Annotated in this window: 50 protein-coding genes, 5 tRNA genes and 1 other RNA gene (1 of these 56 only partly in view); 26 read left to right on the forward strand and 30 right to left on the reverse strand. The window is 73.7% G+C overall.

The features are described from left to right. Positions 1-123 precede the first annotated feature (123 nt). Positions 124-606: a PPOX class F420-dependent oxidoreductase gene (locus J5Y05_RS15260; RefSeq protein WP_210872576.1), complete on the reverse strand. Its 483-nt coding sequence runs from the start codon at positions 604-606 to the stop codon at positions 124-126. Positions 607-615: 9 nt separating this feature from the next. Next, positions 616-1,026: an STAS domain-containing protein gene (locus J5Y05_RS15265; RefSeq protein ID WP_210872578.1), complete on the reverse strand. Its 411-nt coding sequence runs from the start codon at positions 1,024-1,026 to the stop codon at positions 616-618. A 219-nt stretch (positions 1,027-1,245) separates the two neighbouring features. Between J5Y05_RS15265 and J5Y05_RS15270 the strand changes: the two genes are divergently transcribed. Together J5Y05_RS15270 and J5Y05_RS15275 are read left to right on the forward strand one after the other, a co-directional pair. After that, positions 1,246-2,016, forward strand: coding sequence for an ANTAR domain-containing protein (locus J5Y05_RS15270; RefSeq protein ID WP_210872580.1), 771 nt, complete (start codon positions 1,246-1,248; stop codon positions 2,014-2,016). Between the two features lie 53 nt (positions 2,017-2,069). Then, positions 2,070-2,276 carry a hypothetical protein gene (locus J5Y05_RS15275; RefSeq protein ID WP_247614643.1) on the forward strand — a complete coding sequence of 69 codons (207 nt, stop codon included), beginning with the start codon at positions 2,070-2,072 and terminating at the stop codon, positions 2,274-2,276. A 159-nt stretch (positions 2,277-2,435) separates the two neighbouring features. Here J5Y05_RS15275 and J5Y05_RS15280 read toward each other — a convergent pair whose 3' ends face one another. The 3 genes from J5Y05_RS15280 to J5Y05_RS15290 form a co-directional block, all read right to left on the reverse strand. After that, positions 2,436-3,275 carry a YceI family protein gene (locus J5Y05_RS15280; RefSeq protein ID WP_210872582.1) on the reverse strand — a complete coding sequence of 280 codons (840 nt, stop codon included), beginning with the start codon at positions 3,273-3,275 and terminating at the stop codon, positions 2,436-2,438. Between the two features lie 172 nt (positions 3,276-3,447). After that, positions 3,448-5,916: an MFS transporter gene (locus tag J5Y05_RS15285; protein WP_504740150.1), complete on the reverse strand. Its 2,469-nt coding sequence runs from the start codon at positions 5,914-5,916 to the stop codon at positions 3,448-3,450. Positions 5,917-6,001: 85 nt separating this feature from the next. Then, complete coding sequence (locus J5Y05_RS15290) at positions 6,002-6,502, reverse strand: MarR family winged helix-turn-helix transcriptional regulator (RefSeq protein WP_210872586.1); 501 nt, start codon at positions 6,500-6,502, stop codon at positions 6,002-6,004. Positions 6,503-6,705: 203 nt separating this feature from the next. On the opposite strand from J5Y05_RS15290, the gene J5Y05_RS15295 reads away from it, so the two are divergent. After that, on the forward strand, positions 6,706-6,909 hold the full coding sequence (locus tag J5Y05_RS15295; protein WP_210872588.1) for a hypothetical protein: 204 nt from the start codon (positions 6,706-6,708) through the stop codon (positions 6,907-6,909). A 113-nt stretch (positions 6,910-7,022) separates the two neighbouring features. Here J5Y05_RS15295 and J5Y05_RS15300 read toward each other — a convergent pair whose 3' ends face one another. The 8 genes from J5Y05_RS15300 to J5Y05_RS15335 form a co-directional block, all read right to left on the reverse strand. Beyond that, positions 7,023-7,925 carry an RNA polymerase sigma factor SigF gene (locus J5Y05_RS15300; RefSeq protein WP_210872590.1) on the reverse strand — a complete coding sequence of 301 codons (903 nt, stop codon included), beginning with the start codon at positions 7,923-7,925 and terminating at the stop codon, positions 7,023-7,025. Between the two features lie 283 nt (positions 7,926-8,208). Beyond that, the gene (locus J5Y05_RS15305; RefSeq protein WP_210872801.1) at positions 8,209-9,045 is read right to left on the reverse strand and encodes an RNA polymerase sigma factor SigF; all 837 of its coding nucleotides are present in this window, start codon (positions 9,043-9,045) and stop codon (positions 8,209-8,211) included. A gap of 189 nt (positions 9,046-9,234) precedes the next feature. Beyond that, positions 9,235-9,528 carry a Dabb family protein gene (locus tag J5Y05_RS15310; protein WP_210872592.1) on the reverse strand — a complete coding sequence of 98 codons (294 nt, stop codon included), beginning with the start codon at positions 9,526-9,528 and terminating at the stop codon, positions 9,235-9,237. Continuing rightward, complete coding sequence (locus J5Y05_RS15315) at positions 9,528-9,704, reverse strand: hypothetical protein (protein WP_030979209.1); 177 nt, start codon at positions 9,702-9,704, stop codon at positions 9,528-9,530. The genes J5Y05_RS15310 and J5Y05_RS15315 overlap by 1 nt, the downstream gene beginning before the upstream one ends. Before the next feature lie 165 nt (positions 9,705-9,869). Then, positions 9,870-9,954: transfer RNA gene (locus J5Y05_RS15320), tRNA-Ser, on the reverse strand. 68 nt (positions 9,955-10,022) lie between these two features. Next, on the reverse strand, positions 10,023-10,454 hold the full coding sequence (gene tadA, locus J5Y05_RS15325) for a tRNA adenosine(34) deaminase TadA (protein ID WP_210872803.1): 432 nt from the start codon (positions 10,452-10,454) through the stop codon (positions 10,023-10,025). A gap of 134 nt (positions 10,455-10,588) precedes the next feature. Then, positions 10,589-11,125, reverse strand: coding sequence for a tRNA adenosine deaminase-associated protein (locus J5Y05_RS15330; RefSeq protein WP_210872805.1), 537 nt, complete (start codon positions 11,123-11,125; stop codon positions 10,589-10,591). Positions 11,126-11,443: 318 nt separating this feature from the next. Next, complete coding sequence (locus tag J5Y05_RS15335; protein WP_210872821.1) at positions 11,444-11,956, reverse strand: response regulator; 513 nt, start codon at positions 11,954-11,956, stop codon at positions 11,444-11,446. 141 nt (positions 11,957-12,097) lie between these two features. On the opposite strand from J5Y05_RS15335, the gene upp reads away from it, so the two are divergent. Beyond that, positions 12,098-12,733: a uracil phosphoribosyltransferase gene (upp, locus tag J5Y05_RS15340; protein ID WP_210872594.1), complete on the forward strand. Its 636-nt coding sequence runs from the start codon at positions 12,098-12,100 to the stop codon at positions 12,731-12,733. Between the two features lie 7 nt (positions 12,734-12,740). On the opposite strand, the gene J5Y05_RS15345 is transcribed toward upp, so the two are convergent. The 5 genes from J5Y05_RS15345 to J5Y05_RS15365 all read right to left on the reverse strand — a co-directional run bounded on the left by J5Y05_RS15345 (position 12,741) and on the right by J5Y05_RS15365 (position 16,347). Next, positions 12,741-13,370 carry a LytR C-terminal domain-containing protein gene (locus J5Y05_RS15345; protein WP_210872807.1) on the reverse strand — a complete coding sequence of 210 codons (630 nt, stop codon included), beginning with the start codon at positions 13,368-13,370 and terminating at the stop codon, positions 12,741-12,743. Positions 13,371-13,498: 128 nt separating this feature from the next. Further along, positions 13,499-13,795: a type II toxin-antitoxin system VapB family antitoxin gene (locus tag J5Y05_RS15350; RefSeq protein WP_030420160.1), complete on the reverse strand. Its 297-nt coding sequence runs from the start codon at positions 13,793-13,795 to the stop codon at positions 13,499-13,501. Positions 13,796-14,049: 254 nt separating this feature from the next. Continuing rightward, positions 14,050-14,742, reverse strand: coding sequence for an HdeD family acid-resistance protein (locus tag J5Y05_RS15355; RefSeq protein ID WP_210872596.1), 693 nt, complete (start codon positions 14,740-14,742; stop codon positions 14,050-14,052). A gap of 234 nt (positions 14,743-14,976) precedes the next feature. After that, positions 14,977-15,597 carry an HhH-GPD-type base excision DNA repair protein gene (locus tag J5Y05_RS15360; protein WP_210872599.1) on the reverse strand — a complete coding sequence of 207 codons (621 nt, stop codon included), beginning with the start codon at positions 15,595-15,597 and terminating at the stop codon, positions 14,977-14,979. 24 nt (positions 15,598-15,621) lie between these two features. Beyond that, positions 15,622-16,347 carry a siderophore-interacting protein gene (locus J5Y05_RS15365; RefSeq protein WP_210872601.1) on the reverse strand — a complete coding sequence of 242 codons (726 nt, stop codon included), beginning with the start codon at positions 16,345-16,347 and terminating at the stop codon, positions 15,622-15,624. A gap of 74 nt (positions 16,348-16,421) precedes the next feature. On the opposite strand from J5Y05_RS15365, the gene J5Y05_RS15370 reads away from it, so the two are divergent. From J5Y05_RS15370 to J5Y05_RS15380, 3 genes are all read left to right on the forward strand, one after another. Further along, complete coding sequence (locus tag J5Y05_RS15370) at positions 16,422-18,311, forward strand: penicillin acylase family protein (protein WP_210872603.1); 1,890 nt, start codon at positions 16,422-16,424, stop codon at positions 18,309-18,311. Positions 18,312-18,646: 335 nt separating this feature from the next. Beyond that, positions 18,647-20,704 carry a copper resistance CopC/CopD family protein gene (locus tag J5Y05_RS15375; protein ID WP_210872605.1) on the forward strand — a complete coding sequence of 686 codons (2,058 nt, stop codon included), beginning with the start codon at positions 18,647-18,649 and terminating at the stop codon, positions 20,702-20,704. A gap of 125 nt (positions 20,705-20,829) precedes the next feature. Next, complete coding sequence (locus J5Y05_RS15380) at positions 20,830-23,223, forward strand: ATP-binding cassette domain-containing protein (RefSeq protein ID WP_210872607.1); 2,394 nt, start codon at positions 20,830-20,832, stop codon at positions 23,221-23,223. Positions 23,224-23,331: 108 nt separating this feature from the next. On the opposite strand, the gene J5Y05_RS15385 is transcribed toward J5Y05_RS15380, so the two are convergent. After that, on the reverse strand, positions 23,332-27,285 hold the full coding sequence (locus tag J5Y05_RS15385) for a hypothetical protein (RefSeq protein WP_210872609.1): 3,954 nt from the start codon (positions 27,283-27,285) through the stop codon (positions 23,332-23,334). Between the two features lie 183 nt (positions 27,286-27,468). On the opposite strand from J5Y05_RS15385, the gene J5Y05_RS15390 reads away from it, so the two are divergent. From J5Y05_RS15390 to J5Y05_RS15415, 6 genes are all read left to right on the forward strand, one after another. Further along, the gene (locus J5Y05_RS15390) at positions 27,469-27,645 is read left to right on the forward strand and encodes a hypothetical protein (protein ID WP_210872611.1); all 177 of its coding nucleotides are present in this window, start codon (positions 27,469-27,471) and stop codon (positions 27,643-27,645) included. Positions 27,646-28,066: 421 nt separating this feature from the next. Further along, complete coding sequence (locus J5Y05_RS15395; RefSeq protein WP_210872613.1) at positions 28,067-29,686, forward strand: type I-E CRISPR-associated protein Cse1/CasA; 1,620 nt, start codon at positions 28,067-28,069, stop codon at positions 29,684-29,686. Continuing rightward, positions 29,679-30,263: a type I-E CRISPR-associated protein Cse2/CasB gene (casB, locus tag J5Y05_RS15400; RefSeq protein ID WP_210872615.1), complete on the forward strand. Its 585-nt coding sequence runs from the start codon at positions 29,679-29,681 to the stop codon at positions 30,261-30,263. Before J5Y05_RS15395 ends, casB begins: the two co-directional genes overlap by 8 nt. Then, positions 30,260-31,639 carry a type I-E CRISPR-associated protein Cas7/Cse4/CasC gene (locus tag J5Y05_RS15405; RefSeq protein WP_210872617.1) on the forward strand — a complete coding sequence of 460 codons (1,380 nt, stop codon included), beginning with the start codon at positions 30,260-30,262 and terminating at the stop codon, positions 31,637-31,639. The genes casB and J5Y05_RS15405 overlap by 4 nt, the downstream gene beginning before the upstream one ends. Continuing rightward, complete coding sequence (gene cas5e / locus J5Y05_RS15410; protein WP_210872619.1) at positions 31,636-32,520, forward strand: type I-E CRISPR-associated protein Cas5/CasD; 885 nt, start codon at positions 31,636-31,638, stop codon at positions 32,518-32,520. The genes J5Y05_RS15405 and cas5e overlap by 4 nt, the downstream gene beginning before the upstream one ends. Continuing rightward, a complete protein-coding gene (locus tag J5Y05_RS15415; RefSeq protein WP_307853923.1) occupies positions 32,517-33,266 on the forward strand; it encodes a type I-E CRISPR-associated protein Cas6/Cse3/CasE in 750 nt (249 codons plus the stop codon). Before cas5e ends, J5Y05_RS15415 begins: the two co-directional genes overlap by 4 nt. Positions 33,267-33,823: 557 nt before the next feature. Here the strand turns inward: J5Y05_RS15415 and J5Y05_RS15420 are convergent. The 3 genes from J5Y05_RS15420 to J5Y05_RS15430 form a co-directional block, all read right to left on the reverse strand. Beyond that, positions 33,824-34,045: a hypothetical protein gene (locus tag J5Y05_RS15420; RefSeq protein WP_210872623.1), complete on the reverse strand. Its 222-nt coding sequence runs from the start codon at positions 34,043-34,045 to the stop codon at positions 33,824-33,826. A gap of 439 nt (positions 34,046-34,484) precedes the next feature. Beyond that, positions 34,485-35,081, reverse strand: a complete 597-nt coding sequence (locus J5Y05_RS15425) for a hypothetical protein (protein ID WP_210872625.1) — start codon at positions 35,079-35,081, stop codon at positions 34,485-34,487. 213 nt (positions 35,082-35,294) lie between these two features. Then, positions 35,295-35,382: transfer RNA gene (locus J5Y05_RS15430), tRNA-Ser, on the reverse strand. A gap of 72 nt (positions 35,383-35,454) precedes the next feature. Between J5Y05_RS15430 and ffs the strand changes: the two genes are divergently transcribed. The 6 genes from ffs (at position 35,455) to J5Y05_RS15460 (ending at position 44,713) form a co-directional block, all read left to right on the forward strand. Next, an RNA gene (ffs, locus tag J5Y05_RS15435) (signal recognition particle sRNA small type) lies at positions 35,455-35,549 on the forward strand. A gap of 64 nt (positions 35,550-35,613) precedes the next feature. Continuing rightward, positions 35,614-37,959: a DNA polymerase III subunit gamma and tau gene (locus tag J5Y05_RS15440; protein ID WP_210872627.1), complete on the forward strand. Its 2,346-nt coding sequence runs from the start codon at positions 35,614-35,616 to the stop codon at positions 37,957-37,959. 126 nt (positions 37,960-38,085) lie between these two features. Then, complete coding sequence (gene purD, locus J5Y05_RS15445; protein WP_210872629.1) at positions 38,086-39,378, forward strand: phosphoribosylamine--glycine ligase; 1,293 nt, start codon at positions 38,086-38,088, stop codon at positions 39,376-39,378. 399 nt (positions 39,379-39,777) lie between these two features. Further along, the gene (locus tag J5Y05_RS15450; RefSeq protein ID WP_210872631.1) at positions 39,778-41,685 is read left to right on the forward strand and encodes a M48 family metalloprotease; all 1,908 of its coding nucleotides are present in this window, start codon (positions 39,778-39,780) and stop codon (positions 41,683-41,685) included. A 339-nt stretch (positions 41,686-42,024) separates the two neighbouring features. Further along, a complete protein-coding gene (locus J5Y05_RS15455; RefSeq protein WP_210872632.1) occupies positions 42,025-43,530 on the forward strand; it encodes a N,N-dimethylformamidase beta subunit family domain-containing protein in 1,506 nt (501 codons plus the stop codon). A 277-nt stretch (positions 43,531-43,807) separates the two neighbouring features. Continuing rightward, positions 43,808-44,713, forward strand: a complete 906-nt coding sequence (locus J5Y05_RS15460; protein ID WP_210872634.1) for a phosphoribosylaminoimidazolesuccinocarboxamide synthase — start codon at positions 43,808-43,810, stop codon at positions 44,711-44,713. Positions 44,714-44,796: 83 nt separating this feature from the next. On the opposite strand, the gene J5Y05_RS15465 is transcribed toward J5Y05_RS15460, so the two are convergent. The 8 genes from J5Y05_RS15465 to J5Y05_RS15500 form a co-directional block, all read right to left on the reverse strand. After that, positions 44,797-44,869: transfer RNA gene (locus J5Y05_RS15465), tRNA-Gly, on the reverse strand. 22 nt (positions 44,870-44,891) lie between these two features. Then, positions 44,892-45,509: a response regulator transcription factor gene (locus tag J5Y05_RS15470; protein ID WP_210872636.1), complete on the reverse strand. Its 618-nt coding sequence runs from the start codon at positions 45,507-45,509 to the stop codon at positions 44,892-44,894. After that, positions 45,506-46,867, reverse strand: coding sequence for a sensor histidine kinase (locus J5Y05_RS15475; RefSeq protein ID WP_210872638.1), 1,362 nt, complete (start codon positions 46,865-46,867; stop codon positions 45,506-45,508). Before J5Y05_RS15475 ends, J5Y05_RS15470 begins: the two co-directional genes overlap by 4 nt. 38 nt (positions 46,868-46,905) lie before the next feature. Next, entirely contained in the window at positions 46,906-47,802 is an 897-nt protein-coding gene (locus J5Y05_RS15480) for an ABC transporter permease (RefSeq protein WP_210872640.1), read from the reverse strand. Next, on the reverse strand, positions 47,799-48,803 hold the full coding sequence (locus tag J5Y05_RS15485; RefSeq protein WP_210872642.1) for an ABC transporter ATP-binding protein: 1,005 nt from the start codon (positions 48,801-48,803) through the stop codon (positions 47,799-47,801). The genes J5Y05_RS15480 and J5Y05_RS15485 overlap by 4 nt, the downstream gene beginning before the upstream one ends. Before the next feature lie 152 nt (positions 48,804-48,955). Then, positions 48,956-49,028 (reverse strand) — tRNA-Gly (locus J5Y05_RS15490). Between the two features lie 96 nt (positions 49,029-49,124). Continuing rightward, positions 49,125-49,196 (reverse strand) — tRNA-Gly (locus tag J5Y05_RS15495). A 159-nt stretch (positions 49,197-49,355) separates the two neighbouring features. Next, positions 49,356-49,673: a histone-like nucleoid-structuring protein Lsr2 gene (locus tag J5Y05_RS15500; protein WP_210872644.1), complete on the reverse strand. Its 318-nt coding sequence runs from the start codon at positions 49,671-49,673 to the stop codon at positions 49,356-49,358. Positions 49,674-50,013: 340 nt separating this feature from the next. Between J5Y05_RS15500 and purS the strand changes: the two genes are divergently transcribed. The 7 genes from purS to purM form a co-directional block, all read left to right on the forward strand. After that, on the forward strand, positions 50,014-50,277 hold the full coding sequence (purS, locus tag J5Y05_RS15505) for a phosphoribosylformylglycinamidine synthase subunit PurS (RefSeq protein ID WP_210872646.1): 264 nt from the start codon (positions 50,014-50,016) through the stop codon (positions 50,275-50,277). Beyond that, positions 50,274-50,954 carry a phosphoribosylformylglycinamidine synthase subunit PurQ gene (purQ, locus tag J5Y05_RS15510; RefSeq protein WP_210872648.1) on the forward strand — a complete coding sequence of 227 codons (681 nt, stop codon included), beginning with the start codon at positions 50,274-50,276 and terminating at the stop codon, positions 50,952-50,954. The genes purS and purQ overlap by 4 nt, the downstream gene beginning before the upstream one ends. Next, a complete protein-coding gene (gene purL, locus J5Y05_RS15515; protein ID WP_210872650.1) occupies positions 50,951-53,209 on the forward strand; it encodes a phosphoribosylformylglycinamidine synthase subunit PurL in 2,259 nt (752 codons plus the stop codon). Before purQ ends, purL begins: the two co-directional genes overlap by 4 nt. Positions 53,210-53,366: 157 nt before the next feature. Next, positions 53,367-54,323: a sterol carrier family protein gene (locus tag J5Y05_RS15520; RefSeq protein ID WP_210872652.1), complete on the forward strand. Its 957-nt coding sequence runs from the start codon at positions 53,367-53,369 to the stop codon at positions 54,321-54,323. A gap of 44 nt (positions 54,324-54,367) precedes the next feature. Then, a complete protein-coding gene (locus tag J5Y05_RS15525; protein ID WP_210872654.1) occupies positions 54,368-55,069 on the forward strand; it encodes an META domain-containing protein in 702 nt (233 codons plus the stop codon). Between the two features lie 62 nt (positions 55,070-55,131). Beyond that, positions 55,132-56,658 (forward strand): amidophosphoribosyltransferase, encoded by a 1,527-nt coding sequence (gene purF, locus J5Y05_RS15530; RefSeq protein ID WP_210872656.1) that lies wholly within the window; start codon positions 55,132-55,134, stop codon positions 56,656-56,658. A gap of 43 nt (positions 56,659-56,701) precedes the next feature. After that, positions 56,702-57,219: the start of a phosphoribosylformylglycinamidine cyclo-ligase gene (gene purM / locus J5Y05_RS15535; protein ID WP_210872658.1), read on the forward strand. Its footprint extends 565 nt past the window's final position; the window shows 518 of its 1,083 coding nt (coding positions 1-518); the start codon lies at positions 56,702-56,704; the stop codon falls past the right edge of the window.

The raw sequence follows: 57,219 nt of genomic DNA on the forward strand, positions 1-57,219 counted from the left end.
CGGCGGGAACGAGGCTCCGTACCGCCGCCCCGCCCCGGTCGCCCGCCTGCCTCGGCAACCGTCCACCGGTCACCCCCCCACTTCACCCCCCCCACTTCACCCCCCCCACTTCACCCCCCCACTTCACCCCCCGCCTCCACGCCCCTCCGCCACCCGCGCCGGGAAGCCCCCGGTCGCCACCGGGCCCCACCGCTCCGGCGTGATCCTCAGCAGCGACTTGCCCTGCTCGGCCATGGCCCGCCGGTACTCGTCCCAGTCGGGGTGCTCGCCGGCGATGACGCGGTAGTACTCGACGAGGGGTTCCACGGAGTCGGGCGGGTCGACGACCTCGGCCGTGCCGTCGACCTGGACCCAGGGGCCGTCCCAGTCGTCGCTGAGCACGATGAGGGCGACCCGGGGGTCCCGCCGGGCGTTGCGGGTCTTGGCCCGTTCGGGGTAGGTGGAGACCACGATCCGCCCGGAGCCGTCGACCCCGCAGGCCACCGGCGATCCCTGGGGGCCGCCGCCGGCCCGGCGGGTCAGGAGCACCGCTCGGTGCCGGGGGCGGACGAAGTCGAGCAACTCCTCGCGGGAGACAGGGGTGTTGGTCGCGATCTTGGGTGCCATGAGGTCACTCTAGGGCGATTCGTCCGGCCGGTCGCGGTCAGGCCGCCCCGCGGGTGACGCCCCGGTCCCGGCCGCCAGCGCCTCCGCCAGGTCACCGTGGACCGGCACGTCGCGCCGCAGGCCGGACAGTTCCAGCACCCGGTTCGGCACGCTCCCCGGGACCGCCACGACCCGCAGCAGGGCCCGGCCGCGCAGCCGGCGGCGCACGTCGTCGAGGAGGCGGACGCCCTGGGAGTCCATGAAACGGGTGCCGGTGAGGTCGAGTACGAGCAGGCGCAGCGGGCCGGAGCCGGTCTCCGCGGCGGCCAGAACCAGCGGCAGCAGCCCCGCGGCGTTGCAGAAGTCGATCTCGCGGGGGAGGGCGAGCACGGCGCACCCGGGCGGTTCCGAGGGCCCGTACGGTCGGGAGAGCGGGGTCACGGCATCACCTGGCAGACGTGCGTCCGGCTTCCGGCGAGGCCGCTTCCTGACCCGGCCGCCATTGCATCACGGCGGGCACCGGGCACGGAAGTGCGGCGGCGCCGGACGGTCGGCCGGGCGTCACCGCTGCGCAACCGAGCAGCTAAAGTGCTCTCCGTCCTGTGCTCGCAGTCGGGAATGTGCTGCGGAGCTCTCCTGCGCACGGCCTCCGGGCCGGGCATGCCGAAGAGGTTCGTGGTGACTGCATCCGAATTTACTGATTTGCCACGTTTTCCGGTGGGTTTCGAGCTTGCCGAAGCCCTGACGACCGCGGCCCGGAGCCTGCACGAGACGGGCTCGGCGGACGACACCCTGCGCACCGCGGTCGAACTGGCCGTGCACCTCGTGCCCGGCGCCGAGCACGCGGGCATCTGCGAGATCGAACGGGGCAGCCGCCGTACCCTCGCCTGGACCGACGAGGTCGTGCGCTTCGCCGAGGCCCGGCAGGGCAGCGGTGAACCGCACCCGGACTGGGAGCACCTGTGGTCCACGCCCGTGGTGCGGATAGAGGACAGCGACGCCGACGGCGGCGCCAACACCCTCTCCGGTCTCGGCCTGCGCTCGGCGCTCTCGCTGCGGCTGCGCGCCGACCGGCGCCGGCTGACCGTGCTGACCGCGTACGCGGGCAGACCCCGCGCCTTCGACGAGGACGGCGAGCGCATCGGCCGGCTCCTCACCGCGCACGTCAGCCTGGCCCTGGACTCGGCGACCGTGCGCGACCAGCTCACCGAGGCCATGCGCACCCGGGACCTGATCGGCCAGGCCACCGGCATCCTCATGGAGCGTCTGGACATCGACGCGGCCGGCGCCTTCGAGAGCCTGGTGCGGGCCTCGCAGCGGGAGAACGTGAAGCTGCGCGATCTCGCCCGGCGCGTCGTCGACGCCAACAACACCAACAGCGCCAACAACCCCAACAACACCGCGGGCGGACGAAGCGTCAACGACCGCTGACGGGATATCCGTACCGGCATGACCTCGGACTCTCTCGACACGCTCGACCGGCGATGGCGCGCAGCCGGGGCCTCGACACCCTGCTGCGCGATCCGACCGACCGCGCGGTGGCGGAGGTGCCCGGCGCGGCCTCCCGCTCGATCACGGTACGCCGCGCCGGGCGCCCGATGACCCCGGCCGGCGGCTCCTGGCTCCCCGGCGGCCTGGACCTGGACGCCAGGCGGCCCGGTCCTTCGCGGAGTGGGCCGCCCACGCGGTGAACGAGGCGGTAGGCATCGAGCGCCGGCGTGGCTGCGCCGGTCCTCCCGTGACCGTGACCGGGACCGTGACCGTGACCGGGCCCGGGACCGGACCGGGCCCGCGACGTCAAGCCGCGCGCTCTCTGCGCCGAGCTGGTGGCGCGGACGGCCCGGGACGGTTCACCCCCCGGCCGGCGGCGACGGGACCGGCAGCGACTCCCCCTGGACGGCCTGCACGTCCAGTTCGACGCGGAGCGTGGTGCCGACGGCGGCGATACCGGCCTGGAGGACCTGGTGGTGGTTCATGGCGAACTCCTCGCGCCGCAGTCGCGTGGTGGCGCGGAAGGCGGCCCGGGTGCCGCCCCACGGGTCGGCGCCGGTGCCGAGGTAGGCGAGGTCCAGGTCGACCGGGCGGACCACGCCGCGCAGCCGCAGGTCGCCGTGGACGGTCCAGCGGTCCGGGCCGGCCTCGGTCACTCCGGTGGAGCGGTAGGCGATCTCCGGGAAGCGCTCGGCGTCCAGGAAGTCGGCGGAGCGCAGGTGGGTGTCGCGGGCGCCGTGGCCGGTGTCGATGGAGGCCGCCCGGATCACCGCCTCGACGCGGGACTTGGTGACGTCGTCCGGGGCGATCTCGACCGTCCCGGAGAAGTCGGTGAACCGGCCGCGCACGCTGGAGATGCCGAGGTGCTGGGCGATGGCGGCGACGCTGGAGTGCGCCGGGTCGATGGTCCAGGGGCCGGGCGGCGGCAGTTCGGTGCCGCCCTGCCGGGCGAGCGTCACGGTGCCGGCGTCGGCCCGGCCGCTCGCGGTCACGAGGGCGCCGGCCGCGGCGGGCGCGTAGCCGACGGCGGTGACGACGACGGTGTAGGCGCCCGGTTCCAGCTCGGTGGCATCCCGCACGGCGCCCTCGGCGTCCGCCTCGGCGCGCACCACCTGGCGGCCCGCGCCGTCGGTCAGCGTGACGACCGCGTGCGACACGGCCCATCCGTCCCGCGTGCGGATTCTCGCGGTCAGTCCCATCCGGTTTCTCTCTCCTGCCGAAGGTGGGCGAACAGGGGTCGACGAAGGCCCGCGGGCCCGGCGGGCCGTACGGACCCGGCGGGCCCGGGGCCCGGTGGTGAGGAGTCCGGCCCGCGGCGGCGGCGCGCGCCCCTGTCCCGCCGCGCGCGGGCCGCCACGGGCCGGGGCCCGGCTACTCGCCCGGGTGGGCGAGCGTGATGTCGTGGCCGTCGACGCCGGGGCCCTCGACCGTCAGGGCGGTCGCCACGGGCGGGTAGCCGGTCGCCACGACGGTGTACTCGCCGGCGTCCAGGTCGGTGAAGGCGTACGCCCCGTCCGGGCCGGTGCCGGCCGAGCCGGCCACGTTGCCCGCCGCGTCGATGAGCGTGACGCGGGCGTCGGCGAGCGGGCCGTGCGGGGCCCGGATCACGCCCTGGAGCCGGGCGCCGGGCCAAAGGCCGACCTCGACCCGGGCGACGCCGGTGCCGCCGACCTCGACGGGCAGGGCGCGCGGCCGGAACCCGGGGGCGTTGACCGCGACGGTCACCGTGCCCGGGACCAGTTCGGTGAGGGAGAACTCGCCGTCCTCGCCGGTGGTGACGGTGGCCAGGAGGTCACCGCGGACATCGGTCACGATCACCATCGCGCCGGCGACCGGCTGCCCGCTCTCCTCGGCCCGCACCAGTCCGCCGAGGCCGCTGGTGCCGCTGAGCAGGATGTCGTAGGCGACCGGCTCGTCGTGGACGACGACCGTGGACGCCTGCGGCTGGTAGCCGTCGGCGGCGGCGATCAGGACGTACGAGCCCGCGTGCGGCGCGTCGACCGTGTAGGTGCCGTCGGCCTGGGCGACCGACCGGCCGAGCTGGCGTCCCGACAGGGAGATCAGCGTGACGGCGGCGTGCGGGACGGCGGCGGACTCGTGGCCGCGGACGGTGCCGCGGACCGGGATTCCGGCGGGGCCGGGCTCCCTCTCACCGTCGGCCGTGGCGACCGCCGCGGGGCGCGGGGCCGCGGAGGTCCCGGCGGCGGTCCCGGCGGTGCCGGCCGGCGCGACGGCCGGCACCGCGGCCGGGACGGTCCCGGCGACACGGGCCGCCTCGGCCGGGGCGGGGGCCGCCGGGGAGGCGGTCTCGGCGGAGGCGTGGGCGGCCTGGGCCAGGGCGCCCGAGGTGCGCAGCGGGACCTCCTTGATGAGGAGCGTCACCAGGAAGCCGAGGAAGGCGATCGGCGCGACGTAGAGGAAGATGTCGGCGATGCCGTGGCCGTAGGCGCTCTCCAGCCAGGTGCGGATGGGCGCGGGGAGCAGGTCCATGTCGGGGATGCGTCCGCTGCCCATGGCCTGCCCGGCCGCCATCTGCTCCTCGGGCCGGAGCTGCCCGATCGTCTCGGTGGCGTGGTGGGTGATGCGGCTGGACATCACGGAGCCGAGCACCGAGACGCCGACCGCGCCGCCCAGCGAGCGGAAGAAGGTCACGACGGAGGAGGCCGCGCCCAGGTCACCGGGGGCCACCTGGTTCTGCGTGCACAGCACCAGGTTCTGCATCATCATGCCGACGCCGAGGCCCATGAGGGCCATGAAGACGCCGATGTGCCAGTACGCGGTGTCGTACCGCATGGTGCTCAGCATGCCCAGGCCGGCCGTCAGGAGCAGGCCGCCGGCGAGCAGCCACCCCTTCCACCTGCCGGTCTTGGTGATGATCAGGCCGGAGACGGTGGACGAGACGAACAGGCCGCCGATCATCGGGATGGTCATGACGCCGGACATGGTCGGCGACTTGCCCCGGGCGAGCTGGAAGTACTGGCTGAAGTAGACGGTGCCCGCGAACATGGCGATGCCGACGAAGAGCGAGGCCAGCGACGCCAGGGTGATGGTCCGGTTCCGGAACAGCCGCAGCGGGATGATCGGCTCGGCGGCCCGGCTCTCGACGAGGAGGAAGACCAGGGTGAGCGCGATCGCGCCGCCGACCATGGTGTACGTCTGCCAGGAGAGCCAGGTGTACTTGTCGTCGGCGAAGGTGACCCAGATCAGCAGGAGGCTGACGGCGGCGGTGACGAAGAAGGCGCCGGCCCAGTCGACCTTGACCTGGCGCTTGGCCACCGGGAGGTTCAGCGTCTTCTGGAGGACGAAGAGGGCGATCAGCGCGAAGGGCACGCCGACGTAGAGGCACCAGCGCCAGCCGAGCCAGGGGGTGTCGGTGATGACGCCGCCGAGCAGCGGGCCGCCGACGGTGGCGACGGCGAAGGTGGCGCCGAGGTAGCCGGAGTAACGGCCGCGCTCCCGCGGGGCGATCATCGCGGCCATGATGATCTGCGCCAGGGCGGAGAGGCCGCCGGCACCGAGTCCCTGGATCACGCGGGCGGTGATCAGCATGGAGGGGCTGTGCGCGAGGCCGGCGACGACGGAGCCGACGACGAAGACGCACAGGGCTATCTGGACCAGGGCCTTCTTGCTGACCAGGTCCGCGAGCTTGCCCCACAGGGGGGTGGAGGCGGTCATCGCCAGGAGTGAGGCGGTGACGACCCAGGTGTAGGCGCTCTGCCCGCCGCCGAGGTCGGTGACGATCTGGGGCAGGGCGTTGGTGACGATGGTGGAGGACAGGATGGCGGCGAACATGCCGAGCAGCAGCCCGGACAGCGCCTCCATGATCTGCCGGTGCGTCATCGGAGCGCTGTCGGAGGTGCCTCCCCCGTGCTTGGCATGAGCCCGCACACCGGTTGGTGTGGTCGTTGCCATGGACTTCCTTCGCTTATGTGGTGATCGCGGGTGTACGGGTGGACGGTGCGGCCCCGGACCGTGCGGGAGGCCGGGCCGGCGGGACCCGGCAGTCGTCGAAACTGGCCCTGAGCCGCGCCATGAGCCGGGTGAGCTGGACGACGTCGGCGTCGGGCCAGTCGCTCAGGCGGTCGGCGAGCATCCGGGCGGTCCGCTCGGACATCTCGTCCAGCAGGTCCTCGCCCCGGGGCGTCAGGCGCAGGATGCGCGAGCGCTTGTCGGCGGGGTCCGGGGACCGCTCGATCCAGCCCCGTTCGGCGACGTGGGCGACGTGGCGGCTGGTCACCGACATGTCGACGGCCAGCAGCTCGGAGAGCTTGCTGATGCGCATGTCGCCGTGGCGGCCGAGGAGCGTCAGCACGGCGGCGGAGCCACCGGGGCAGTCGGCCGGCAGCAGCCGGCCCAGCTCCCGTTTCACGGCGCCGAAGGCGCTGAACTGCCGGATCAGCTCCTCGTACTGAGCCTGCTCGGCCATCGCCCCTCCAGTTCGTTGCTTAGGGCAACGATAGGTCTTGATGGTTGCTACAGGCACATAAAAAGCCCGACGGAGGCATAAAAACTTGGCAAAGGCAAGTATTGCGAACGTAAATGCCCAGGTGGCGGGGGATGCGCGGTCCTGGGCGGTGTGCGGAGCCCCCCGCTTGGGTGTGTCCCGCGGATTCGCTAGTGTCTCGCCCCATGGCTAACAACCAGGGCCCCCAGGGCAATTACGATCCCGCTGGCAGCACCCAGATGTTCCGCGCGTTCGTCGACGAGGGCGCCCCCCAGTCCCAGCAGGCGGCGGACCCCGTCGCCTCCGCCGGACCCCGTGTCGGTCTGATCGTCGGCGTCGTGGCCGCCGTGGTGATCGTCGCGGCCGTGGCCTGGCTGGCGCTCGCGTAGGAACGGAGCCGCTCGGGCGGCACATCACGACCGCCACGGTGCCCAGGGGGCGCCGCGGCGGTCGCAACCGTCTCCGGGGGCCGGTCCCACTGCGGGGCCGGCCCGTCGGCGGCTCAGTCGGAGATCAGCCCGTCACGGAGCTGGGCCAGTGTGCGGGTCAGCAGCCGGGAGACGTGCATCTGGGAGATGCCGACCTCCTCGCCGATCTGCGACTGGGTCATGTTGGCGAAGAAGCGGAGCATGATGATCCGCCGCTCCCGGGGCGGCAGCTTGGCCAGCAGCGGCTTGAGGGACTCGCGGTACTCGACGCCCTCCAGCGCCGTGTCCTCGTACCCCAGCCGGTCGGCCAGCGAGCCCTCGCCGCCGTCGTCCTCCGGCGCCGGGGAGTCCAGCGAGGAGGCCGTGTAAGCGTTGCCCACCGCGAGGCCGTCGACGACGTCCTCCTCGGACACGCCCAGCACGGCGGCGAGTTCGGCGACGGTCGGGGAGCGGTCCAGCTTCTGCGACAGCTCGTCGCTGGCCTTGGTGAGGGCCAGACGCAGCTCCTGGAGCCGCCGCGGGACGCGCACGGACCACGAGGTGTCCCGGAAGAACCGCTTGATCTCGCCGACCACGGTCGGCATGGCGAAGGTCGGGAACTCCACCCCCCGCTCGCAGTCGAAGCGGTCGATCGCCTTGATCAGGCCGATGGTGCCGACCTGGACGATGTCCTCCATCGGCTCGTTGCGCGAGCGGAAGCGGGCGGCGGCGTACCGCACCAGCGGGAGGTTGAGTTCGATCAGGGTGTCCCGGACGTAGGCACGTTCGGGGCTGTCCTCGTCGAGCGCGGCGAGCCGCAGGAAAAGGGAGCGGGACAGGGTGCGGGTGTCGATGGCCTCCGTTGCCGGGAGGGTCTGGGCCGGCACGGCTTCGAGCGTCGGGACGTCATCGATGGGGCCGAGCGCCTGGGGCGCGTCGGGCGCGGTCTCGCTCTCCGCGAGCGCGAGCACCTTCGAGCTGCCCTGATCTGCGGACATGCCACCCCCTTTGGGTCGCGGGACGGTCGCGGCCACGTTCCTCTGACGGAAACGCAGCCCTCACCTGAATACCGGAGCCGAGGCTCCGGCAAACGCGCTTCCGGCAGAATGTCACATGTCGGCAACGCGCTGTAGTGACATGTCGACATCCGAGACGGCGATCAGCCCTGGAGAAACCGGGCCTGACGGGGTTTCGGGCCGCTGACGTCGGCAAAGACCGGGAGGAGCGATTCGCCCCTCCCGGTGATGGTTCGTTCGTTTGTACGGTAACGCCCTGGGGGCGCTACGCGTCGATGCGGTTGGCCGACCGGAGCCGCTGGAAACTGCGTGCCAGCAGCCGCGACACGTGCATCTGGGAGACGCCGAGTTCGGCGCTGATCTGGGACTGCGTCAGGTTGCTGTAGTAGCGCAGCAGGAGGATGCGCTGCTCGCGCTCCGGCAGTTGGACGAGGAGGTGGCGGACGAGGTCGCGGTGCTCGACCCCGTCCAGCGCCGGGTCCTCGTAGCCGAGCCGGTCGAGGAGTCCGGGCAGTCCGTCGCCCTCCTGGGCCGCCTCCAGGGAGGTGGCGTGGTACGACCGTCCCGCCTCGATGCAGGACAGCACCTCCTCCTCGCTGATGCGCAGCCGCCCGGCGATCTCGGCGGTGGTCGGGGAGCGCCCGAAGGCCGTCGTCAGGTCCTCCGTCGCGCTGTTGACCTGCACCCACAGCTCGTGCAGCCGGCGCGGCACGTGCACCGTGCGGACGTTGTCCCGGAAGTAGCGCTTGATCTCGCCGACCACGGTCGGCATGGCGAAGGTCGGGAACTGCACGCCCCGGTCCGGGTCGAAGCGGTCGATCGCGTTGATGAGACCGATCGTGCCGACCTGGACCACGTCCTCCATCGGCTCGTTGCGGGAGCGGAAGCGGGCGGCGGCGTAGCGCACCAGCGGGAGGTTCGCCTCGATGAGCGCCGTGCGCACGCGGTCGTGCTCCGGCGTGCCCGGCTGGAGCCCCTTGAGTTCGCCGAACAGGACCTGGGTCAGGGCCCGGGTGTCGGCACCCCTGCTGCGCTGCGGCGCCGCCGGGGCGGGCGCGGCTGCCTGGGGCGGCGGTGCTTGAGGCGCAGTACTGGCCGGCACGGTCAACTCCACCTCATCATCGTCAACTCATCCGTCAAAAGCGGTCATAGCATCACAACACATGTGCACTGTGTGCAAGCACCGCAAAACGTCGTGTTGAGGGTTCAAGTGGATCAAACTCGGACTAATCCGGCAGAGGATGTGGAAGGGCCCCGCACCGCGAGGGGTACGGGGCCCGGGGCGCGCGCGTCAGAACGTGTAGTCGGCGATCACCCAGGTGGCGAACTCCCGCCACAGCGCGACGCCGGCCTGGTGGGCCGGGTGGTCCAGGTAGCGGCGGAGCGCGTCGGCGTCCTCCACGGCGGAGTTGATGGCGAAGTCGTAGGCGATGGGGCGGTCGCTGATGTTCCAGGCGCACTCCCAGAACCGGAGCTCCTCGATCCGGTCGCCGAGCCCGCGGAACGCCTCGACGCCCGCCACGACGCGCGGATCGTCACGGGTGACGCCCTCGTTCAGCTTGAAGAGCACCAGGTGGCGGATCATCACTTTCCTCCGTTGGCGGCCCAGGTCATGAAGTCGCCGACGGCGCCGGCGGCGTCGGAGATGCCCTGGAAGCCGATCTGGACGTAGTCCGCGGCCTTGGCCGGGTCCGTGATGATCACATACAGCACGAAGACCACGAGCGCATAGACGGCGATCTTCTTCGCGTTCACCGCCACCGCGGCCTCCCCTGTCCACCGACGCACGTCCGCCGCACATGATCGCACGAAGGGCCCGGTCTTTCGACGGCCGGTTCGAGAGAGATGTCCAGGGGTGAACGCCGGGGCGGCGGCGGGAGCCGGGACGCACGAAGGGCCCCGTCGTGTGACGGGGCCCTTCCGAAGCGGTAGCGGTGGGATTTGAACCCACGGTGACTTGCGCCACACTCGCTTTCGAGGCGAGCTCCTTCGGCCGCTCGGACACGCTACCGAGGGAGACTTTACAGCACCGGGTGGCGTGGTCAGAAATCGATTCCCGGGGCCCCTTCCGACGGACGGTCAGCGGTCCCGGAAGAAGTCCGTGAGCAGCCCGGCACACTCCTCGGCGAGCACTCCCTCGATCACCTCGGGGCGGTGGTTGAGCCGCCGGTCGCGCACCACGTCCCACAGGGAACCGGCGGCGCCGGCCTTGTCGTCGCGGGCGCCGTAGACGACGCGGTCCACGCGGGACTGCACCAGCGCGCCCGCGCACATCGTGCACGGTTCCAGGGTGACCACGAGGGTGCAGCCGGCCAGCCGCCAGCGGCCGAGCGCCCCGGCGGCCCGCCGCAGCGCCAGCACCTCCGCGTGGGCGGTGGGGTCGCCGGTCGCCTCGCGCTCGTTGTGCCCGCGCGCGAGCACGGTCCTCCCGTCCGGGGCGAGGACGACCGCCCCGACCGGGACGTCGCCGCCCCGGGCGGCGAGGGCGGCCTCGTCCAGGGCGAGGCGTATCGCGCCCCGCCACGGGTCCCGTACGGGGTCCGGGAGCGCCCCGGCGCCGCCGGGTATACGGCCGCCCGGCGGCCGTCCCCCGGGAACCTCGGGTCCCTCGGGGGCGGGCACGCCGTCGGGGCCGGCGGACGCGGTCAGCGGACGGTCTCCAGCACCTCGGAGGCGCCGAGCACCTCGGCGATCTCGCCGACGGCGTCCCCGGACATCGAGCGCAGTTCCCTCTCGCTCACGCCGAGGTCGTCGAGGATGCCGGCGTCGCCGACCGGGCCGTGCGGCACGCCGCCGGCGGCACCGGGTTCGCCGGCGTCGGCGTCCTCCTCGTCCTCGTCGTCGGGTTCGCCGTCCTCCGTACCGTCGAGGTCGAGGTCGTCGAGGTCGTCGTCGTCGGGATCGCGGCCGAGCAGTTCGTCGGTGAGCAGGATCTCGCCGTAACTGCTGCGGGCCGCGGCGGCGGCGTCGGAGACGTAGATGCGCGGGTCCTCCTCACCGTCCACGCGGACGACTCCGAACCACGCGTCCTCCTGCTCGATCAGTACGAGCACCGTGTCCTCGTCGGGGGAGGCTTCCCGGGCGAGGTCGGCCAGATCCGACAGGGTTTCCACATCGTCGAGCTCCGTGTCGCTCGCTTCCCACCCGTCTTCGGTGCGCGCGAGCAGTGCGGCGAAGTACACCGTGACTCTCCCACTGGTCATAGGCGTGCCGGTTGGGGGTCCCCCCGGCGGAGGCTGCGGGCGGGGGAGCGGTGCTCCGAGCCCCACCCACTCGGAATCGTGGCAGAAACATGGCCCTCAGGGGATGCCTTCGGCACCCTGTGTCCGGCTGTTTCGGCCGCGGTTCCCGGAGCGTTCGCACTGGCCGGCGCCGGACGTGCCCCCGTCGCCGCCACGTGCGGGATCGTACGCGGGTTTCGGCCGCCCGCGCGCGCCGCCCTGCCCGAGCCCCCGGCGCGGCGCCCGATCGCCCCCGTACGGCCCCGCCCGTCCGGCGGGTCACCAGCGGAAGGTGCGCATCCGCAGGGCGTGCCGCAGCCGGGCGGCCTTGGCGCGGCGCGGCTGGACCCGGTCCCTCAACTCCCGCGCCTCGGCCAGCTCGCGCAGGAACCGGTCCCGCCGCCGGCGGCGCTCCGCCTCGGCGTCCGGCGCGGGCTCCGTGCGGCCCGGTGGCAGCGGCCCCGCGTCCGGGCCCGGCCGCGCGCGGCCGTCGGGCGGCGTCGGGGGCGCGGGCGCCGGCGCGCGCCGGGCGGGAGGCTCCGGGCCCGCCGCCGTCCCGGGCTCCGCCCCGGCCCGCGCGACCCCGGGCTCCGTCCTGGCCCCAGCCGTGGCGGACTCCGTCCCTGCCGCCGTACGGGCTTTCGCCCCTGCCGCCGTAGCGGGCTCCGTCCCCGTCGCCGTAGCGGGCTCCGTCCCCGCCGCCGTACCGGCCTCCGCCCCAGCCGCCGTGCCGGCCTTCGCCCTCGGCGTGGCGCGCGGGGGCGGTGTGTCGTGGAAGTCCCGGTCAGGCACAGTCTCACCACCCCGCGTCGGTCCCTGCCACCTTCCCCCGGCCGGCCCGTTTGACGCCTGCGGGCCGGGTCGGGCACGTGCCGGTGGCTTGTCCCGCCCTGCGGGGAGGGGGGCCCTCCGTCCCCGGTTACTGTGGTGGACATGCGTCTCCACGTCGTCGACCACCCCCTGGTCGCCCACAAGCTCACCACGTTGCGCGACCGCCGCACCGACTCCGCGACCTTCCGCCGCCTCGCCGACGAGCTGGTCACCCTGCTCGCCTACGAGGCCACGCGTGACGTGCGCACCGAACAGGTCGACATCCAGACGCCGGTCGAGCGGACCACCGGCGTCAAGCTCTCCCACCCGCGTCCGCTGGTGGTCCCCATCCTGCGGGCCGGGCTCGGCATGCTGGACGGCATGGTCCGGCTGCTGCCGACCGCCGAGGTGGGCTTCCTCGGCATGATCCGCAACGAGGAGACGCTGGAGGCGTCCACCTACGCCACGCGGATGCCGGAGGACCTGTCCGGACGTCAGGTGTACGTCCTGGACCCGATGCTGGCGACCGGCGGCACCCTGGTGGCGTCGATCCGGGAGCTGATCAAGCGCGGCGCCGACGACGTGACCGCCGTGGTGCTGCTGGCCGCGCCCGAGGGCGTCGAGGTGATGGAGCGCGAGCTGGCCGGCACCCCGGTGACCGTGGTGACCGCCTCGGTCGACGAACGCCTCAACGAGCAGGGCTACATCGTGCCGGGCCTCGGCGACGCCGGCGACCGGATGTACGGCGCGGCGGAGTAACCGCCGCTCAGCACCCCTTCTTGACCGGCGTGGGCGTCGGACGCGGCGCGGTCAGCTCGGCGAGCGCCGCGTCGGCGTCCGCCGGGCGGGCCAGGCCCTTGAACCCGTTGCCGATGATCAGGTCGACGGTGGCGTCCTCGCGCTTCGCGTCCGTGCGGGCCTCGGCGCCGGGGAGCTGGGTGCCCAGGACGGGCAGCGCGGCCTTGTCCGCGGCGGCGGGACCGAGCAGGACGCCCGCGCCGTCCAGCTTCTTGTCGAACTCCTCGGGCGCGTTGGTCACCTCGCCGATGCGGAAGCCGCGCTTCTTCAGCTCGTCGGCGGTCTGCTGGGCGAGGCCGCTGCGCGTCGTCGCGTTGTACACGTTGACGGTGATCTGGCCCGGCTTCGGCACGGCCACGGCGGGCGACGGGCTCGCGGACGGGGACGGGCCGGCCGCGCGGGCCGGCCGGCAGTCCGCGGCACTGGCGGCCGACGCCTGGTCGCCGCCGGTGAAGACGTCGATGAGCTGCAGCGTGCCCCAGCCGAGGAGGCCGAGGGCGGTGGCGCAGGCGACGCTCAGGAAGGCGAGCCTGCCCCGGCGTCGGGCCGGTCGCATCCGGGGGTACTTGCCCCCGGTGATCCGGTACTTGCCGCCCATGCCGGGGGGAGTCAGCATGCTCATGGACGCAGCGTAGTGCGCCGCGACGGTGATGCCTACTAGATGATCATTCGACGTTCCCCGGATGCCGTCAATCCAACCCGAAAGGGCCAAACCGGCGGCCCCGGTCAGTCGAGTTCGAGGACCCGGGCGTGCAGCACCTGACGCTGTTGCAGCGCGGCGCGCACCGCGCGGTGGAGGCCGTCCTCCAGGTACAGGTCGCCCTGCCACTTGACGACGTGGGCGAAGAGGTCGCCGTAGAAGGTGGAGTCCTCGGCGAGCAGGGTCTCCAGGTCGAGCTGGCCCTTGGTCGTCACGAGCTGATCGAGGCGGATCGGCCGCGGCGCGACGTCCGCCCACTGCCGGGTGCTCTCCCGGCCGTGGTCGGGGTACGGCCGGCCGTTTCCGATGCGCTTGAAGATCACACGGAAAGCCTACCGGCCAAGGCGTTGCGGGCGCAGCCATGGAGGCGGAGTACGAACCCGTAAGAGGCGTGCAAAGCAGGGCAGAGCGGGAGCGGGGGCGCGGGACGAGCGCCCGCCCGCCCACTCCGCCGCCCTCGTACGCCCCCCGGCGGAGCCCCTGCCGGGCTTCCGGGCAGGGGCTCCGGAGCGCCCACCGGGTCTCCGGTGGAGCCCCCACCGGGTCTCCGGTGGAGCCCCGCCCGGCCGGCCGTCCGTCACACCTCGTGCGGCACGTCGCGGACGCGGGAGCGCAGCCGCAGGGAGGTGACGATCTCGACCGCGCCGACGACCACCAGCCACCAGCCGCCGAGCACGGTGAGCACGGCGACCGAGCCGACCGGCGAGTCGATGAGGACGATGCCGGCGATGATGGTGACGATCCCGAGGAAGAGGTGCCAGCCGCGGGCCGGCATCGAGGGGTCGTGGGCGGCGGCCACGGTCTGGGTGATGCCGCGGAACAGCCAGCCGATGCCGATCCACAGCCCGAGCAGCAGGATGGACTGGAGCGGGCCCCGGAAGCAGAACAGGCCCAGCAGGATCGAGACGGCGCCGCTGATGAAGGCGAGGACGCGCAGCGAGGTCCTGCGGTGCGTGCCGAAGGCGGCGGCGAGTTGCAGGACGCCGCTGATGACGAGGTAGAGCCCGAAGAGCACGCCGGCGGCGCGCAGTGTCGCGCTCGGCCAGGCCAGCACCAGCACGCCGAGGACCAGGGAGGCGATGCCGGTGAACAGCACCGTCTGCCAGGCGGCGCGGGAGAGCAGGTGCAGGGGCCCTTCGAAGGGCGGCTCCGGCTCGTGGGCCGTGCCGCGCGGCGCGGACGAGGAGGGGGCGTGCGCGCCGGGGCGGGCGTGCACGCCCCGGTCGTCGTCCTGCGGGTTCCCGGGGAAACTGCTGGGGGGTTCGGTCATGGTCCCAGCTCAGGGCACCCGGCCGGGTGCCGCCACCCGGACCGGTCCGGCGGGCTGACGGAGGGTCGCCGGAGACGGTGGGTTTGGGGCTGGGGCTGGGGCTAGGGCTGGGACGGTGGCGGGGGCGGTCGTCCCGAGGGGGACGTCCGGCGGGCGTGGACTCCTGCCCGCCCGCGCGCCGGCCGCTGGGTACCCGCCCCCGGTCGCCGCGCCCGGTGCGGGCCCGTGCCCCCGTCACCCCGCGTCCATCCGGGGAGGTTTCGGGGGGCGGGCCGCCTTGGCGGCCTTGGCGGCGGCCTTCAGCTCCTGCTTGTGCGCCCGCACCTTGGTCAGCGACTCGGGCCCGGTGATGTCGGCGACGGAGCGGAACGAGCCGGGTTCGCCGTACTCCCCGGCGGCCTCGCGCCAGCCCTCCGGCCGGACGCCGAGCTGCTTGCCCAGCAGGGCGAGGAAGATCTGCGCCTTCTGCCGCCCGAAGCCCGGCAGCTCCTGGAGGCGTCTCAGCAGTTCGGGGCCGGTGGCGACGCCCCGCCAGACGGCCTCGGCGTCGCCGTCGTAGGTGTCGGCCAGGTACCGGCACAGCTCCTGGACGCGGCCCGCCATGGAACCGGGGTAGCGGTGCACGGCCGGCTTCGCGGAGAGCAGCGCGGCGAACTCCTCCGGGTCGTACGCGGCGATGTCGTGCGCGTCCAGGTCCTCGGCGTCCATCCGCCGGGTGATGGTCGACGGGCCCTTGAACGCCCACTCCATGGGGACCTGCTGGTCCAGCAGCATGCCGACGAGGGCGGCGAGCGGACTGCGCCCGAGGAGTTCGTCGGCCTCGGGGTCCTGGGCGAGGTGCAGGGTGACGTCCATGCTCCGATGATCGCGCCTGGGCGCTCAGGTCGCGCGCCAGTACCCCAGCGCGTTCACCCGCTGCCGCGGCACGCCCAGCTCGCGGCGGACGTGGGAGGACAGGGCACGGGTGGTCGCCGTGTCGCAGGCGATCCAGACGTACGGCTCGGAGGTGGCGCGCAGCAGCTCCGGCAGCGCCGACTTCACCTCGGCGACCAGGGCGGCGCCGCGGTCCCGGCGCGGGACGGTGCGGACCTCGTGCCGGGCGGGGTCGGTGCGGAAGGGCAGTTCGTCGGTGCCGTCGTCCTCGAACCAGATGGTGGCCGGCGTCTCGCCGAGCGCGTCGAGGAGGGAGTTGAGGGCGGGCAGGGAGGCCGGGTCGGCGACGGCGAAGAGACGGGTGGGCGCCGGGTCGGGGTCGGTGAAGGCGGTGCCCTGGACCGTGGCCTCGATGGTGTCGCCGGGCCGCGCCGACCGGGCCCAGTCGCTCGCGCGCCCCTCGTGCAGGGCGAACTCCAGGCTGAGCGTGCCGGCCTCGGGATCGGGGTCGACCAGGGTGTATCCGCGCTGGTGGGGCCGGTCCGCGCCGGGGAACCAGAGCCGTACCCACATGGTCGGGTGGACGCCGGTCGCGGCCAGCAGCCCGCCGTCCGTCAGCCGCAGCCGCCGAAAACGCGGGGTGACGTCCTCGACGCCGGTCACCGTGAACACGAAGTCCTTCGCCCGCATCAGCCGGAGGACCGCTCCCTCCCAGCCCCGCCCCTGCCCCATCGCCCCGGCCTCCTTCGCGTACGATCCGTAGAAACTTAGGTGAGCCTAACCTAAACGGAAGTGGGGGCACAGGGGTGAGCGCCGAGACCTGCCGCGACGCCTGGGGGAACCCGCACCTGCGTGCGGACGGCCCGGTCGCCCTCGCCCGCGCCCAGGGCCGCGTCACCGCCCGCGACCACGGCTGGCGACTGGAGCTGCGGCGCCACCGCGCCCAGGGCACCTCGGCGTCCTTCCTCGGTCCCGACGCCCTGCCCTGGGACCTCTTCGCCCGCCGCGCCCGCCTCGCCGACACCGCCCGCCGCTGCCACGCCGCGCTGGAGGAACGGGACCCGGAGACCGCCGCCTGGGTACGGGCCTACGTCGACGGGGTGAACGAGGGTCTGGCCGAGGGCGCCGCCCCCGAGTTCGCCCGCGCCGGGCTCGCCCCGGGACGCTGGGAACCGTGGACCCCCTTCGCGGTCCGGCTCGCCGGGCACGTCCTCGACGGGGGCTTCCCCGCCAAGCTCTGGCGCGAGCACGTCCTGGACCGACTGGGGCCGGACGCCCTCGCGTTGTTCGCCGCCGACGGCCCCGGCGGACCGCCCGGAGGCGCCTCGGGACCCCGCGGTCTGCACCGTGTCCGGCTGTCCTGCCCGGAGTTCGACGTGGCCGGCCTCGCCGTGCCGGGCGTGCCCGGTCTCGCCCACTGCGGCCACACCGGCACCGTCGCCTGGGCCGTCACCGGCACCGCCAGGGCCGACTGCCAGGACCTCTACCACGAGCGGCTGCGCCGTACCGGCGCCGGTGTGGAGGCGCTGGGCCCGGACGGCGCCTGGCACCGGGCCGCCCGGCACACCGAGCTGATCCGGGTCGCCGGGGAGGGCACCGTCGAGGCCGAGGTCGTCGAGACCGCCCGGGGGCCGGTGATCGCCGGCGGACCGGAGGGCCTGGACGACGGCACCCCGGCCGCCATCAGCCTGCGCCACCCGGCCCGCGTCACCGCCGACCTGGGCTTCGGCGCCCTGCTGCCGCTGCTGCGGGCCCGCCGGGTCGCCGATGTCGACGGGGCGCTGGACGCCTGGTCCGAGCCGGTCGACCTGGTGCTGGCCGCCGACACCGAGGGCGGCACGCTCTGCCGGACGGTGGGCCGGGTCCCGCTCCGCGCCGACGCCAACCGGCTCCGTCCGGTACCTGCGTGGCAGCCGGGGCACGAGTGGCGGGGCTGGGTACGCCCGGCGGACGGTGACCCCGGCGGGCCGGCCGGCCCCGGGCCCACCGCACCGCCGGACCACGAGGCAGTCCGCCCGGACCCCAGCCCCCTGCTCGACCGCCTCGCCGCCCTCGACGGCCCGAGCCCCGGCGCCGCCGCCCTCCGCGACCGCCTCCTCGCCTGGCACCGCGGTACCCGGGACGGGGGCGGCAGGGGCACGGACGTGGCCGGTGACGGGGGCGGTGCGGACGTGGCCGGTGATGGGGAGGGCAGGGGCACGGACGTGGCTGGTGACGGCGGTGGCACGGATGTGATCGGTGCTGGTGACGGCGCCGGGAGCGGCGACCGGGGTGAGGAGGCCGACGCGGCGGCGTACGCGGCCCTGCGCGCGGCGGTCGTCCGCCGGATCACGGCCGACCCGGCCCTCGCCGCGCTGGCCACCCCGCCCGGCCACCCCGAGGTGTTCCAGCCGTGGCTGGACCTCGCGCCACGCGTCGGCCACGCCCTCGAACGCCTGCTGCGGGCCCCGCACTTGTACGGCGTCGACCGGACCGGCGCGGTCCGCGAGGCCGCCGAGGAGGTGGCCGCCCGGCCGCCCGCCCCGGTACCGGCCACTCCCGTACCGGCCACTCCCGTACCGTCCGCCCCCGTACCGCCCGCCCGTCGTGGCGACCGCCGGGCGGCCCCGCCCCCTCCCGGGCCCCGGTGGCAGGCGCCGCGCCACGCCCCCGCCGTCGCCGACGTCGAGCGGCTCCTCCGCGAGGGCCGCCCCTGACCCGTACGCCCCCCTTCCGGGAGGGAACCCGCCCCTACGGCGACGGAAACACCCCCTCCCCGGCACGGGAACCCGCCCCTACCGCGACGGGAACACGCCCTCCCCGGACGGGAACACACCCCTACCGCGACGAGAACACCCCCTCCCCGAACGAAAACCCGCCCCTCCCGGAGGGAAATGCTCCCCTTCCGGGACGGAAACGCGCAGACGGTGAGCGCCGGGGCCTCCGCGTCCGTACTCAGGGCCAGGCGGCGAGGTCCGGACGACGGAGATGCGACGTGGGGTGTGGTGGTGCGCGCGGTGGAGCCCGGCGGCGAACCGGAGTTCAAGGGCTGGTGCTGCTGGGAACCGTGCTGGTCCTGCTCCTCCTCGGCGGCGCCGGACCGGCCGCCGCCCACGCCGGACTGCGCTCCACCGACCCCGAGGACGGAGCCGTCCTCCCCGACGCCCCCGGCTCCGTCACCGTGACCTTCACGGAGTCCGTCGGCCTGCGCGACGACTCCTTCCGCGTCCTCGGCCCCGACGGCCACCGCCTGAGCATCGGCGAGGCCGGCCGCGCCGACGGCCGCCCCGACACCGCCGGCGTCACGCTGCCGGACCGGCTCGCCGAGGGCACGTACACCGTGGCCTGGCGGGTGGTGTCGGCCGACAGCCACCCCGCCTCCGGCGCCTTCACCTTCTCCGTCGGCGAACCGTCGGTCTCCGCGGCCGAGGTGGACACCGGCCCCGCCGAGGACCCGGTGACCGGCGCCCTCCACAAGAGTGCCCGCTGGTTCGCCTACCTCGCCGTCGCGCTGCTCATCGGCACGGCGGCCTTCGTCGTCCTGTGCCGCCCCCGGGACCCCGCCCCCCTGCGCCGCCTCGCGGTCGCCGGCTGGTGGACCCTGCTGGCCGCCACCGTCGCCCTGCTGGTGCTGCGCGCCCCCTACGAGGCGGGGGAGGGGCCGGCGGCGGCCCTGGACGCCGAGGCGTTCGGGCGGACCCTGACCGGCCGGCCCGGCATGCTCCTGCTGGCCCGCCTGGTGCTCCTCGTCCCGGCGGGGCTCCTGCTGGCCCGCGTCTCGCGCCGCCCCCGGCGTACGCCCTGGGTCACCGGGGCGGGCGCCGCGCTCTCCGTCGCCCTCGCCCTGACCTGGGCCGCCGCCGAGCACGCCTCCGCAGGCAGCCAGGTGCCGCTGGCGATGACCTCTGCCGTCCTGCACCTGCTCGCCACGGCGGTCTGGCTCGGCGGACTCGCCGCCCTGCTCGTCGGGTTGCGCCGGGCCCCGGACGCCGACGCCGTCGCCCGCTTCTCCCGGATCGCCTTCGCCTCGGTCGTCGTCCTGGTGGTCACCGGCGCCTACCAGTCCTGGCGCGGCCTCGGCACCTGGACGGCCCTGAACGGCACGACGTACGGCAAGCTGCTGCTCGCCAAGGTGGCGGCGGTCACGGTGCTGCTGGCCGTCGCCGCGCTCTCCCGGCAGTGGACGGCCGCGCTGGGCGCGGTCACCGAGCCCGGCGCACCGGACGCGCCCCCGCCACTCCGCCGGGGCCCGTCCGTACCGGCCGCCGCGGTGTCGGTCTCGGACGTACGGACGGTGTCGGCGTCAGCGACGGCGGCGGTCTCCGGCGCACGGACCGTGCCGAAGGCGGCTGCCTCCGGCGTAGAGGCTGTCTCAGCGTCGGCGGCGGGCGTACGGACGGTCTCCGCGAAGGTAACCTCCCCGTCCCCGTCCCCGTCCCGCGCGCCGGAGCCGCCCCCCACCGCCCCCGTACCGCCGGAGCCCGCCGTGCCCGCACTCACCACCCGCACGCTCCCCGCGCCCGCCACCCCGGCCGTGGAGCCGCCGGACACCCCCGCCGTGGAGCCACCCGCCCCCTCCCCCGTAAAGCCGCCCGCGGTAAAGCCGCCCGCACCCCCCACCCCGCCCTGGGAGGCGCACCGGCGGGCGCTGCGCCGCTCCGTGCTGATCGAGGCGGTCGTCGCCGCCGTCGTCCTGGTGATCACGACCGTGCTCACCGCCACCATGCCCGGCACCGCGGCCGAGGCGGCCCGGTCCGCGCGGGCCGGAGTGCTCCCCGCCTCCGTGACCACGATCCCGTTCGAGGCCGGCCCCGGCCGGGGCACCGTCCAGATCACCCTGGACCCGGGACGCACCGGCGAGAACTCCGTACAGGCCGTGGTCTACGCCCCCGACGGCAGCCTCACCGCCGTACCCGAGCTGCGCGTCACCTTCACCCTCGCCGACCAGGGCATCGGCCCGATCGAGGCCCGGCTCGTCGACCGGGGCGGCTACTGGAGCGCCAACTCCGTCACCCTCCCCCTGGCCGGGGCGTGGACCATGAAGGCGACGGTCCGGCTGACCGAGGTGGACCAGGTCAGCGAGGAGCGCACCGTCGACATCCTGGCCTGATCCGCAGCGGTACCCCGGCGGGCGGGCCGTTCGCGGCGAAGCGGAAATATGCTCCAAGCCGGTCGCACCGAGCAGGGCGACGCCGACGGGGCCGCGCGGGCGGCCCGCCCACGGATGGAGACACGATGAGCAAGGCCACCGGTCAGGACGCGCACGCTCCCGGGGCGCGGCACCCCGCCGACCGTCACGAGCTGATCCGCGTGCACGGCGCCCGGGAGAACAACCTCAAGGACGTCAGCGTCGAGCTGCCCAAACGCCGGCTGACCGTCTTCACCGGCGTCTCCGGCTCCGGCAAGAGTTCCCTGGTGTTCGACACCATCGCCGCCGAGTCCCAGCGGCTGATCAACGAGACGTACAGCGCCTTCCTCCAGGGCTTCATGCCGGCGCTGGGCCGCCCCGAGGTCGACGTCCTCGACGGGCTGACGACCGCGATCACCGTCGACCAGCAGCGGCTCGGCGCCGACCCGCGCTCCACCGTGGGCACCGCCACCGACGCCAACGCGATGCTGCGCATCCTCTTCAGCCGGCTCGGCGAACCGCACATCGGCTCGCCCAAGGCGTTCTCCTTCAACGTCGCCTCCATCAGCGGCGCCGGCGCGGTCACCGTGGAACGCGGCGGGCGCACCGTGAAGGAGCGCCGCGCCTTCACCGTCACCGGCGGCATGTGCCCGCGCTGCGAGGGCCGCGGCACCGTCAACGACCTCGACCTCGGCCGGCTCTACGACGACTCCCTCTCGCTCGCCGAGGGCGCGCTCACCATCCCCGGCTACAAGCCCGGCGGCTGGAACTACCGGATGTACACCGAGTCCGGCCTCGTCGACCCCGACAAGCCGATCCGCGCGTACACCAAGCGGGAGCTGGACGACTTCCTCTACCGCGAGCCGACCCGGATGAAGATCGCGGGCATCAACATGACCTACGAGGGGCTGGTCACCCGCATCCGGAAGTCGATGCTCGCCAAGGACCGGGAGGCGATGCAGCCGCACATCCGGGAGTTCGTGGACCGGGCGGTCACCTTCACCACCTGCCCCGACTGCGACGGCACCCGCCTCAACGAGGGCGCCCGCTCCTCCACGATCAAGGGCGTCTCCATCGCGGACGCCTGCGCGATGCAGATCAGCGACCTCGCCGAGTGGGTGCGCGGGCTCGACGAGCCGTCGGTGGCGCCGCTGCTCACGGCGGTACGGGACACCCTCGACTCGTTCGTGGAGATCGGCCTCGGCTACCTCTCGCTCGACCGCCCCTCGGGCACGCTCTCCGGCGGCGAGGCGCAGCGCGTCAAGATGATCCGCCACCTCGGTTCCTCGCTCACCGACACCACGTACGTCTTCGACGAGCCGACCATCGGCCTGCACCCGCACGACATCCGGCGGATGAACGGCCTGCTGCTGCGGCTGCGCGACAAGGGCAACACGGTGCTGGTCGTCGAGCACAAGCCGGAGACGATCGCCATCGCCGACCACGTGGTGGACCTCGGCCCCGGGGCCGGTACGGCGGGCGGCACCGTCTGCTTCGAGGGCACCGTCGAGGGGCTGCGCGCCTCGGGCACGCTCACCGGCCGCCACCTCGACGACCGGGCGTCGCTGAAGAAGGAGGTGCGCACGCCCACCGGCGCGCTGAAGATCCGCGGTGCGACGGCGCACAACCTGCGCGACGTGGACGTGGACATCCCGCTCGGGGTGCTGGTCGTGGTCACCGGGGTCGCCGGGTCCGGCAAGAGTTCCCTCGTGCACGGCTCGATCCCGGCCGGGGCGGACGTGGTCTCGGTCGACCAGGGCGCGATCCGCGGCTCACGGCGGAGCAACCCCGCCACCTACACGGGGCTGCTCGACCCGATCCGCAAGGCGTTCGCCAAGGCCAACGGCGTGAAGCCCGCCCTCTTCAGCGCCAACTCCGAGGGCGCCTGCCCGACCTGCAACGGCGCCGGGGTGGTCTACACCGACCTGGCGATCATGGCCGGCGTGGCGACGACCTGCGAGGACTGCGAGGGGAAGCGGTTCCAGGCGTCGGTGCTGGAGTACCACCTCGGCGGCAAGGACATCAGCGAGGTGCTGGCGATGCCGGTCGCCGAGGCCGCCGAGTTCTTCGGGGCGGGCGAGGCGCGGACGCCGGCCGCCCACCGCATCCTGGGCCGCCTCGCCGACGTGGGCCTCGGCTACCTCACCCTCGGCCAGCCGCTCACCACCCTCTCCGGCGGCGAACGCCAGCGGCTCAAGCTCGCCACGCACATGGCCGACAAGGGCGGTGTCTACGTCCTCGACGAGCCGACCGCGGGCCTCCACCTCGCCGACGTCGAGCTGCTGCTCGGGCTCCTGGACCGGCTGGTCGACGCCGGCAAGTCGGTCATCGTCGTGGAGCACCACCAGGCGGTCATGGCCCACGCCGACTGGATCATCGACCTGGGACCGGGCGCGGGGCACGACGGAGGCCGCGTCGTCTTCGAGGGCCCCCCGGCCGCCCTGATCACCGCCCGCACGACCCTGACGGGGGAGCACCTGGCGGAGTACGTGGGGGGCTGAGACCGTCCCTGCCGGGCGATCAGGCGGGGCCTCCGTACAGGGCCCACCTGAGCACGCCGCTCGCCGGGCGGACGGCGCCGGAGTCGGGACCAGGCGGCGATCAGCGGCTCACCATGACGCCCAGCCCCGGCGCCGATGGGCCGCGATCGTGCTCAGGTGAGCCGGCGCCCCGGGGGCGAGGCGGGGGAGCAAGGGGATCACGTGGGTCCACGCGTCGGCGTTCACCAGGCTCCGAACGATGTCCCGCGCCGTCGCCTCCGCCGGCGGGCCGTCGTCGCCCGAGGCTCGGGCCAGGGCCAGACAGGTCCGGGTGACCCGGTCGCCGGCCCGGTGGTCCGTGGACAGGGCCACCGGGGCACCGGACAGGTACGCGGCGGCCGTGTGGAGCGCCCTCCAGCGCTCGTCCGGAGTCGCCACCGCCTCGGCATGGCGCCAGAGGCCCGCGATGTCACCGTCCACGGCGGCGAGCAGCGCGACTTCCGCGCCGGCCTCGTGGCCAGGCCGGAGAGACCGCCGCCACCGGTCCGTCGGGCCCTCGACGACGTGGGCGTCCTCTTCCGCGAGGCAGCCGAGGCGTTCCAGCAGGGTGAGGACGGCCATCGACGGTGCGTGCCAGGGCATGGGCGTCTCGGTCAGGCTCCGTACGGCGCGTCGAAGCGCCTCACGCAGACGCGGGTCCGGTTGCCGCACGTCCGGGAAGGCGAGGAACAGGGCCGCCAGTTCGGGCAGGGTCCGGATCGGAGCCTCCCCGATCCGCAGGACCAAGGCGGCCACGACGCCTTCGGCGATGCGGGCCGCCTGCGCGGGACGGTGGCGGACGAGTCCGGCCGCGACGGCCGTCGACGCCGTCCGCCTCTGCACGGCACGGTCTCCCCTCACCATGGAGATGGCGGTGGGGCCGTCCCCGGCGTGGGCGAGGGCTTGGGCGACGAGGTTCGCCAGCCCCGGGTCCGTGCCGTCGGACACCCGACGCGCCGCGGCATCGGCGTAGCGGGCGCCCGCGTCGCCGTGGCCGCCGAGGGAACAGCCGAGGGAGAGGGCGGCCAGGTGCCGCGCGCGGTCCTGCTCGTCGGGCAGGTCGGCCACGAGCACCTCGGCCGCACCGAACTCACCCACCACACCCAGGGCTTGGCACAGGTCTGCCACCCAGCTCTCCGAAGCGGGGGACGACGCCTGAGGGGCGGCGGGGGAGTGCCGCAGGGCCGATTCCCACAGCTCCCGGCTCCGCAGGAGTCGGCCCGCGCCCAGTTCGCGGTCCGCCTCCCGGAGCAGGCGGAGGTGGGGCTGCTGCTCGGCGTGCGGAACATCGGCGAGGGAGGGCAGGCCCATCGTCGGGCGATGCGTGTCCGGGCGCCGGACCGCCGGTGCGCGCCGGAGACCCGGACGGGAGTCTTCCGCCGGTCCCTCCCGCGCTGTCGGGTGCTGTGCGCCTGCCTCCCCCAGTGGCTCGCGCTTCTTCTCCCGGTCCCGCTTGTACACGGTATTGCTCTTGTCCTTGGCCCTGCGTTTCGCGTTCTGCTTTTTTCTGGCGGCGGCCGAAGCCTCCCGGTCCGCTTGTGATCTGCGCTCCTCGGCCGCCTCGACGACCCACTTCGCCCGTTCCAGCAGGGGGTCCCCGAGGATGCCGATACGCAGGTGCTCGGGCAGGGAATCCATCAGGCTTGTGATGTCGTCGAGAGCGCGCCTCCTGACATCCGCGTCCTCCGTGGCCTGTGCGAGGCGGGCCAGCGTCCCGGCGAGTTCGCGGCGGAGGTGGGCCTCGTCGTCCTCGGGCAGGGCCCCGGCGTCCGTCGGCGCCGGGACGGCATCGGCCATCCTGGCCAGGGCCTTCCACAACAGCTTGCGGGCGGCGCCCTGCCGTCCGGCCGGCAGCCGGGCGAGTGCCGACGCCGAGGAGGCCAGCACGTCGACCGCGCCCAGCCCGTCGGAGGAGTCGAGTTCCGCGCAGACGGCCTCGATACGGTCACCGAGGTGCGGGCCGAGCGAAGGCGCGGCCTGTGCCAGTGCCCCCCAGAGCTCCACCGCGGCCGTCCGGGCACGCATCCCACCGACGCTCAGATCCGCGGCCCGGTCGTACAACACCGCCACGGCGTCCAGGTCCTGGACCGAGCGCAGCATCCCGGCCGCCTCGATGAGCGTGTCCGTCCCGGCTGCCTGGTCCTGGACCACGGCGCGGACCAACGGCCTGGCGGCGGCCGGGCCGTTCAGCGGGAGGAGCGCGCGGGCGGCCTCCAACAGCCGCGTATACGCGCCGGGGTCCTGGTACGCCGGGGGGAATCCCCGGTCGACCCGGTGATGGGCCGTCCACTGGACCGCCTCCCGCACGACCGCGTCCACACCGGCCTGCTCCGCGTACGCCATCTCCACCGCCACGTAGGCCAGTTGGACGGCCCTGTCGATCGCCGTCGGCGCCGAGCGGGCCAGGCCGCGTGCGCGCTCCACCTCGCCCAGCCGGACGAGGAGGGCCGCTGCCCCGTCGGGTACGTCGCGCGACTCCCCGCGCAGCAAGGCCCGCACCGCGGTCAGCGGTACCAGCGACGCCGGCTCCTCGGGGCCGTCCCCCGCACCGATCTCCTCCTCGAAGGCGTCCAGTTGCGCGAGCGCGGCGGCCTGCCCGGCCACACCGGCGAGCCGGCGCAGCCGTGGCAGGTCGAGGACGTACGCGGCCCGTTCCGCCGGGCCGGTCAGCAACCGGAGTTGATGCGCCAAGGCGTACGGGGGCGTCCGCTCGGGCCAGCCCGCCGCCCGCCACTCGCGCGACCAGGCCAACAGCTCTCGGGTATGCCGGGCGACCCCCGCCTCACCCAGGTCCCCGAGAACCGAGTGGACGAGCCGGGGCTCGGCCAGGGCGTAGGTCTGGAACACCGGGTCGTCGAGGACGAGGGATCGCCCCGCCGGGCCCTGTGCCAAGCGGTCGAGCCGGTCCGTGGGGAGCCCGGTCAGCTCCGCCAGGTCCGCCGTACGCAGGCCGCCGCCCGCCACGGCGAGCAGCCCGGCCACCGTCGCGCCCAGAGCGGTGGCGTCCGGGGGCGGCTGCCGGAGCAGCGGCACCCCCGGTACGGGCAGGAGGGTGCGCAGATGCCTGCCCTGGCGCAGCGGATGTCTCTTGGCCAGGTCGTCCGGAAAACGTACGCAGCGCCGGAGCGAGGCGATGACGCGCATGCCGGGCGGCGGAGAGGCGGGCAGAAGTGCGGCGATGCTCCCGCGCGCGGGGCGCCGCCCGGACCGCGCGGCGGTGCCGGAGACCGCCTCCCCGACGGCCCTTGAGCCCGCCGTACCGCTCTCGGAGGCGAGGCCCGACCAGGCGACGTCGTCATCGAGACCGTCGACCACGAGCAGGAGCTTCCGCCCCCGGTCCGTGCTCTTCTTGGCGGCTTTGGTGAAGAGGCGCTTCCATTCCGGGACCCCGCGCGGGACGGGGAATGTCCCGATGTCGGGGAACTCGCCGATCTGGACGGCCATTTCCTTCTCGAAGTCCGCCCGGGTGTCCGTACCGGGTGCCGAGGAGACGAAGAAGGTCAGGATGTCGGCGTCGGGCGGCGGTGACCGCAGGACGTAGTCCGTGAGCAGCAGGGTTTTGCCGACAGGAGCGTCGGCGTGCCAGCACAGATACGCGGGTGCTCCGGGACTCGAGTCCCGCACGAACGCGTTCATGCTCGTACGCTCGCCCTGCCGCCCCCGGACCTCGGCCCTGTGGGTGTCGATAGCCGGCCCGTGCTTCTGGATGAGACGGCGGTCAGGGTTCTTCTTCTCCCGGACCGTGGGTATCTGCCGGTCCCGTACACCCGTCGCCTCCTCCCGGGCTGCGTACAGGGCGGCCGTCCACTCGTCGTCCGTGTACACCGAGCCACCGGCGGCCTGCTGCAACACCCGTACCACGGACCGGAACTCCCGCTCGCGCTCCGGCGACGGGACCGCGTTCCCCCCGTACCAGTTCCGGAGCGTGGAGCGGCCGAGCCCCACATCCCGAGCCACGTCTCCCAGACGCAGCCCCGAGACCTCCCACACCCTCCGCAGCATGGCGACCAGCGTGTCGCGCTCGCGCCTCGGCGAAGCGGTCATCGGCTTTCCTCCTGCTCGTGCCCACACCTTGGAAACTCGGCCGGCTTCGTACGGGTTCAGCCGTCCCCACCTGCGGAAATCGTGTCGCCATAGTCATCGCGACTCGTGGCCGCCCCGTGGTCGCCGCGAATCTGGAGCCATCACCGCAGCAGCCGAATCCGGCTCCTGACAGAAGGATGGCCCGTGTCCGAGATCCCCGAACTGCTCTCTTACGTCGCCGCTCTGAGCGGCTGCGCCGGACTGCTCTACACGGGCATCCTGTTCGTCGTGGCCCTCGTCTCCGTCCTCGCCTCCACCCCGGAACGACGCAAGGACGCCCGGACAACCCTCGGCATCCTCCTGCGCCGCCGCTCACGCTGAGCCCGGAGCGGTCCCGGCCCGACCGGCGCGCCGCACTTGCGAAGTCGACTGTCCCAGACGCCGGGCCGAAGGGTCGTTCAATTCGGAAATACCCAAACGGCTGCGCGTTGCGGGCCCGTTGGGATAGAAATCCTCGCATGTGGTCAGCCACTCGTACCGGTACCGGTTCCTCCAGTTCCACTTCCGTGCGACGGGAAAAATAGGAGTCCGGTGCAGCCGATTCCTTGAGGACCTTCGGTGCCCTCGGTGATCCCCGACGCTCTCCGGTGATTTTCCGAGTACGAGTCTCCGCGCGTGCGATCCCGCGCAGGGAGTACAGGGCCTGCGGAAAGGAAGACGGAGGGCAAGGCCACGAGATGTTGCCGGTGGACGGTGGGAATTCCCCCCCCGCTGGGCACGTTCGAAAGAGCGGTAGTGAGAATTGCGCGACGTTCCCCTCCCACCGTCTGAGCCCCCATCCTCCGCACCCCCGCCCCGTCCGTCCTGGGACCCTCGTCACAAGCCCTGCGTCCCCACCGTCACCCTCGAAGGCGCCTCCGCGCACCACTCCCTGTGTGCGCTCCTCGCACACGCCGACGATCAGGCCGACCTCGACTGCGCGTCTTCCGGCGAGAAGGTCGCCGTCATCGAGTACCTGCTGGCGATCTGCTTCGCTTCCGGTACCTGTCCGTCCTCGGACGGGGAATGGCGGGACTGGATCAGCGGCGAGCGGAGCCTCGCCCCCGCCGCCGACTGGCTGCGACGTCAACCGGACGACGCCTGGGACCTGTTCCACCCCACGGAGCCCCTGGCGCAGAACTCCCTGCTGGCGGAGGACCTCCGGGAGAGCGGTACGGGGACGGCCCAGTTGGTCATCGAACACGCCGGTGACTACAACCAGCACTTCGACCACCACCACCTTGAACGCGACAACCCGCTCCCGGCGGCGGAGGCGTTCCGCGCCACGCTCACGCAGCACGTCTACGCCCCCTACGGACGGGCCCGTATGCCCGGCAAGCGCCTCGGAGCCAAGGTCACCAACCTCGCCGTGGGCCGCCTCGCGGGAAGGGTCCGCGTCGTCGCCACCGGGCGGACGCTCGGCGAGACCCTGCGCCTGAACCTCTACCCGCCCGACGGCCCGCCGGGCGTGCTCAACACCTCCTGGACCATGTCCGGCATCAAGCGCCGCACCTTCAGAGAGACGGCGGCGCCCAGGGTGCCGCAGAGCCCGGCGGATCTCCACAGCGCCCTCGGACGCTCCGTGCTCCTGCGCCCACGGCAGGGACCGCGCGGGCAACTCGTGGTCGACCGGGTCCTGATCGGGGCCGGCGAGATCCTCGGACTCGACCCGGAACGCCACCTTCAGGACGCGGTGTACGGCCAGACGACGAACGGCGTGCGCAAGCCGCTGTGGCCGTCCCCCACCAGGGCGCTCTGGCAGCAGGCCCACGCCCTCTACAGCGCCGTCCGGGACGACGAGACCGGGCTGTACGCACGGCTGCGCTCCCTCACCCGCGCACGGACGGGCCCCGGGGCCCCGTACCAGCTCTGGGCCGTGGGACTGCTGGCCAACAAGGCGCTGCCGATGGCCTGGACGGACGGCGCCTATCCCTACGCCCCCGGGATGGCCGCGCACCTCTACCGGGCCTCCCGCAGGGGCTCCGACATCGCCGAGTACCTCGCGTGGAGCCTGAAGAAGGCGGCCATCGTCGCCGCCGAGACCGCCTTTCCGGCCGTGAGGGCCGCGGACGAGGCCGGTCAGGTCGCCCGGCTCGACGCCCGGTGGTCGTTCTGGCCCGCCGCCGAGGCCCCCTTCCACGAACTGCTGGACGAAGTGATCGACCGGGGACCCGAGGACGACGACCCGGTCTCCGAGCCGCTGATCGAGTACGCGACGGGCCTGATGGAGACCGCCCGGACGCAGATGCTCCGGCGCCTCGACGCCCTGCCGCCCAGCGACCGCAACCACCGGGCGCGGGCCCGTGCCGTCCGGCTCTTCGAGGACGCCGTCTCCGGAGACCGGGCCCCTGCCGAACTCCGAGGGGAGATCGCACGTGACTGAGCACCACCCGCCGCCCGGAACGGAGTCGGACCGGCCCCGGTTCCCCCACGACAGCGCGGCCCTCACCGCCTGGCTCACCACCCTCGTGCGCAACCGCGAGTACGGGGCCCTCGCCGAGCTGCGCCGAGCCAGGGGCGGCACCGACGCCCACATCCGCGCCGGCTGGTTCGGAGGCGACGACCACCGTGACCTCTTCGAGCGGACGGCCTTCCTCTTCGCCGTCTATCACCAAGGGCGCCCCGTGCCCGCGTACGGCCGCGGCAGCCTGGGTGCCGCGGCCCGACGGATCGGCCACGGGACGGAACGCGGGCCGGCAAACCCCGGCGCCCAACGCCTCCTCAACCGTGTCGTCGCCAGCCGGCGCGTCCCATGGCGTCACCTCCAGCACGCGGTCACCCGGCTGCGGTCCTGCGAGGAGCCGCCGCCGTCCTGGACCGGACTGGCCGAGGACCTCATCCGGTGGCACGACCGCAAGGCGCGGGTCGCCTATCGGTGGTCGGTCGATTTCCACACCCCGCCGGCCCGGGACCTGGGCGCACCGAACGAAACGACGACGCGGAAGGACACCATCCCGTGACCGAAGCACCACCCCGTAGCCAGTTCCTCTCCCTGCATCTCATCGAGACCTTGGCGGCGGTCCTCCCGGTGCGGGACGAGAACGGCCAGCCGAAGTCCCTCGTCTTCGGGGGAGTGGAACGCCACATGATCACCAGCCAGGCCCGCCGGCGTGCCGAGCGGGTCCACGCCCGCGACCGTGCCAACGCCGGCCGAGGAGCACTCAAGGGGCGGAGCATGGGCGTCCGCACCCGGGAGTGGGCCCTCCTTGCCGCACGGGAACTCGAGACCGTCCACGGCTGGGACAAGGACAGGGCCTTGGTCACGACCCGTGCGGTGATGGAGGCGAGCGGCCTCAAATTCGGCGACCCGAAGAAGAGGACGGTGGCCAACCTGACGAAGGTCCTCGTCTTCGCCCCGTCCGACGCCGGTGCGAGGATCGCCGCGCACATCGCCGACCGGGCGGCGGAGGTCGAGGAGTGGCGCGAGACGTACTTCGACGCCCAGGCGCGCGCCGAGGCGGCGAAGAAGGCGCGCCGGGGAGCCCGGAAGAAGACGGAGGCACAGCCGGGAGCTGACGAGGCGCCGGAGGAGGTGTCCACGGCGTCCACGGCGGAACCCTCCGCGACCGTCGCCCTGCCGCCGTTGCCCAAGGCCACCAGAGATGCCGTCCTGCTGGCCCTGGCTCCCCGCGACGCCGTGGACATCGCGCTCTACGGCCGCTTCCTCGCGGAGATCCCCGACTCCCCGAACGTCGACGGCGCCGTCCAGACCGGGCACGCCTTCACCGTGCACGAATCCGAGCAAATGGAGGATTTCTACGCGGCGGCCGACGATGCGAAGCTCGATCGCAAACGCAATGCACTCGATTTCCTCGATGCCGCCGACGACGCGGGCGCGGGCATGACCGGATACCAGTCCCTGATCTCCGGAACCTTCTACCGGCACGCTGTCCTCGACCGCGTCCAGCTCCGCACCAACCTGCGTGTGGCCGGCATGGCGGAAGACGAGGCCGAGGAGGCCGCGTCCGAGGCCGAGACCGAGTTCGTGATCGCCTTCGTGGAAGCGTTCCCGGAAGCGAAGAAGAACTCCACGGCCTCCACCGGGTCGCTCCCCGCCCTCGTTCTCGCCTTCGAGGGCGAACGCCCCTACAACTACGCGTCCGCGTTCCAACGGCCCGTGGAAGAGGGCCCGTTGTCCACCGGTGGGGAGGGCCCGGCCGGCCCCGCCGCCGTACGCCGGCTGCTGCGCCACCATACGTTCGTCAGCCGACGCCGCGACGACCTGCGCACGGCGCGGGTACTGACGTACGACCCCGAGATCGACGCGCTCCTGGGCGAGCTGGGGCCGCCCGAGTCGCTGACCGTGGTCGAGCGGGCCGAGGACCTCACCCCGTGAACGGTCTCCACGACCCCCACGTCCTGCTCATCCGGCTCGCCGGGCCGTTGCAGTCCTGGGGCCTCACCGGCAGGTTCGCCCGACGCGACACCCACAGCCGGCCCACGAAATCGGGCGTGATCGGCCTGTGCGCCGCGGCCCTCGGACTCGCCCGCGAGGAACCCCTGGGCGAACTGGCCGAAGTGCTCTACGGAGTCCGGGCCGACCGCCCCGGCACACCGCTGCGCGACTACCACACAGCCGGCGGGGGAACCTATCCGCTGCGCCCCCGGGACCTCCTCACCGACCACCAACGGGCCGCGAAGGCGACGACGGCCCCGGCACCGGACGGCTCGGGCCCCGGACCGTTCGGCCGCGCGGAGCTGGCGGCCTGGTACGGCTCACCGAAGTACGTCACCGCCGACCCGGTCTCGGGAGCCCTGGTCTCCGGGGAGGTCCGCCGCCACGCCCTGACGTCGGAGCGCTGGTACCTCGCCGACGCCGCCTTCCTCGTCGGCCTGGAACATCCGGACGTGGCTCTCCTGGAGCGGATCGCCCACGCCCTGGAGTACCCGAAGCGCCTGCTCTGGCTCGGCCGCAAAGCCTGCCCGCCCTCCGGCGACCTCGCCCTCGGCGTCGTCCCGGGGACCCTTCGGAGCGCGTTCGAGACGCACGCCCTGCTCCCCGACGCCGGCTGCGGTGAAGGGGAGCCGCCCGCTCACACGACCGGCGCACGCCGGTGGGCCTGGATCGAGAGCCCGCGCCCGCTCCCCGGCGTCAGCCCGCTGTCCGACCAGCCGGTGCGCTTCGACGCCGACGGCAGCGTCCACAGCCTCCGCTGGGAGACCCGGCACCGCATCACCATCGCCTCGCCCGCCCGAGGATGGGACATCATCCTGTGAACACGACCACCGCCACCTCGCCGGCGCCCTCGGCCCCGGGAGACGCCGCCCGGTTCGTCGCCACGCAGAGCCTGCTCACCCTGGACGTCCGGCACCCGTTCGCCGCCAAATCCCTCATCGACGCGCAGGACATGCACCGGACCGTCATGAGCGGATTCCCCGGCTGGGTGGACGACGGCAGCCGTGACGCCCGCTCCCAGATGGGCGTCCTGTCGACCTGGACCGTCGATCTCCGGCAGGCACGGCTCAACCTGGTGGTCCAGTCGTCCGTCCCCGCCGACTGGAGCGCCGTGCCCCGGGGCGCCGTGGCACAGGCCCCCGAGATCCTCACCGTCGACCGCACCTTCCGCACCGGCGACCGCGTCGACTTCCGTACGGTCGTCAACCCGGTCCGCGCCATCCCGCCGCCGCCCGGCTCACCCCCGAAGACCCGTGGCACCCGCGTCCCGCACACCCGCCCCGAGCACGTGAAGAGGTGGTTCTCGCAGCGTCTGCAACCGTCCGGCGAACCCCCGGTCGCCCCCAACGGAGTCGTGCGCGTCGGAGCCGACGCCGACACCGAACGGCTCGCCCTGCGCATGCTCCCGCGCGTCTCCAGCCCAGCCCCCCACAAGGGCCTGCGCATCGCCCGTGCGGAGATCAAGGGCACGTTCACGGTGACCGACCCGAAGACGTTCGTCGCCGCCCTCACCCAGGGCATCGGCCACGCCCGCGCCTACAGTTGCGGACTGCTCCTCGTCCGCTGAACAGGACCCGCACCGCCGAGCGGCCGGGACGACGGGGGAGACGACGGGACCGGGAGCGGTACGGCGTACCGTGCTGCGGTGGCGCGACGAGCCGTTCGGTCCGGCCTTCCACGCGCCGGCGCCAGATCCCCCCCGGCTTGCTGGGGACATGGCTCGGCCGCGACCGCTCCGCCGACGTCGGTCATGCGTACGTCCTGGCCTTCGTCCGCCTGGTCTCCGGGCTCTGCCGGGGCCGGGCGATGGCGAGGGCCCCGGCCAGGATCTGGTCGGGGCCCTCGATCCGGCTGGGCAGCCGGTGGCGTTCATGGGGGGCCCGGCTAGAAGCGCCCGGCACCCATGTCCGAGGCGGGCTCCGGCGCGTCCTCGAACGGGAAGGCGTCGTCCTCCCCGAAGTCCGGGGCCTGGAAGGGGTCCGTCGTCGGGGGCGGCGATGCCGCCGTGGAGCAGCGGGTTTGCCCTTCCGGGGCGGAGAACAGCGATGTCAGATCGATGAGAGGTCTCTCTTTCGGTACAGGTCCCAGAAGGGTCCTGGTGTGCCGTAACCGGGCACAGCGGTCCTACAGCTTGGTCATCTTGGCGTACGGGCTCAAGATCCGCGTGCGCGACGAACCGAAATCCACGAGCGCCGCGATCCCGGCCTCGATGCCGATCACTCGGCCGAGTCCGTACACGTCGTGGGTGACCTGGTCGCCCACGGCGAAGTCCTCGGGAGCCGGCGCGGCCGGGGCCTTGAAGGGGCTGGTGGGCAGACGACGCTTCGGCGCGGCAGGTTTTGTCATGACTCAGTATGTGCCATGTACGCCCCGTTGGCTGTGGCCGTCGGCACAGATCGAGACGGACCATGTCGAAGGGCCCCCTGTTTCCGGGGGGCCCTTCGACATCGTGCCCGGTGAGGCACTGGCGGAGGATACGAGATGCGAACTCGTGAGGGGGTTGCCCCCAACACGCTTTCCGACTGTTCGTATGGGGGTCCGGGAAGGTTCGCAGGCGTCCTGACCTGCGGCGGAGCGTGCTCGTCAGGGTGACGTGAACGCGCTTGAACCCGGCTGAACGCAACCCGAACTGCGACTCTCGTCGGGGACCGGGCGGCGCGTAGCCGAGGTATCGGCGGTTTCGTTCCCCACGTCCGGCAGGGCCCGCTGCCAGACGGTTGGCGGCCGATGACGCCTTCCTTGCGCCGCCCTCGGCAGGCGGACGTATCTGCTGAGGGCCGGGGCTCTACTCTTCGGAGGCATCGTCCACGCCGAGATCGCGGCGCATGGCGGCCCTCAGGTCGGACAGCAGGGCCCACGACAGTTCCGTCTCGATCTCGAGGGCATCGAGTTCGCCGGCGCTGGGACGGCCGCCTGACGTCATGCTCTTCAGCAGGCCGTAGGTCTTGTTGAGCTGGTGGTTTGTTGCTCGGGCGTCTGCCAGCACGGCGCCGGGCACGATCATCTGTGCTTCTGCGTAGCTGTCGCGAAGGACCAGGCGCCGTGCCTCTAGTTGCTCGGCGCACGCCTGGGTTTCTGCGTCGTCCCGGGCGCGCAGGGCGTGCGTGAGGTTGATCTGTGCGGTCTGGTACTGCCGTGCCGTGGTGTTGAGGGAGATATAGCAGGCGCGGCGCAGATCGGTCAGTTCGCGTCGTGCCGCGAGGCGTGCTTCCCGTTGCCGGACCTGTTCGGCGTGGGCGCGGTCTTCGCGTTGCTGACGAGCGGTCGCTTCCAGCTCATGGCGCTTGAGCCGATCGGCTCTGCTCTGAGTCAGCAGAGCCGCGCCCAGGGTGCCGATGACACCGACGACGGCCACGGCGAGCGCAGCCCAGGTTTGTTCCACAGCTCCCACCTCGTATCGGGCAGGTGGGACGCTGCCCTGCCTGCGTCAACGGTGCCGATCATAGGGTTCAGCCTTGCGCCGAGCCCGGCGAGGTCAAACGCCAAGCTAGGCACCACGGGCCCCATCGATGCCCGATCGCGGCAACCGCAACCCTCAACGTCGAAGGGCCCCACCTTGCGGTGGGGCCCTTCGACTTCGTGCCCGGTGAGGCACTGGCGGAGGATACGAGATTCGAACTCGTGAGGGGTTGCCCCCAACACGCTTTCCAAGCGTGCGCCCTAGGCCTCTAGGCGAATCCTCCGCCGGGAACATTACATGACGTTGGGGAGTGCTTGCGAACTCGTTCCCGCGGGGAGGATCGGGTACCCTGTGCGGAGCCCCTCACGCGGCGCTATCTGACTGAACTCCCCCAGGGCCGGAAGGCAGCAAGGGTAGGTCGGCTCTGGCGGGTGCGTGGGGGGCGTTCACGTACCCGGGGGGTCCCTCGGGCGATGCGGGCCGGTTGTCGGTGGGCGCCTATAACCTCGTAGGCGTGTCGTCTCTCGCGCTGTACCGCCGTTACCGCCCGGAGTCCTTCGCCGAGGTCATCGGGCAGGGGCATGTCACCGACCCGTTGCAGCAGGCGCTGCGGAACAACCGGGTCAATCACGCGTACCTGTTCAGCGGCCCGCGCGGATGCGGCAAGACGACCAGCGCGCGGATTCTCGCCCGCTGCCTGAACTGCGAGCAGGGCCCCACGCCCACCCCCTGCGGCACCTGCCAGTCCTGCCGCGACCTGGCGCGGAACGGGCCCGGTTCGCTCGACGTCATCGAGATCGACGCCGCCTCGCACGGAGGTGTGGACGACGCCCGTGACCTGCGGGAGAAGGCGTTCTTCGGGCCCGCCCACAGCCGGTACAAGATCTACATCATCGACGAGGCCCACATGGTCACGTCGGCCGGCTTCAACGCGCTGCTCAAGGTGGTCGAGGAGCCGCCGGAGCACCTGAAGTTCATTTTCGCGACCACCGAGCCCGAGAAGGTCATCGGGACCATCCGCTCGCGCACCCACCACTACCCCTTCCGGCTCGTGCCGCCCGGCACCCTGCGGGACTACCTCGCCGAGGTGTGCCGGCAGGAGCAGATCCCGGTCGAGGAGGGCGTGCTGCCGCTGGTGGTGCGCGCCGGTGCCGGGTCCGTCCGCGACTCGATGTCCGTCATGGACCAGTTGCTCGCCGGGGCCGACAGCGACGGTGTGACGTACGCCATGGCGACCGCCCTGCTCGGTTACACGGACGGTTCGCTGCTCGACTCCGTGGTCGAGGCGTTCGCCTCGGGGGAGGGGGCGGCGGCCTTCGAGGTCGTGGACCACATCATCGAGGGCGGCAACGACCCGCGGCGCTTCGTCGCCGACCTCCTGGAGCGGCTGCGCGACCTCGTCATCCTCGCGGCCGTGCCCGACGCGGCAGAGAAGGGGCTCATCGACGCCCCCGCCGACGTCGTCGAGCGCATGCAGGCCCAGGCGCGCTCCTTCGGCGCCGCCGAGCTGAGCCGCGCCGCCGACCTGGTCAACGAGGGGCTCACGGAGATGCGCGGCGCCACCTCGCCCCGCCTCCAACTGGAGCTGATCTGCGCGCGCGTCCTGCTGCCCGCGGCCTACGGCGACGAGCGGTCCGTGATGGCCCGCCTCGACCGGATCGAGCGCGGCGTGCAGTTCTCCTCGGGCGCGGGCACGCCCGCGATGGGGTACGTGCCGGGACCCGAGGCGCACGGGGGCGGCGGTGCGCCGGTCCCGCCCGGCGGTGGCGCCGCTGCCGCCAGGGCGGCGGTACGGGCACCGGCGGGGGGTGGCGGAGGACCCGCGCAGGCTCCCGGCGGCCCGCATGCCCCGGGTACGCCGAGCACCCCTGGTGGGCACAGTGGCCCGAGCGGTCCTGGTGGTCCGGGTGGTCCCGGTGGTCCGGGTGCGTACGAGGCTCCCGGTGCCGGTGCGCCTCCGGTGGCCGAGCCCGGCCCGGCGAGCGGCGCCCGGCCCCCGGCGGCCCCCGTCCCCGTCCCCGCCCCCGCCACGCCTCCGGCTCCGGCTCCGGCTCCGGCCCCCGCGCCCGCCGCCCAGCCCCCCGCCTCCGCGCCCGGTGCCTGGCCCACCACCGCCCCCACCGGCGGCGGACGACGGCCCGGCGGCTGGCCCACCCCGGCGGCTCCGGGCGCCGGACGCCCCCAGGCCCCCGCCGCACCCGCCGCGCCGTCCGCCCCCGCGCACTCCGCGCCCCCGCCCCCACCCGTGGCCCAGGCCCCCGCCCCGGTCGGCGCACCGCCCCCGGGCGGCGGGCTCGACCCGCGTTCGATCTGGCCCAACATCCTGGAAGCGGTCAAGAACCGCCGCCGCTTCACCTGGATCCTGCTCAGCCAGAACGCCCAGGTGACCGGCTTCGACGGCTCCGCCCTCCAGATCGGCTTCGTCAACGCCGGCGCCCGCGACAACTTCCTGAGCAGCGGCAGCGAGGACGTCCTGCGGCAGGCCCTGGCCGAGCAGTTCAACGTGCAGTGGAAGATCGAGGCCGTCGTCGACCCCTCCGGCGGCTCCGCGCCCCCGCCCGCCGGGCCCCCCGGCGGGTACGGCGGAGGCTTCGGCGCCGGTGCGCCCGCGCCGCGCCCCGCCGCTCCGCCCCCGTCCGGGCCGCCCGCGCCCCCCGCCGCGCCGTCCGCCCCCGCCGGACCGGCGCCCTCCGCGCCCGCGCCCCGGCCCCCGGCGCCCGAGCCGCCGCCTCCGGTCTCCCCGGAGGACGACACCCCCGAGGACGACGACCCCGACCTCGACGAGTCGGCCCTCTCCGGCATGGACCTGCTCGTACGGGAGCTGGGGGCGACCGTGGTGGAGGAGATCGCCAACGAGTGAACCGGCGGGAGACCCGGGTGTGAGGCGGTGAGGGGGCCCGTCCTGGAGGAAGCCACAAGCCCCCGGCGCCCGTCCCTTCGGAAGCCCGCACAAACCGCCCCCGTCCGCTGCCATTAGGCTGACCCCGTGAAGGTCCTCGTCATCGGCGGCGGCGCCCGCGAACACGCCCTGTGCCGTTCCCTGTCCCTCGACCCCGACGTCACCGCGCTGCACTGCGCACCCGGCAACGCCGGCATCGCCGAGGTCGCCGAGCTGCACCAGGTCGACGCCCTCGACGGCGCGGCCGTCTCCGCGCTGGCCACCGGGCTCGGCGCCGACCTGGTCGTGGTCGGGCCGGAGGCGCCCCTGGTCGCCGGGGTCGCCGACGCCGTGCGCGAGGCGGGCATCCCGGTCTTCGGCCCCTCCGGGCAGGCCGCCCGGCTGGAGGGCTCCAAGGCATTCGCCAAGGACGTCATGGCCGGCGCCGGCGTGCCCACGGCCCGCTCCTACGTCTGTACGACGCCCGAGGAGGTCGACGCGGCCCTCGCCGCCTTCGGCGCCCCCTATGTCGTCAAGGACGACGGACTCGCCGCCGGCAAGGGCGTCGTCGTCACCGCCGACGTCGAGGCGGCCCGCGCGCACGCCGGGGCCTGCCTGGGCACCGGTGACGCGGCCCGCGAGCCCGGCAGGGTCGTCATCGAGGAGTACCTCGACGGCCCCGAGGTCTCCCTCTTCGCCGTCACCGACGGCGAGACCGTCCGCCCGCTCCAGCCCGCCCAGGACTTCAAGCGCGCCCTCGACGGCGACGAGGGCCCCAACACCGGCGGCATGGGCGCCTACTCGCCGCTGCCCTGGGCCGACCCGAAGCTCGTCGACGAGGTCGTGCAGAGCGTGCTCCAGCCGACGGTGGACGAGATGCGCCGCCGCGGCACCCCGTTCTCCGGGCTCCTCTACGCCGGGCTGGCGATCACCGGCCGCGGGGTCCGCGTGATCGAGTTCAACGCCCGTTTCGGCGACCCCGAGACCCAGGTCGTACTGGCCCGCCTGCGCACGCCGCTCGCCGGGCTGCTGCTGGCCGCCGCCACCGGTACCCTCGCCGACCTGGAGCCGCTGCGCTGGAGCGAGGACGCGGCCGTCACCGTCGTCGTCGCCTCCCACAACTACCCCGGCACCCCGCGCACCGGCGACCCGGTCACCGGCCTCGACGAGGTGGCCGCCCAGGACGCCCCGCACGCCTACGTCCTGCACGCCGGGACCCGGCAGGAGAGCGACGCCGTCGTCAGCGCCGGCGGGCGTGTCCTGTCCGTCACCGCCACGGGGGCGGACCTGGCCGAGGCCCGCGAGCGCGCCTACCGGGCCGTCGCCCGCATCGGCCTCGACGGCTCCCAGCACCGTACGGACATCGCGGCGAAGGCGGCGGCGGAGGCGGCGGAGGGCTGACCGGCCCCGGGGCGGGGCCGACGGCCGGGCCAGCGGCCCCAGCCCGGCAGTTCCCGACCCACGGCAACCCCCGCCCCTGCCCCGCCCCCGTCCCGCCCGGAAAGCGCCCCCTTCGCGCCCCCGGCGCACCGGACTCCCCAGGCCCCGGCTTCCTCCATGGAACCGGGGCCTGACCCTTGCTCTGCGCCACTCAGCTCTCCCCAAAGCCATTCCATCGAGTGACCGATGCGCCATACGGCTGACGTGGACCGAGGCCCCAACTAGGGTGCCGCGCAGGCATTCCGGCACTTGGCCCACCGGCATTGCGATGTCGGGGGCGAGTGCCACAGTGGGGTCATGGGCAACTCCAGGAGAGCAAGAGGACGGTCGGGGACGGCAAGGAGGGGGTGAGGTCCGCACGTGACCGCAACCGGTGGTGTGGAAAGAGGCGCCCAGGCGGCGCGTGCGCGGGCGCTCGCCGTGCTGCGCGTCCGCAGCCGGGCGCTGGCCGTGGCCCTCGTGCCGGCCGCCGTCGCCGTCGTCCTGCTCGCGGGCGGGTTCACCGGCCACTTCCCGGGCCCGGCATGGGACGCCGCCCGCTGGGCCGTCACCGTCCTCGCGCTGCTCGTCCTGCTCGGCGCGGGCGCCATCGCCCTGGTCGTCGCCCGTGCCCGGCCCGCCGTCACGCCGACGGTGCCGGTCCCCGAGCACTCCGCCCCCGACCTCTACGGGCTGGTGCGCGACCTCGCCGACCGGCTCGGCGTCCCCGCCCCCTCCGCGATAGCCCTGACACCGGACTGCGACAGTTGGCTGGAGGACCGTACGCATCCGGCCCACGGCCCGCCGCCCGCCGGTGACCCCGACGACGCGGTCGGACCGGACGCCGGGGGCCGCCGGGACCCCGTCGCCCCGGTGCTCGTCATCGGCTCGCCCTTCCTGTGGTGGATGCGGGTCGGCGAGCTGCGCGCGGTCCTCGCCCCGGTCGTCGCCGGTACGGGCCCCTCCGCCCACCCCGACATAGCCGCCGCCCGCCGTTTCATACGCGGGCTGGACGCCGCCGTCGCCGTGGCCTCGGCGGGTGGCGGCAGGCCGTTCCTCCGGGTGGCGTACGCGGGTCTCGGTCAGGTGTCCCGCATGCTGCTGCGCAACTGCCGCGAGCACGCGTCCGAGATGGAGCGCGGGGTGGCCGCAGCCGCCGCCGAACGGGCGCAGGCGGTCGACTACGGGCTGCGGATCGTCGCCCAGGAGCAGGTCGGCCTGGCCTACGCGGGCTGGGACCGGCTGCTGACCCGGGTGGCGCTGCCCGCCTGGCGGATGGGCCGGTGGCCCTCCCGACTGGACGTCGGCGTGGTCGCCGCCCTCACGGAGCTGTCCCGGCGGGACCGCCTGGCGGAAGGGTTCACCTCCCGGCTGGGCGAGCGTCCCGCCTGTGACCTGCTGGAGGAGCCCGGCACCGTCGACGAGGCGGTCTCCCTGCTCGCCGCCCGCCTCTTCCACGGCGGTCCCACGGAGTCCCGGCCGGACTGGTCGCCGGTCGAGTGGGAGGAGTACCCGGAGGAGGTCGTCGACCGGACCTGGCGCACCGACGCCGCCCGCCTCCACCGCGTCCTGGACACCCTCGGCGTCCGCCGTTCCGCCGACGACGCGCCCGGCGCCGACGGCCCCACGCTGGCCCGCGTCCTGAACCACCTCGCGCTCCCGCCGGCCGCCGGCCGGACCCCGGCGTTCCCCGCCTCCGACGGGCACAGCCCCGTACGCGCCCTCAACGGCTCCGCCGCCCCTCAGCCGTACGACCACGGCCACGGCAGCGACCACGACCACGGCAGCGACCACGACCAGGGCCGCGAACATGGCCACGACCACGGCCACAGCCACCGCCCCGACCTCTTCGCGGACGACGACGACCTCGCCGACACCACCGCCTCCGGTGCCGCCCTGGCCGCCGGGCTCAGTGCCCAGTTGGCCCGCGAGGAGGCCGCCGGGGCCGTCGCGGCTCCGGTCGGCGCGACGGCGGGCCCGGCCGGACCCGAGGCCGCCTTCTGGGACGACCGGTCGCTCCCGCTCTTCCCGCTCCGGCCCCCGCGTTCCGGGCGCGAGATCCTCACCGACCACATCACGGCGATGGTCTGCTGCGCCGCGATGGACACGGCCGGCGCGGTCCCCGGCCTCGACTGGCTTGACGGCCCCACGCTCCTGATCGGCGGCGCCCGCGCCTCCGACCTGGCCCCGCGCGTCCTCAGTCTCGTCGAGAGCGGCGACCCCGACCCCCTGCGGGCCTGGCTGACCGACCTCGGTATACGCCCGGAGAAGCCGGTCCGCCTGGTCTGACCTCGGTCCGCCTGGTCTGATCCCATGCCCCCGGTCTTCTCCGCCCCCGGAACCCCACGCCCCCGGAACCCCACGCCCCGGTCCCCACACGCCCTCCCCACCCCCGGCGTCCACTCCACTCCCCGCGCCTCACCCCCACCCGGCCCGCGACCTCACCCCCGTCCCTTCACCTCCGAAACCGGTCTCCCCACTTCCACTTCGGCTCGCTTCACGACGAACCGTGACCACACACGCGCCACATGTGATGTGCTGGGACCGATCGCGTACGAGGCACAGGCGTTCGTCTCCACGCACGGCGCGACCACGGGGCAGGCCGGGAGAGAGGGAGAGGGACGTCCCATGGGGTCCGAGCACATCCGCCGCTGGGAGCCGGCCGCACGGGCGCACGCCCTGACGGACCCCTTCGGACCGGGCCCCGTCCCCTGGCCGCGCGGCACCGAGACCCACCCCGCCGACCCCGCCAGGACGGCCCCCGCTCCCGCCGCGCGCCCTCCCTTCCCTCACCCCCGGCACACGCCCGCCCCCGCCCGGCGCCCCGCGGAGCACACCCCGCCCGGCCCCCTGCGCGCCGCCGACGACATCCGGCGGCAGATCAAGGGCTTCACCGCCACCGGCGTCGTCGCGCCCGGCGAGGACCTCGACTTCCACATCACCGTCGACCCGCCCCAGCCCTTCGGCGTCGACGTCTACCGGATCGGCCACTACGGCGGCGAGGGCGCGGCGCGGATCACCAGCAGCCCCCGCCTGTCCGGCATGGTCCAGCCGCCGCCGCTCGCCGCCGACCGCACCGTCTCCTGCCATCACTGGTGGCTGTCCTGGCGGTTCCGGGTCCCGACGTACTGGGGTGTCGGCGCCTACGTGGCGGTCCTGACCACCGCCGACGGGCACCGCACGCACATCCCCTTCACGGTCCGCGACGACCGCGCCGCCGACCTGCTGCTCGTCCTGCCCGACGTCACCTGGCAGGCGTACAACCTCTACCCGGCCGACGGCCGTACCGGCGCCAGCCTGCACCACGCCTGGGACGAGGAGGGCCGGCTGCTCGGCGAGGCCGACGCCGCGACCACCGTCTCCTTCGACCGTCCGTACGCGGGCACCGGACTGCCCCCGCACGCCGGGCACGCCTACGACGTCATCCGCTTCGCCGAGCGCTACGGCTACGACCTCGCCTACGCGAACGCCGGTGACCTGCACTCCGGCCGGGTCGACCCCACCCGGTACCGGGGCCTGGTCTTCCCCGGCCGGGACGCGTACTGGACCGCCGCGATGCGGGACACCGCCGAACGCGCCCGCGCGGTGGGCACCTCCCTGGTCTTCCTCTCGGCGGGCAGCCTCTCCTGGCAGGCCGAGCTGAGCCCGTCGCCCTCCGGTGCCCCCGGGCGCCTGCTCAGCAGCCGGGGGCGCCGGGGTCCCGGCCGGCCGGCGCTGTGGCGGGAGACCGACCGCGCCGAACAGCGGCTCCTCGGCATCCAGCACGAGGGCGCCGTCCCCGCACCGCACCCGCTGATCGTGCGCAACGACGGGCACTGGCTGTGGGAGGCCACCGGCGCCCACGAGGGCGACGCGATCGAGGCCCTGGTCGCGGGCGACGCCGACCGGTACTTCCCGCGCACCCCGCTCCCCGACCACGAGGAGAGGGTGCTGCTCGCCCACTCCCCGTACACCGACGCCGAGGGTGCCCGGCGCCACCAGGAGACCTCGCTGTACCGGGCCCCCTCCGGTGCCTGGGTCTTCGCCTCCGGCACCTGTGCGTGGTCCCCGGCGCTGGACCGCCCCGGCCACGTCGACGCCCGCATCCAGCGCGCCACGGCCAACCTCCTGGACCGCGTCTGCAAACGCGACTGACGCGAACGGGACCGACGCGAACGGGACTGACGCGAACGGGACTGCCGTGAGCCGTGCTGACGTGAACGGGCCCGGCCCGAAACAGTACTGACTCGAAACAGCACTGACCCGAAACAGGCCCGACCCGAACGGAACTGATCACCCGTCCCGCGTCCGGGAACCCGGACCCCGCCGCCCTCCGGCCCGCCGGCCCGGCCGCCCGCCGCCACCCCGCGCCGAGGCCGGCCTCCGGAATACGGGAGAATCACGTCATTGGACAGAACCACGGGGAGGAACCGTGTCCGGATTCGTCGAAAAGCCCGAGCCGACCGAGGTCCCGGGCCTGGTGCATCTGCACACCGGCAAGGTGCGCGACCTCTACCGCAACGAGGCCGGCGACCTCGTCATGGTCGCCAGCGACCGTGTCTCCGCCTACGACTGGGTGCTGCCCACCGAGATCCCCGACAAGGGCCGCATCCTGACCCAGCTCTCCCTGTGGTGGTTCGAGCAGCTCGCCGACCTGGTCCCGCACCACGTGCTCAGCACCGAGCTGCCCCCCGGCGCCCCCGCCGACTGGGAGGGCCGGGCCCTGGTCTGCGCCTCGCTGCGCATGGTCCCCGTCGAGTGCGTGGCCCGCGGCTACCTCACCGGCTCCGGCCTCGCCGAGTACCGCCGGACCCGCACCGTCTGCGGACTCGCCCTGCCCGAGGGCCTCGTCGACGGCTCCGAGCTGCCCGCCCCGATCTTCACCCCGGCCACCAAGGCCGAGGTCGGCGAGCACGACGAGAACGTCTCCTACGAGGAGGTCGCCCACCGGGTCGGCCCGGACACCGCGGCCCACCTGCGCCAGGTGACGCTGGCCGTCTACTCCCGCGCCCGGGACATCGCCCGTGAGCGCGGCATCATCCTCGCGGACACCAAGTTCGAGTTCGGCTTCGCGGAGGGCGACGGCGGTCTGGTCCTCGCCGACGAGGTCCTCACCCCGGACTCCTCCCGCTTCTGGCCGGCCGACCGCTGGCAGCCGGGCCGCGCGCAGCCCTCGTACGACAAGCAGTTCGTCCGGGACTGGCTCACCTCGCCCGAGTCCGGCTGGGACCGGACCGGCGAGCAGCCGCCGCCGGCGCTGCCCGAGCGGATCGTGGAGGCGACGCGGGCGCGGTACGTCGAGGCGTACGAGCGGCTGACCGGCCTGACCTGGTCGTAGGCCCGCGGACGACGCCCCCCGGCCGGCCTCGGCCGGGGAACACGACGAAGCCCCCGGCCGGAACCGGGGGCTTCGTGCAGCGGAGCGGACGACGAGGTTCGAACTCGCGACCTCAACCTTGGCAAGGTTGCGCTCTACCAGCTGAGCTACGTCCGCGTGCGCCGTGGCGCGACAGCCACTATACCCAACCGCGCTCCCGCGCGAGCCGGACCGCCGCGTGCCGGTTCTCCGCCCCGAGCTTGGTGACGGCGGACGACAGGTAGTTCCGTACGGTGCCCTCCGCGAGGGCGGCCCGCTCGGCGATCTCGGCCACCGGCGCCCCGTCGGCCGCGTGTTCCAGCACCTCGGCCTCGCGCGCGGTCAGCGGCGAGTCCCCGGCGGAGATCGCGTCGGCGGCCAACTCGGGGTCGACGTAGCGGTTTCCCGCGTGCACGGTGCGGATGAGTTCGGCCAGTCGCCGGGCGCTGACGGTCTTGGGGACGAAGCCGCGCACGCCCGCGGCCAGCGCCCGCTTCAGGTGGCCGGGGCGGCCGTGGCTGGTGACGATCAGCACCTTGCAGCCGGGGAGTTCGGTGCGCAGCGATGTGGCGACCTTCACACCGTCCGCGCCGGGCATCTGGAGGTCGAGCACGGCGACGTCGGGCTCGTGCGCGCGGGCCATCGCCAGCGCCTCCGGACCGCTGGCCGCCTCGGCGACCACGAGGAGGTCGTCCTCCAGCGAGAGCAGGGCGGCGAGCGCCCCGCGGATGAGGTGCTCGTCGTCGGCGAGCAGCACCCGCACGGCGCCGGTACTCACGCCGCACCCCCGGCGGCCGGGCCGCCCGCGCCCGTCGCACCCCGCGCCGGGCCACCCCCGGCCCGCGCCTCCGCCACCCCACCGGTCACCCAAGCCTCCCCTGCCCCTGAAGAGTCATCAGCCCTACCACCAACCCCAACCCCACCCGCACCCGCACCGCCCACCGGCACCTCCGCCCGCAGCCGGAAGACGCCCTTGCCGATCGCGCCCGCCTCCAGCGTCCCGTCCACCGCGGAGAGGCGTTCCCGCAGACCGGCGAGGCCCGAGCCGCCGGGTGGGCCGGCGGCAGGCTCGGGCGCCCCGTCGTTCTCCACCGTGAGCACCACACGCCCCTCCGCCCTGCGCACCGTCACGGCGCACGTCTTCGCGTCCCCGTGCCGCAGCACGTTGGTGGTCGCCTCCCGCACCACCCAGCCGAGCGCCGACTGCGCCCCGGCGGGCAGCCCGGCCGGATCGCCGGTCACCTCGCAGTCGATCCCGGCGGCGGTCAGCACGCCCCGGGCGCCCATGATCTCGACCTCCAGATCGGCCTCCCGGTAGCCGCGCACCACGTCCCGCACCTCGCGCTGGGACTCCTGGGCGATGCGCTGCACCTCGATCATCTGCTCGACCGCCTCGGGCCGGCCGCGCCGGGCCAGCCGCACCGCCAGCTCGCTCTTGAGGGCGATCACCGCGAGGTTACGGCCCATCACGTCGTGCAGGTCCCGCCCGAAACGCAGCCGCTCCTCGGCGACCGCGAGCCGCGCCCGGGTCTCGCGGGCCTCGTCGAGGGCGTAGACGGCGTTGAGCAGCCGGACCGAGAAGACCGAGGTGAACGCCACGAAACCGCCGCCGACGAGCACGATGAGCGCGGTGGAGGCGGCGGCCGTCGCCGTCATCCCCCACGCCAGCGCGATCAGCCCCGCACCGGCGCCGAAGCCCGCCACCATCGCGCACACGCGCCGCCGGGTGCGCACGCCGAGCGCGATGAGGCCGGGGCCGAAGCACAGGACCATGCCGAAGGCCGCGCCCGCCGCCTCGCTCGTGCCCTCGCCGCCCGGACCGTGCTCGGCCAGCGCGGCGGCGGCCATCGCGACCACGCCGGTGGTGGCGGCGAGCGCCCACAGCAGCCGCACCGGCTGTTCCCGGCGGCCCCGGGTCCAGTCCAGGGACCGCGCGGTGGTGGGCAGCATCACCGCGGCGTGCCCGACGACCAGCAGGATCAGCAGGCCCGCGATCCGCGGCCCGGCGTGCTGGAGGGCGGTCAGGCCGACCGTGACGATCTCCAGCAGCGCGAAGGAGTGGAACGACCACCGCGTGTACGTCTCCACCTTCGCCGGCGTGCTCTTCCGCTGCCACCAGCGCCCCGGCCTGCCCATCGTCTCGTCCCGCCCTCCCGGCCACGCGGCCCGTGCTGTCAGCGTCGCGGTTCCCAGCGGAACCACCGGCGTACAGCAAACACGGCGAGCGCGGTCCAGGCCACCGCCGTGGCCAGCGCGGCCAGCGTCTCGCCGGCCGGCAGGGCGCCGGTCCAGCCGGCCCGCACCAGGGTGAGGACGGGGGTCAGCGGCAGGAGTTCACAGACCGAGGCGAGCCGGTCCGGGAGCAGTTCCAGCGGGACGAACATGCCGGAACCCATCATGGAGACGATCATCAGCGGCATCGGCGTGACCTGCGCGCTCTCGCCGGTCCGGGTGTGGCTCGCGGTGACCGCGGCCAGCGCGGCGCAGAGCACGAGGCCGAGCAGCAGACCGGCGACGGCCAGATGCGGCGCGGGCGGCGCGGGCAGGTCCAGCAGCAGTGAGCAGGCCGCCGTCAGCAGCAGGCACTGCGCGAGGCCGGTCAGGGAGGCGGGCAGGGCCGACCCGGCGATGATCTCGGCGTCCCGCAGCTCGCCGGTGCGCAGCCGCTTGAGGACGAGTTCCTCGCGGCGGACGACGAAGACGCCGACGAGCGCCGAGTAGACGGCGAAGAGCAGCGAGAAGCCGACCGCGGCGGGCAGGACGACGGTGCCGACGGAGAGCCCCGCCTCGGCGAGGTCCATCTTCGTGGCGGCCGAGCGCACGCTGAGCGGCAGGACCAGGGGGACGAACAGGGCGGCCACGAGGGTGCCCTTGCTCCGTCCCAGGAGGGTGAGTTCGGCGCGGGCGAGGGCGCCGATCCGGCCCAGCGACGTGCTCGCCGCCGCCCGCCCCGTCCCCGCCGAGGCCCGCGGGCCTGTCCCCGCCGAGCCGGTCGTCCCCCTCGTGCCCCTCGTGCCTGTCCCTCGCGTGCCCGTCCCCGCCGGGCGTCCGGGTGCCTCCGTCTCGTTCATGCCGCGTACCCCTCGCTCTCCATCGCTGTCGCCGTCGCCGTCACCGTCTCCGTCGCCCCCGCTGCCGCCGTCCCGGAGGCATGCTCGGCGATCTGGAGGAACGCCTCCTCCAGGGAGGCCGAGCGGACGTCCAGTCCGCGCAGTTCGACGCCGGCCCGGTCGGCCCACACCAGCAGGGCGGTGGCGGCGCGCTGGAGTTCGCGGGTGCGCAGCCGGACGGTCCGGCCGTCGGTCTCGTGCCCGCCGACACCCAGCTCACCGAGGGGCGGCAGATCGCCGACGAAGTAGCCCTCGGGCAGCTCGAAGGAGATCCGGGAGGGCTGGGTGGCGGTCACCTCGGCCGGGGTCCCGGTGGCGGCGATGCGGCCCCGGTGCAGGATGGCGAGCCGGTCGGCGAGGCTCTCGGCCTCCTCCAGGTAGTGCGTGGTCAGCAGCACGGTCGTCCCGCCGTCGCGCAGCTCCCGCACCAGATCCCAGGTGGCGCGGCGGCCTTCGGCGTCCAGTCCGGTGGTGGGCTCGTCGAGGAAGAGCACCTCGGGCTCGCCGAGGAGGGCGAGGGCCAGGTCCAGGCGGCGCCGCTCGCCGCCGGAGAGCTGCTTGACGCGGGTGTGGGCCTTGCCGGACAGGCCGACCCGTTCCAGCGCCTCGCCCGCGGGGCGGGCGCCGCTCACGCAGCCGGCCCACATCCGGGTGGTCTCGGCGACGGTCAGCTCGGACGGGAAGCCGCCCTCCTGGAGCATCACGCCGGTACGGGGCCGGACGGCGGCCCGCTCGGTGTGGGGATCGTGGCCGAGGACCCGTACCCGTCCGCCCGCCGGGGCGGCGAGCCCTTCCAGCAGCTCGACGGTGGAGGTCTTGCCCGCCCCGTTGGTGCCCAGCAGGGCGAAGACCTCGCCGCGGCGCACGGAGAAGTCGATCCCGCGCACCGCCTCGAACCCGCCCCCGTAGACACGCCGTAGGTCGGTGACCTCGATCACGTGTTCCTGTTCTTCTGCTCGCATGTCCCCAGCGTCGCGGCGCCGGGGGAGCGTCGGCAGTGCGCGGTGTCATCACCCGGCATGACAAATGTCAGAGACCGGTCCGCGGCCCCGGGGGAATCCGGCCGGAGAGACGAGAAAGACCCCGGTCCAGAAGGACCGGGGTCTTCACACCGAGCGGACGACGAGGTTCGAACTCGCGACCTCAACCTTGGCAAGGTTGCGCTCTACCAGCTGAGCTACGTCCGCATTGCCCCCGACCGGCTTTCACCGGTCGGTGCGAGCACCAGCCTACCTGATCCATTCCGGAGGAGTGACCCTCGCGGTGGATGGTGGACCGCGCAGAGCGGGTGACAGGAATTGCACACTGCGCCTTCCCCCTGGAAGGGGGATGTTCTACTACTGAACTACACCCGCGTGATCCGTGAGGCGGGGCCTTCCGGCCTTGCCCCTCGGCGTGCTCCAGACTCTATCCGATCACCGGGGGTGCTGCGCAAGTCGGTTGCCGCCAGGGGCCGGTGAGCGGTCGTCGGCCCCCGCCGGCACCCGGCGGCCCCGTCGGCGGGGACCGCCGGATCACTGCGCCGCGGCGAACGCCTCGTACACCTTCTTCGGGATTCTGCCGCGCGCCGGCACGTCCATCCGGTTCGACTGCGCCCAGGCGCGCACCGCTGCCGGGGCGGGGGCCACCTCGGTCTGCCGGTACGCGCGCCCCGACCGGGACCGCTTGCGGCCGGCCGTCACATAGGGTTCGAGAGCCTTGCGCAGTTTGCGGGCATTGGCTTCGTTGAGGTCGATCTCGTACGTCCGGCCGTCGACGCCGAAGGCGATCGTCTCCGTCGCTTCCGAGCCGTCGATGTCGTCATAGAGAGTGACCACGACACGCTGCGCCACGAATATCGGTCCCTTCATGCGGCATCTCCGCGATGACGTGCCAGGACGTCACGATGATGCCGGCTGTTCGCCAGTATGTGGGCAAAGCATCGGCTCAAGACATTTCATTTGTACAGTGCCCGGCATTGCCATGTGAAGCTCGACTAAATCTCTCCGCGTGTCTGTCGCGCAATAGCCACCGGGGATCGATCCGGAATCTTTCCCGAAGTTTTTCGTCCGCGCCTCTCCCGATGGGCCGTCCGTGAGGGCGGTCACGTAGCATCCTCCAATGCTACGCGGGTAGAAATTTTGGGCGGGTAGTCTGAAGGGACCTGCTCAGCACCACACACCGGGAGTGCCAGTGGCACGCGTCGTAGTCGACGTCATGCTCAAGCCGGAGATCCTCGACCCCCAGGGCCAGGCGGTGCAGCGCGCACTGCCGCGGCTCGGTTTCGAGGGCATCTCCGACGTACGTCAGGGAAAGCGATTCGAACTCGAAGTGGACGGGCCGGTCGACGACGCCGCGCTCGCCCGCATCCGTGATCTTGCGGAATCCTTCCTCGCCAACACCGTGATCGAGGACTTCACCGTCAAGGTCGAGGAAGTCGCGGAGGCCGCGAAGTGACCGCTCGTATTGGCGTCGTCACTTTCCCGGGCAGCCTCGACGACCGCGACACGCAGCGGGCGATCCGCCTCGCGGGCGCCGAGCCGGTCGTGCTCTGGCACAAGGACAAGGACCTCAAGCAGGTCGACGCGGTCGTCCTGCCCGGCGGCTTCTCCTACGGCGACTACCTGCGCGCAGGCGCGATCTCCCGCTTCTCCCCGGTGATGGACACCGTGGTCGACCAGGCGAAGTCCGGTCTGCCCGTCCTCGGCATCTGCAACGGCTTCCAGGTCCTCACCGAGGCCCACCTGCTCCCGGGCGCCATGCTGGGCAACGACCACCGGCACTTCATCTGCCGCGACCAGAAGCTGCGGGTGGAGAACGCCGCGACCGCCTGGACCTCCGACTACACCGAGGGCCAGGAGATCCACATCCCGCTGAAGAACATGGACGGCCGGTACGTCGCCGACACGTACACGCTCGACCTGCTGGAGGCGGAGGGCCGGGTCGCCTTCCGCTACCTGGACGTCAACCCCAACGGCTCGCTCCGCGACATCGCCGGCGTCACCAACGAGGCCGGGAACGTCGTCGGCCTCATGCCGCACCCCGAGCACGCCACCGAGCCGCTGATCGGCACCGGCCGCACCGACGGCCTGCCCTTCTTCACCTCGATCCTCAAGAAGCTGGTCAACGCATGAGCCGGACGCCTCTGGACACGGTCGAGCACGCGGCCGCGACCCCCGACGTCGAGCTGCCCTGGGCCGAACTCGGTCTCAAGAAGGACGAGTACGAGCGGGTGGTGGAGATCCTCGGCCGCCGCCCGACCGGCGCCGAACTCGCCATGTACTCCGTGATGTGGTCCGAGCACTGCTCGTACAAGTCCTCCAAGGTCCACCTGCGCCAGTTCGGCGAGAAGGCCCCCGAGTCCGACGCCCTCCTCGTCGGCATCGGCGAGAACGCCGGCGTCGTCGACGTGGGCCAGGGGTACGCGGTCACCTTCAAGGTGGAGTCGCACAACCACCCCTCCTACGTCGAGCCCTACCAGGGCGCGGCCACCGGCGTCGGCGGCATCGTCCGCGACATCATCGCCATGGGCGCCCGCCCCGTCGCCGTCGTGGACCCCCTGCGCTTCGGCGCCGCCGACCACCCCGACACCCGGCGCGTGCTGCCCGGCGTCGTCGCCGGCATCGGCGGCTACGGCAACTGCCTGGGCCTGCCCAACATCGGCGGCGAGGTCGTCTTCGACTCCTGCTACCAGGGCAACCCGCTGGTCAACGCCGGTGCCATCGGCGTCATGCGGCACGAGGACATCCACCTCGCCAAGGCGTCCGGCGCCGGCAACAAGGTCATCCTCTACGGTGCCCGCACCGGCGGCGACGGCATCGGCGGCGCCTCGATCCTCGCCTCCGAGACCTTCGACGACGCCAAGCCGTCCAAGCGCCCGGCGGTCCAGGTCGGCGACCCCTTCCAGGAGAAGCTGCTCATCGAGTGCACCCTGGAGGCGTTCCGGGAGAAGCTCGTCGTCGGCATCCAGGACCTCGGCGCGGCCGGACTGTCCTGCGCCACCTCCGAGCTGGCCTCCAACGGCTCGGGCGGCATGCGCGTCGTCCTCGACGACGTGCCGCTGCGCGACTCCACGCTCTCGCCCGAGGAGATCCTCATGAGCGAGTCGCAGGAGCGCATGTGCGCCGTGGTCGAGCCCGGCAAGGTCGACCGCTTCCTGGAGATCTGCGCCAAGTGGGACGTCATCGCCACCGTCATCGGCGAGGTGACCGACGGCGACCGCCTGGAGATCTACTGGCACGGCGGCAAGATCGTCGACGTGGACCCGCGCACCGTCGCCCACGACGGCCCGGTCTACGAGCGGCCCTACGCCCGCCCCGAGTGGCAGGACGCCCTCCAGGCCGACGACGCGAACAAGCTGCCCCGCCCGGAGACCTCCGAGGAGCTGAAGGACCAGGTCCTGAGGCTGGTCGCGTCCCCGAACCAGGCGTCCAAGAAGTGGATCACCCAGCAGTACGACCACTTCGTGCAGGGCAACACCGTCCTGGCCCAGCCCGAGGACGCGGGCATGATCCGCATCGACGAGCAGAGCGGCCTCGGCGTCGCCATCGCCACCGACGGAAACGGCCGCTACGCCAAGCTGGACCCGTACCACGGCGCCCAGCTCGCCCTGGCGGAGGCGTACCGGAACGTGGCGACGACCGGCGCGAAGCCCCTCGCGGTCTCCGACTGCCTGAACTTCGGCTCGCCCGAGGACCCGGCGGTCATGTGGCAGTTCGCCGAGGCCGTGCGCGGTCTCGCCGACGGCTGCCTCCAGCTCGGCACCCCGGTGACCGGCGGCAACGTCTCGCTGTACAACCAGACCGGCGAGGCCGCCATCCACCCGACGCCGGTCGTCGCCGTCCTCGGCGTGATCGACGACGTGGCCCGCCGCACGCCGGCCGCCTTCCGGGAGGAGGGCCAGCTCCTGTACCTCCTCGGCGACACCCGCGAGGAGTTCGGCGGCTCGGCCTGGTCCCAGGTCGTCCACGACCACCTCGGGGGCCTGCCCCCGGCGGTCGACCTGGAGCGCGAGCGGCTGCTCGCCGACATCCTGATCTCCGCCTCCCGCGACGGCATGATCGACGCCGCGCACGACCTGTCCGACGGCGGTCTCGTCCAGGCGGTCGTCGAGTCGGCGCTGCTCGGCGGCAAGGGCGCGCGGCTGATCGTCCCGGACGGGCTGGACGCCTTCACCTTCCTCTTCTCCGAGTCGGCCGGGCGCGCGATCGTCGCCGTGCCGCGTTCGGAGGAGGTCCGCTTCACCGACATGTGCGGCGCCCGCGGCCTGCCGGCCACCCGCATCGGGGTCGTGGACGGGGACGCGGTGGAGGTCCAGGGCGAGTTCTCACTCCCCCTGGAGCGCCTGCGCACCGCCCACGAGGAGACCATCCCGGCCCTGCTGGCCTGAGCCGCCCGCACTCCCCATCGCCCCTGTCCGGTCCGCCGGGCGGGGGCGGTGGTGTTGCCGGGGCGGGTTGCGGGGTGGCGCGGCCGGTGCCCGAGCGCGTGCCCGGGGCGGGGGCGGGTGCCACCGGGCTGTCGGTGGCAGCCCCTACGCTGCTCGCATGCCCCCCGCCGTGAAACGTGCCCGCCGCTACGACCCCGCCCGGACCCGTGCGGCGGTACTGGCACAGCTCGCCCACCTCCGGGCGGCCACCCGCGCGCTCACACCGGAACAGCTCGCGCTGCCCGCCCGCTCGGGGGAACGCGCTGGCGGGGAAGGCACCGCTGGGGAGCGCGCGGCCGGGCAAAGCACCGCTGGGGAAGGCGCCGCAGGGGAGCGCGCGGCCGGGGAACGTACCGCCGGGGAACGTACCGCTGGGGAAGGCACCGCCGGGGAGCACACCGTCCGGGAGCTGATCGCGGGCGCCGCCACGGCCCTGACGGAGGCGGAACGCCTCCTGGCCGAGCCGGAGCCGGCCCGCCAGGACATCCGCCTGGCCGACTGGCCGAGGCTGGCACCGGTGGCGGCCCCGTCCGGACCGACGGCCCCCGGCGGACCGACGGCCCCCGCCCCCACCCCCGCGACCCCCACCCCCGCCGCCCTCGACGCCCTCCTCGCCGAGGCCGGGCGGCGCTTCACCGCCGTCCTCGACACCCACCCCGGCACCCGCCTGCTGCCCACCGGCGCCGGGGCCCTGCCCCTCGCCGACCACGTCGTCACCCGTGCCGTCGACCTCGTCGTGCGCACCGCCGACCTCACCGCCGCCGTGCCCGGCCTCGACGTGGACTACGACCGGCAGGCCCTCGCCGCCGCGACCCGGCTGCTGGCCGACGCGCTCGCCGCCAAGGCGCCCGGCGGCTCGACGGAGGTGCGCGTCCCGCCGTACGCCGTCGTGCAGTGCGTCGAGGGCCCCCGGCACACCCGCGGCACCCCGCCCAACGTCGTCGAGACCGACCCGCTGACCTGGGTCCGGCTCGCCACCGGCCGGCTGACCTGGGCGGACGCGGTGGCGAGGGCGTGGGTCAGCGCGAGCGGGGAGCGGGCCGACCTCGGCGCCCTGCTGCCGCTCTCCCCCTGACCGGGCCGGGGGAACCGGACCGTGCCCGCCTCCGTCGAAGCCGCATGGACCGGAAGAGGCAGCGCACGACCCTGACCGTGGCGGCCGTGGCCGCGCTCGTCCCCCTGGTGGCGGCCTGCGGGAGCCGCCCCGCCCCCGCCGGGTCGGCCGGCGCGGACCGCCCGCTGACCGGCGTCGACTGGAGCGTCGACAGCGTCACCGCCGACGGCACCACCCACCGCGCCCCGGACGGCGCCCGCGTCCGCATCGGCGAGGACGGCACCGCCGAGGGCAGCCTCGGCTGCAACCGCTTCACCGCCCGCGCCGACCTGAGCGAGGGCCGTATCCGGCTCAGCGAGGTCACGTCGACCGAGATGGCCTGCGAGAACACCTCCACGGAGTTCGAGGGGACCCTCTCCCGCACCCTCACCCAGGGACCCCTGACCCCCCGTGCCGAGGACGGCGGCGGCCTCACCCTCACCACCCCCGCCGGGGACACCGTCCGGCTGAGCGAGGAGCGGGGCGGGGGCACCGCCGCCGCCGGCCTGCGCGGCAACCACGTACGGGCCGGGGCAACCGTGCGCGACGGCCATATCACCCTCGGCCGAGCGTCGACCACCCGAATGATGTGCGAAGACTCACTCATGGACACCGAGAAGCGGTTAACGAGTCTCTTCGACGGCGGCGCCGCCCACCGCGTCGATCAGCGCAACTCCCCGCTGACCAGCCAAAACGGAGCAGTGGTGCGCGCCGGCGCCCGGGGGTGAGCCGACGCCGAGGGGGTATCCCCAATTCGGACCAGCGGTCGGCCTCGCCTACACTCGGGAACGTGCCACGTGGTGACGGTCGACTCAATCACGATCTGCTCCCCGGTGAGAAGGGCCCCCAGGACGCATGCGGCGTCTTCGGTGTCTGGGCTCCGGGCGAAGAGGTCGCAAAGCTCACGTACTTCGGGCTGTACGCCCTCCAGCATCGGGGCCAGGAATCCGCGGGAATCGCGGTGAGCAACGGCTCCCAGATCCTCGTCTTCAAGGACATGGGCCTCGTCTCCCAGGTCTTCGACGAGACCTCTCTCGGCTCGCTCCAGGGCCACATCGCGGTCGGACACGCCCGCTACTCGACCACGGGCGCCTCCGTGTGGGAGAACGCCCAGCCGACGTTCCACGCCACCGCGCAGGGCTCCCTCGCGCTCGGGCACAACGGCAACCTCGTCAACACCGCCCAGCTCGCCGAGATGGTCGCCGCCCTGCCCAAGCAGGACGGCCGTTCCGCCCGGGTCGCGGCGACCAACGACACCGACCTGATCACCGCCCTGCTCGCGGGCCAGGTCGACGACGACGGCAAGCCGCTGACCGTGGAAGAGGCGGCCCACACCGTCCTCCCGCAGGTCATGGGCGCCTTCAGCCTCGTCTTCATGGACGAGCAGACGCTCTACGCCGCCCGCGACCCGCAGGGCATCCGCCCGCTGGTCCTCGGCCGCCTGGAGCGCGGCTGGGTGGTCGCCTCCGAGTCCGCCGCCCTCGACATCTGCGGCGCCAGCTTCGTCCGCGAGATCGAGCCGGGCGAGTTCGTCGCCATCGACGAGAACGGTCTGCGCACCACCCGATTCGCGGAAGCGAAGCCCAAGGGCTGCGTCTTCGAGTACGTGTACCTGGCCCGTCCGGACACCGACATCGCGGGCCGCAACGTCTACCTCTCGCGGGTCGAGATGGGCCGCCGGCTGGCCGCCGAGGCCCCCGCCGAGGCCGATCTCGTCATAGCGACCCCGGAATCCGGCACCCCCGCCGCGATCGGCTACGCCGAGGCGTCCGGCATCCCCTTCGGCAACGGACTGGTGAAGAACGCCTACGTCGGGCGCACCTTCATCCAGCCCTCGCAGACCATCCGGCAGCTCGGCATCCGGCTGAAGCTGAATCCGCTGAAGGAAGTCATCAAGGGCAAGCGGCTGGTCGTCGTGGACGACTCGATCGTCCGCGGCAACACCCAGCGCGCCCTGGTGCGCATGTTGCGCGAGGCCGGTGCCGCCGAGATCCACATCCGGATCTCCTCCCCGCCGGTGAAGTGGCCCTGCTTCTTCGGCATCGACTTCGCCACCCGGGCCGAGCTGATCGCCAACGGCATGACCATCGAGGAGATCGGTACCTCGCTGGGCGCCGACTCGCTGGCGTACATCTCCCTGGACGGGATGATCGAGGCGACCACCATCGCCAAGCCCGACCTGTGCCGTGCCTGCTTCGACGGCGAGTACCCGATGGAGCTGCCCGACCCCGAGCTGCTCGGCAAGCAGCTCCTGGAGACGGAGCTGGCCGCCGGGCCCGCCGCCACGGCCGCGGCCGACGCCATCCGTCGCCCGTAGCCGTCCGCCCCACCAGCCGTACGACACGAAGGTTCTCATCGTCATGCCTGACACAACCGGTGCCAGCCCCGCGGCGGCCTCCTACAAGACAGCGGGCGTCGACATCGAGGCGGGTGACCGCGCGGTCGAGCTGATGAAGGAGTGGGTGAAGCGGACCCACCGCCCCGAGGTCCTCGGCGGCCTCGGCGGATTCGCCGGCCTCTTCGACGCCTCCGCCCTCAAGCGCTACGAGCGGCCCCTGCTCGCCTCCGCCACGGACGGCGTCGGCACCAAGGTCGACATCGCCCGCCGCCTGGGCGTCTACGACACCATCGGCCGCGACCTGGTCGCCATGGTCATGGACGACATCGTGGTGTGCGGCGCCGAGCCGCTCTTCATGACCGACTACATCTGCGTCGGCAAGGTCCACCCCGAGCGGGTCGCCGCCATCGTCAAGGGCATCGCCGAAGGCTGTGTGCTGGCCGGCTGCGCCCTGGTGGGCGGCGAGACCGCCGAGCACCCGGGCCTGCTCGGCGAGGACGACTTCGACGTCGCCGGCGCCGGCACGGGCGTGGTGGAGGC

This window comes from Streptomyces tagetis (assembly GCF_018069565.1).
GTDB lineage: Bacteria > Actinomycetota > Actinomycetes > Streptomycetales > Streptomycetaceae > Streptomyces > Streptomyces tagetis.

Excerpts from the sequence above, each read along its gene's own strand:
- J5Y05_RS15260 (WP_210872576.1), bottom strand. The coding sequence starts at position 606 with ATGGCACCCAAGATCGCGACCAACACCCCTGTCTCCCGCGAGGAGTTG.
- J5Y05_RS15270 (WP_210872580.1), top strand. The coding sequence starts at position 1,246 with ATGCCGAAGAGGTTCGTGGTGACTGCATCCGAATTTACTGATTTGCCA.
- J5Y05_RS15275 (WP_247614643.1), top strand. The coding sequence starts at position 2,070 with ATGGCGCGCAGCCGGGGCCTCGACACCCTGCTGCGCGATCCGACCGAC.
- J5Y05_RS15280 (WP_210872582.1), bottom strand. The coding sequence starts at position 3,275 with ATGGGACTGACCGCGAGAATCCGCACGCGGGACGGATGGGCCGTGTCG.
- J5Y05_RS15285 (WP_504740150.1), bottom strand. The coding sequence starts at position 5,916 with ATGACGCACCGGCAGATCATGGAGGCGCTGTCCGGGCTGCTGCTCGGC.
- J5Y05_RS15290 (WP_210872586.1), bottom strand. The coding sequence starts at position 6,502 with ATGGCCGAGCAGGCTCAGTACGAGGAGCTGATCCGGCAGTTCAGCGCC.
- J5Y05_RS15295 (WP_210872588.1), top strand. The coding sequence starts at position 6,706 with ATGGCTAACAACCAGGGCCCCCAGGGCAATTACGATCCCGCTGGCAGC.
- J5Y05_RS15300 (WP_210872590.1), bottom strand. The coding sequence starts at position 7,925 with ATGTCCGCAGATCAGGGCAGCTCGAAGGTGCTCGCGCTCGCGGAGAGC.
- J5Y05_RS15310 (WP_210872592.1), bottom strand. The coding sequence starts at position 9,528 with ATGATCCGCCACCTGGTGCTCTTCAAGCTGAACGAGGGCGTCACCCGT.
- upp (WP_210872594.1), top strand. The coding sequence starts at position 12,098 with ATGCGTCTCCACGTCGTCGACCACCCCCTGGTCGCCCACAAGCTCACC.
- J5Y05_RS15345 (WP_210872807.1), bottom strand. The coding sequence starts at position 13,370 with ATGGGCGGCAAGTACCGGATCACCGGGGGCAAGTACCCCCGGATGCGA.
- J5Y05_RS15355 (WP_210872596.1), bottom strand. The coding sequence starts at position 14,742 with ATGACCGAACCCCCCAGCAGTTTCCCCGGGAACCCGCAGGACGACGAC.
- J5Y05_RS15360 (WP_210872599.1), bottom strand. The coding sequence starts at position 15,597 with ATGGACGTCACCCTGCACCTCGCCCAGGACCCCGAGGCCGACGAACTC.
- J5Y05_RS15365 (WP_210872601.1), bottom strand. The coding sequence starts at position 16,347 with ATGGGGCAGGGGCGGGGCTGGGAGGGAGCGGTCCTCCGGCTGATGCGG.
- J5Y05_RS15380 (WP_210872607.1), top strand. The coding sequence starts at position 20,830 with ATGAGCAAGGCCACCGGTCAGGACGCGCACGCTCCCGGGGCGCGGCAC.
- J5Y05_RS15385 (WP_210872609.1), bottom strand. The coding sequence starts at position 27,285 with ATGACCGCTTCGCCGAGGCGCGAGCGCGACACGCTGGTCGCCATGCTG.
- J5Y05_RS15420 (WP_210872623.1), bottom strand. The coding sequence starts at position 34,045 with ATGACAAAACCTGCCGCGCCGAAGCGTCGTCTGCCCACCAGCCCCTTC.
- J5Y05_RS15455 (WP_210872632.1), top strand. The coding sequence starts at position 42,025 with ATGGGGTCCGAGCACATCCGCCGCTGGGAGCCGGCCGCACGGGCGCAC.
- J5Y05_RS15475 (WP_210872638.1), bottom strand. The coding sequence starts at position 46,867 with ATGGGCAGGCCGGGGCGCTGGTGGCAGCGGAAGAGCACGCCGGCGAAG.
- J5Y05_RS15480 (WP_210872640.1), bottom strand. The coding sequence starts at position 47,802 with ATGAACGAGACGGAGGCACCCGGACGCCCGGCGGGGACGGGCACGCGA.
- J5Y05_RS15485 (WP_210872642.1), bottom strand. The coding sequence starts at position 48,803 with ATGCGAGCAGAAGAACAGGAACACGTGATCGAGGTCACCGACCTACGG.
- purL (WP_210872650.1), top strand. The coding sequence starts at position 50,951 with ATGAGCCGGACGCCTCTGGACACGGTCGAGCACGCGGCCGCGACCCCC.
- J5Y05_RS15520 (WP_210872652.1), top strand. The coding sequence starts at position 53,367 with ATGCCCCCCGCCGTGAAACGTGCCCGCCGCTACGACCCCGCCCGGACC.
- J5Y05_RS15525 (WP_210872654.1), top strand. The coding sequence starts at position 54,368 with ATGGACCGGAAGAGGCAGCGCACGACCCTGACCGTGGCGGCCGTGGCC.